This is a genomic window from Ruegeria sp. N11 (genome assembly GCF_056531525.1).
The window spans coordinates 278,798-333,566 of record NZ_JBQFLX010000001.1 but is presented as its reverse complement, the minus strand read 5'-3'; the positions used below and the strand labels follow the sequence as shown (position 1 = coordinate 333,566).

At 58.7% G+C, this 54,769-nt stretch carries 57 protein-coding genes and 1 tRNA gene (2 of these 58 cut by a window edge); 24 read left to right on the top strand and 34 right to left on the bottom strand.

The annotated features are described in order from the left end of the window. Positions 1 to 597 carry the 5' portion of an EI24 domain-containing protein gene (locus ACR0J8_RS01740; protein ID WP_480525539.1) on the bottom strand. Its footprint begins 102 nt before the window's first position, so only the first 597 of its 699 coding nucleotides appear in the window; the start codon lies at positions 595 to 597; the stop codon falls past the left edge of the window. Then, complete coding sequence (locus ACR0J8_RS01735; protein ID WP_480525541.1) at positions 594 to 1,172, bottom strand: nitroreductase family protein; 579 nt, start codon at positions 1,170 to 1,172, stop codon at positions 594 to 596. Before ACR0J8_RS01735 ends, ACR0J8_RS01740 begins: the two co-directional genes overlap by 4 nt. Positions 1,173 to 1,306: 134 nt before the next feature. On the opposite strand from ACR0J8_RS01735, the gene ACR0J8_RS01730 reads away from it, so the two are divergent. Then, positions 1,307 to 1,582, top strand: a complete 276-nt coding sequence (locus tag ACR0J8_RS01730) for a DUF167 domain-containing protein (RefSeq protein ID WP_480525543.1) — start codon at positions 1,307 to 1,309, stop codon at positions 1,580 to 1,582. On the opposite strand, the gene ACR0J8_RS01725 is transcribed toward ACR0J8_RS01730, so the two are convergent. Next, entirely contained in the window at positions 1,570 to 1,818 is a 249-nt protein-coding gene (locus ACR0J8_RS01725) for a hypothetical protein (RefSeq protein WP_170609675.1), read from the bottom strand. The two genes, ACR0J8_RS01730 and ACR0J8_RS01725, sit on opposite strands and share 13 nt — an antisense overlap. Before the next feature lie 120 nt (positions 1,819 to 1,938). On the opposite strand from ACR0J8_RS01725, the gene ACR0J8_RS01720 reads away from it, so the two are divergent. The 5 genes from ACR0J8_RS01720 (at position 1,939) to ACR0J8_RS01700 (ending at position 3,895) form a co-directional block, all read left to right on the top strand. Then, on the top strand, positions 1,939 to 2,646 hold the full coding sequence (locus tag ACR0J8_RS01720) for a M48 family metalloprotease (RefSeq protein WP_480525545.1): 708 nt from the start codon (positions 1,939 to 1,941) through the stop codon (positions 2,644 to 2,646). Then, complete coding sequence (locus ACR0J8_RS01715) at positions 2,643 to 3,011, top strand: YigZ family protein (RefSeq protein ID WP_480888785.1); 369 nt, start codon at positions 2,643 to 2,645, stop codon at positions 3,009 to 3,011. The genes ACR0J8_RS01720 and ACR0J8_RS01715 overlap by 4 nt, the downstream gene beginning before the upstream one ends. 69 nt (positions 3,012 to 3,080) lie before the next feature. Further along, positions 3,081 to 3,332: a DUF6455 family protein gene (locus ACR0J8_RS01710; protein ID WP_480525548.1), complete on the top strand. Its 252-nt coding sequence runs from the start codon at positions 3,081 to 3,083 to the stop codon at positions 3,330 to 3,332. A 15-nt stretch (positions 3,333 to 3,347) separates the two neighbouring features. Beyond that, on the top strand, positions 3,348 to 3,617 hold the full coding sequence (locus ACR0J8_RS01705; protein ID WP_170682081.1) for a DUF6455 family protein: 270 nt from the start codon (positions 3,348 to 3,350) through the stop codon (positions 3,615 to 3,617). After that, entirely contained in the window at positions 3,617 to 3,895 is a 279-nt protein-coding gene (locus ACR0J8_RS01700) for a DUF6455 family protein (protein WP_480525551.1), read from the top strand. Before ACR0J8_RS01705 ends, ACR0J8_RS01700 begins: the two co-directional genes overlap by 1 nt. On the opposite strand, the gene ACR0J8_RS01695 is transcribed toward ACR0J8_RS01700, so the two are convergent. After that, entirely contained in the window at positions 3,878 to 4,120 is a 243-nt protein-coding gene (locus tag ACR0J8_RS01695) for a CDGSH iron-sulfur domain-containing protein (protein WP_480525553.1), read from the bottom strand. The two genes, ACR0J8_RS01700 and ACR0J8_RS01695, sit on opposite strands and share 18 nt — an antisense overlap. Before the next feature lie 228 nt (positions 4,121 to 4,348). Between ACR0J8_RS01695 and ACR0J8_RS01690 the strand changes: the two genes are divergently transcribed. After that, entirely contained in the window at positions 4,349 to 4,537 is a 189-nt protein-coding gene (locus ACR0J8_RS01690; RefSeq protein WP_170609689.1) for a hypothetical protein, read from the top strand. A 97-nt stretch (positions 4,538 to 4,634) separates the two neighbouring features. Here the strand turns inward: ACR0J8_RS01690 and rimO are convergent, their stop codons facing one another. Further along, a complete protein-coding gene (rimO, locus tag ACR0J8_RS01685; RefSeq protein WP_480525554.1) occupies positions 4,635 to 6,023 on the bottom strand; it encodes a 30S ribosomal protein S12 methylthiotransferase RimO in 1,389 nt (462 codons plus the stop codon). A 98-nt stretch (positions 6,024 to 6,121) separates the two neighbouring features. Between rimO and ACR0J8_RS01680 the strand changes: the two genes are divergently transcribed. Further along, positions 6,122 to 8,077 carry an AsmA family protein gene (locus tag ACR0J8_RS01680; protein WP_480888782.1) on the top strand — a complete coding sequence of 652 codons (1,956 nt, stop codon included), beginning with the start codon at positions 6,122 to 6,124 and terminating at the stop codon, positions 8,075 to 8,077. 54 nt (positions 8,078 to 8,131) lie between these two features. Here ACR0J8_RS01680 and ACR0J8_RS01675 read toward each other — a convergent pair whose 3' ends face one another. From ACR0J8_RS01675 to ACR0J8_RS01660, 4 genes are read right to left on the bottom strand one after another with little or no spacing between them, the layout of a single operon-like run. Next, positions 8,132 to 9,628 carry a phosphomannomutase/phosphoglucomutase gene (locus ACR0J8_RS01675; RefSeq protein WP_480490304.1) on the bottom strand — a complete coding sequence of 499 codons (1,497 nt, stop codon included), beginning with the start codon at positions 9,626 to 9,628 and terminating at the stop codon, positions 8,132 to 8,134. A 15-nt stretch (positions 9,629 to 9,643) separates the two neighbouring features. Beyond that, positions 9,644 to 10,477 carry a 3-deoxy-8-phosphooctulonate synthase gene (gene kdsA / locus ACR0J8_RS01670; protein WP_480811930.1) on the bottom strand — a complete coding sequence of 278 codons (834 nt, stop codon included), beginning with the start codon at positions 10,475 to 10,477 and terminating at the stop codon, positions 9,644 to 9,646. 5 nt (positions 10,478 to 10,482) lie between these two features. After that, the gene (locus tag ACR0J8_RS01665) at positions 10,483 to 12,066 is read right to left on the bottom strand and encodes a KpsE/RkpR family capsule polysaccharide export protein (protein WP_480888780.1); all 1,584 of its coding nucleotides are present in this window, start codon (positions 12,064 to 12,066) and stop codon (positions 10,483 to 10,485) included. Next, positions 12,044 to 12,703, bottom strand: a complete 660-nt coding sequence (locus tag ACR0J8_RS01660; RefSeq protein WP_170609701.1) for an ABC transporter ATP-binding protein — start codon at positions 12,701 to 12,703, stop codon at positions 12,044 to 12,046. The genes ACR0J8_RS01665 and ACR0J8_RS01660 overlap by 23 nt, the downstream gene beginning before the upstream one ends. A 225-nt stretch (positions 12,704 to 12,928) precedes the next feature. Here ACR0J8_RS01660 and ACR0J8_RS01655 point away from each other — a divergent pair, with 225 nt between their 5' ends. Both ACR0J8_RS01655 and ACR0J8_RS01650 read left to right on the top strand, forming a co-directional pair. Then, the gene (locus ACR0J8_RS01655) at positions 12,929 to 13,516 is read left to right on the top strand and encodes a uracil-DNA glycosylase family protein (protein WP_480525563.1); all 588 of its coding nucleotides are present in this window, start codon (positions 12,929 to 12,931) and stop codon (positions 13,514 to 13,516) included. Further along, complete coding sequence (locus tag ACR0J8_RS01650) at positions 13,509 to 14,297, top strand: SseB family protein (protein ID WP_480525565.1); 789 nt, start codon at positions 13,509 to 13,511, stop codon at positions 14,295 to 14,297. Before ACR0J8_RS01655 ends, ACR0J8_RS01650 begins: the two co-directional genes overlap by 8 nt. A gap of 43 nt (positions 14,298 to 14,340) precedes the next feature. On the opposite strand, the gene yghU is transcribed toward ACR0J8_RS01650, so the two are convergent. Then, on the bottom strand, positions 14,341 to 15,219 hold the full coding sequence (gene yghU, locus ACR0J8_RS01645; RefSeq protein WP_480888805.1) for a glutathione-dependent disulfide-bond oxidoreductase: 879 nt from the start codon (positions 15,217 to 15,219) through the stop codon (positions 14,341 to 14,343). Between the two features lie 251 nt (positions 15,220 to 15,470). Here yghU and ACR0J8_RS01640 point away from each other — a divergent pair, with 251 nt between their 5' ends. After that, positions 15,471 to 15,989 carry a YHS domain-containing (seleno)protein gene (locus ACR0J8_RS01640; RefSeq protein WP_480525570.1) on the top strand — a complete coding sequence of 173 codons (519 nt, stop codon included), beginning with the start codon at positions 15,471 to 15,473 and terminating at the stop codon, positions 15,987 to 15,989. A 69-nt stretch (positions 15,990 to 16,058) separates the two neighbouring features. Here the strand turns inward: ACR0J8_RS01640 and ACR0J8_RS01635 are convergent, their stop codons facing one another. Continuing rightward, positions 16,059 to 16,745: a J domain-containing protein gene (locus ACR0J8_RS01635; RefSeq protein ID WP_480525572.1), complete on the bottom strand. Its 687-nt coding sequence runs from the start codon at positions 16,743 to 16,745 to the stop codon at positions 16,059 to 16,061. A 214-nt stretch (positions 16,746 to 16,959) separates the two neighbouring features. Continuing rightward, positions 16,960 to 17,826, bottom strand: a complete 867-nt coding sequence (gene metF / locus ACR0J8_RS01630; protein ID WP_170609711.1) for a methylenetetrahydrofolate reductase [NAD(P)H] — start codon at positions 17,824 to 17,826, stop codon at positions 16,960 to 16,962. A 94-nt stretch (positions 17,827 to 17,920) separates the two neighbouring features. Here metF and ACR0J8_RS01625 point away from each other — a divergent pair, with 94 nt between their 5' ends. Beyond that, positions 17,921 to 18,826, top strand: coding sequence for a LysR family transcriptional regulator (locus tag ACR0J8_RS01625; RefSeq protein WP_170609713.1), 906 nt, complete (start codon positions 17,921 to 17,923; stop codon positions 18,824 to 18,826). 70 nt (positions 18,827 to 18,896) lie between these two features. Here the strand turns inward: ACR0J8_RS01625 and ACR0J8_RS01620 are convergent, their stop codons facing one another. Next, a complete protein-coding gene (locus tag ACR0J8_RS01620) occupies positions 18,897 to 19,256 on the bottom strand; it encodes a hypothetical protein (RefSeq protein ID WP_170682068.1) in 360 nt (119 codons plus the stop codon). A 321-nt stretch (positions 19,257 to 19,577) separates the two neighbouring features. Between ACR0J8_RS01620 and ACR0J8_RS01615 the strand changes: the two genes are divergently transcribed. Further along, complete coding sequence (locus ACR0J8_RS01615) at positions 19,578 to 20,363, top strand: inositol monophosphatase family protein (protein WP_170609715.1); 786 nt, start codon at positions 19,578 to 19,580, stop codon at positions 20,361 to 20,363. A gap of 63 nt (positions 20,364 to 20,426) precedes the next feature. On the opposite strand, the gene bhcD is transcribed toward ACR0J8_RS01615, so the two are convergent. The 4 genes from bhcD to bhcA form a co-directional block, all read right to left on the bottom strand. After that, positions 20,427 to 21,392, bottom strand: coding sequence for an iminosuccinate reductase BhcD (gene bhcD, locus ACR0J8_RS01610; RefSeq protein ID WP_480525577.1), 966 nt, complete (start codon positions 21,390 to 21,392; stop codon positions 20,427 to 20,429). 85 nt (positions 21,393 to 21,477) lie between these two features. Further along, positions 21,478 to 22,641: a 3-hydroxy-D-aspartate aldolase BhcC gene (gene bhcC, locus ACR0J8_RS01605; protein ID WP_480525579.1), complete on the bottom strand. Its 1,164-nt coding sequence runs from the start codon at positions 22,639 to 22,641 to the stop codon at positions 21,478 to 21,480. Positions 22,642 to 22,652: 11 nt separating this feature from the next. Then, complete coding sequence (bhcB, locus tag ACR0J8_RS01600) at positions 22,653 to 23,624, bottom strand: beta-hydroxyaspartate dehydratase BhcB (protein ID WP_480525581.1); 972 nt, start codon at positions 23,622 to 23,624, stop codon at positions 22,653 to 22,655. A 9-nt stretch (positions 23,625 to 23,633) separates the two neighbouring features. Continuing rightward, a complete protein-coding gene (gene bhcA, locus ACR0J8_RS01595; RefSeq protein WP_480888776.1) occupies positions 23,634 to 24,824 on the bottom strand; it encodes an L-aspartate--glyoxylate aminotransferase BhcA in 1,191 nt (396 codons plus the stop codon). 199 nt (positions 24,825 to 25,023) lie between these two features. On the opposite strand from bhcA, the gene ACR0J8_RS01590 reads away from it, so the two are divergent. After that, positions 25,024 to 25,863, top strand: coding sequence for an IclR family transcriptional regulator (locus ACR0J8_RS01590; RefSeq protein ID WP_480525585.1), 840 nt, complete (start codon positions 25,024 to 25,026; stop codon positions 25,861 to 25,863). On the opposite strand, the gene ACR0J8_RS01585 is transcribed toward ACR0J8_RS01590, so the two are convergent. From ACR0J8_RS01585 to putA, 3 genes are read right to left on the bottom strand one after another with little or no spacing between them, the layout of a single operon-like run. Next, positions 25,839 to 26,210 carry a GFA family protein gene (locus ACR0J8_RS01585; RefSeq protein ID WP_480888774.1) on the bottom strand — a complete coding sequence of 124 codons (372 nt, stop codon included), beginning with the start codon at positions 26,208 to 26,210 and terminating at the stop codon, positions 25,839 to 25,841. The genes ACR0J8_RS01590 and ACR0J8_RS01585 overlap by 25 nt on opposite strands. Further along, on the bottom strand, positions 26,207 to 26,950 hold the full coding sequence (locus tag ACR0J8_RS01580; protein ID WP_480888773.1) for a rhomboid family intramembrane serine protease: 744 nt from the start codon (positions 26,948 to 26,950) through the stop codon (positions 26,207 to 26,209). The genes ACR0J8_RS01585 and ACR0J8_RS01580 overlap by 4 nt, the downstream gene beginning before the upstream one ends. Before the next feature lie 42 nt (positions 26,951 to 26,992). Further along, positions 26,993 to 30,394: a bifunctional proline dehydrogenase/L-glutamate gamma-semialdehyde dehydrogenase PutA gene (gene putA / locus ACR0J8_RS01575; protein WP_480525591.1), complete on the bottom strand. Its 3,402-nt coding sequence runs from the start codon at positions 30,392 to 30,394 to the stop codon at positions 26,993 to 26,995. A gap of 102 nt (positions 30,395 to 30,496) precedes the next feature. Here putA and ACR0J8_RS01570 point away from each other — a divergent pair, with 102 nt between their 5' ends. Then, on the top strand, positions 30,497 to 30,985 hold the full coding sequence (locus tag ACR0J8_RS01570; RefSeq protein ID WP_170609741.1) for an Lrp/AsnC family transcriptional regulator: 489 nt from the start codon (positions 30,497 to 30,499) through the stop codon (positions 30,983 to 30,985). 30 nt (positions 30,986 to 31,015) lie between these two features. Continuing rightward, positions 31,016 to 31,579: a tetratricopeptide repeat protein gene (locus tag ACR0J8_RS01565; RefSeq protein ID WP_480888771.1), complete on the top strand. Its 564-nt coding sequence runs from the start codon at positions 31,016 to 31,018 to the stop codon at positions 31,577 to 31,579. A gap of 149 nt (positions 31,580 to 31,728) precedes the next feature. Here ACR0J8_RS01565 and ACR0J8_RS01560 read toward each other — a convergent pair whose 3' ends face one another. The 6 genes from ACR0J8_RS01560 to ACR0J8_RS01535 all read right to left on the bottom strand — a co-directional run bounded on the left by ACR0J8_RS01560 (position 31,729) and on the right by ACR0J8_RS01535 (position 37,753). Then, a complete protein-coding gene (locus tag ACR0J8_RS01560; RefSeq protein WP_480888770.1) occupies positions 31,729 to 32,724 on the bottom strand; it encodes an ABC transporter ATP-binding protein in 996 nt (331 codons plus the stop codon). Then, positions 32,721 to 33,755 (bottom strand): Gfo/Idh/MocA family protein, encoded by a 1,035-nt coding sequence (locus tag ACR0J8_RS01555; protein WP_480888768.1) that lies wholly within the window; start codon positions 33,753 to 33,755, stop codon positions 32,721 to 32,723. Before ACR0J8_RS01555 ends, ACR0J8_RS01560 begins: the two co-directional genes overlap by 4 nt. After that, complete coding sequence (locus ACR0J8_RS01550) at positions 33,752 to 34,591, bottom strand: carbohydrate ABC transporter permease (RefSeq protein WP_480888767.1); 840 nt, start codon at positions 34,589 to 34,591, stop codon at positions 33,752 to 33,754. Before ACR0J8_RS01550 ends, ACR0J8_RS01555 begins: the two co-directional genes overlap by 4 nt. Positions 34,592 to 34,601: 10 nt before the next feature. Next, the gene (locus ACR0J8_RS01545) at positions 34,602 to 35,516 is read right to left on the bottom strand and encodes a carbohydrate ABC transporter permease (RefSeq protein WP_170609749.1); all 915 of its coding nucleotides are present in this window, start codon (positions 35,514 to 35,516) and stop codon (positions 34,602 to 34,604) included. 71 nt (positions 35,517 to 35,587) lie between these two features. After that, positions 35,588 to 36,841: an ABC transporter substrate-binding protein gene (locus ACR0J8_RS01540; protein ID WP_321251978.1), complete on the bottom strand. Its 1,254-nt coding sequence runs from the start codon at positions 36,839 to 36,841 to the stop codon at positions 35,588 to 35,590. Positions 36,842 to 36,865: 24 nt separating this feature from the next. Continuing rightward, complete coding sequence (locus tag ACR0J8_RS01535) at positions 36,866 to 37,753, bottom strand: N-acetylmuramic acid 6-phosphate etherase (RefSeq protein WP_480888765.1); 888 nt, start codon at positions 37,751 to 37,753, stop codon at positions 36,866 to 36,868. A 167-nt stretch (positions 37,754 to 37,920) separates the two neighbouring features. Between ACR0J8_RS01535 and ACR0J8_RS01530 the strand changes: the two genes are divergently transcribed. From ACR0J8_RS01530 to ACR0J8_RS01495, 8 genes are all read left to right on the top strand, one after another. Then, on the top strand, positions 37,921 to 38,796 hold the full coding sequence (locus ACR0J8_RS01530) for a glucosamine kinase nucleotide-binding domain-containing protein (RefSeq protein ID WP_480888763.1): 876 nt from the start codon (positions 37,921 to 37,923) through the stop codon (positions 38,794 to 38,796). Beyond that, entirely contained in the window at positions 38,783 to 39,532 is a 750-nt protein-coding gene (locus tag ACR0J8_RS01525; protein ID WP_170609757.1) for a GntR family transcriptional regulator, read from the top strand. Before ACR0J8_RS01530 ends, ACR0J8_RS01525 begins: the two co-directional genes overlap by 14 nt. 21 nt (positions 39,533 to 39,553) lie before the next feature. Further along, positions 39,554 to 40,582, top strand: coding sequence for an SIS domain-containing protein (locus ACR0J8_RS01520; protein WP_480525601.1), 1,029 nt, complete (start codon positions 39,554 to 39,556; stop codon positions 40,580 to 40,582). Beyond that, complete coding sequence (nagA, locus tag ACR0J8_RS01515; protein WP_480525603.1) at positions 40,579 to 41,721, top strand: N-acetylglucosamine-6-phosphate deacetylase; 1,143 nt, start codon at positions 40,579 to 40,581, stop codon at positions 41,719 to 41,721. The genes ACR0J8_RS01520 and nagA overlap by 4 nt, the downstream gene beginning before the upstream one ends. 76 nt (positions 41,722 to 41,797) lie before the next feature. Next, a tRNA-Gly gene (locus ACR0J8_RS01510) sits at positions 41,798 to 41,872 on the top strand. Positions 41,873 to 42,001: 129 nt separating this feature from the next. Continuing rightward, positions 42,002 to 43,822, top strand: coding sequence for an ABC transporter transmembrane domain-containing protein (locus tag ACR0J8_RS01505; protein WP_480888760.1), 1,821 nt, complete (start codon positions 42,002 to 42,004; stop codon positions 43,820 to 43,822). Between the two features lie 156 nt (positions 43,823 to 43,978). Further along, on the top strand, positions 43,979 to 45,868 hold the full coding sequence (locus ACR0J8_RS01500) for an acyl-CoA synthetase (RefSeq protein WP_480888759.1): 1,890 nt from the start codon (positions 43,979 to 43,981) through the stop codon (positions 45,866 to 45,868). Positions 45,869 to 45,881: 13 nt separating this feature from the next. After that, positions 45,882 to 46,805, top strand: coding sequence for an alpha/beta hydrolase (locus ACR0J8_RS01495; RefSeq protein WP_480525609.1), 924 nt, complete (start codon positions 45,882 to 45,884; stop codon positions 46,803 to 46,805). Positions 46,806 to 46,814: 9 nt separating this feature from the next. Here the strand turns inward: ACR0J8_RS01495 and ACR0J8_RS01490 are convergent, their stop codons facing one another. The 8 genes from ACR0J8_RS01490 to ACR0J8_RS01455 all read right to left on the bottom strand — a co-directional run. Beyond that, positions 46,815 to 47,651: an alkaline phosphatase family protein gene (locus tag ACR0J8_RS01490; RefSeq protein WP_480525611.1), complete on the bottom strand. Its 837-nt coding sequence runs from the start codon at positions 47,649 to 47,651 to the stop codon at positions 46,815 to 46,817. A 157-nt stretch (positions 47,652 to 47,808) separates the two neighbouring features. Next, complete coding sequence (locus ACR0J8_RS01485; RefSeq protein ID WP_170682045.1) at positions 47,809 to 49,446, bottom strand: ABC transporter ATP-binding protein; 1,638 nt, start codon at positions 49,444 to 49,446, stop codon at positions 47,809 to 47,811. Further along, positions 49,443 to 50,258, bottom strand: coding sequence for an ABC transporter permease (locus tag ACR0J8_RS01480; RefSeq protein ID WP_170610901.1), 816 nt, complete (start codon positions 50,256 to 50,258; stop codon positions 49,443 to 49,445). The genes ACR0J8_RS01485 and ACR0J8_RS01480 overlap by 4 nt, the downstream gene beginning before the upstream one ends. Beyond that, a complete protein-coding gene (locus ACR0J8_RS01475; RefSeq protein WP_170609824.1) occupies positions 50,258 to 51,214 on the bottom strand; it encodes an ABC transporter permease in 957 nt (318 codons plus the stop codon). Before ACR0J8_RS01475 ends, ACR0J8_RS01480 begins: the two co-directional genes overlap by 1 nt. A gap of 15 nt (positions 51,215 to 51,229) precedes the next feature. Continuing rightward, positions 51,230 to 52,816: an ABC transporter substrate-binding protein gene (locus ACR0J8_RS01470; protein WP_170609826.1), complete on the bottom strand. Its 1,587-nt coding sequence runs from the start codon at positions 52,814 to 52,816 to the stop codon at positions 51,230 to 51,232. 357 nt (positions 52,817 to 53,173) lie between these two features. Then, a complete protein-coding gene (locus tag ACR0J8_RS01465) occupies positions 53,174 to 54,277 on the bottom strand; it encodes a glycerate kinase type-2 family protein (RefSeq protein ID WP_480888756.1) in 1,104 nt (367 codons plus the stop codon). Further along, positions 54,277 to 54,714, bottom strand: coding sequence for a D-aminoacyl-tRNA deacylase (gene dtd / locus ACR0J8_RS01460; RefSeq protein WP_170682042.1), 438 nt, complete (start codon positions 54,712 to 54,714; stop codon positions 54,277 to 54,279). The genes ACR0J8_RS01465 and dtd overlap by 1 nt, the downstream gene beginning before the upstream one ends. Positions 54,715 to 54,753: 39 nt before the next feature. After that, positions 54,754 to 54,769, bottom strand: partial view of a nitroreductase gene (locus ACR0J8_RS01455; protein ID WP_480525616.1) — the 3' end only. The gene runs 653 nt beyond the window's last position; only the last 16 of its 669 coding nucleotides appear in the window; the start codon falls outside the window, past its right edge; its stop codon occupies positions 54,754 to 54,756.

Genomic DNA, 54,769 nt, shown 5'->3' with positions numbered 1-54,769 from the left:
CATCAACGTGCCGGCTATCCAGATGGTTGCGGAATGCCTGGCGCGCAGCTTGCGCGCGCCATCGCGGCCCAGTCGGCGCATCGCTGCCAGAGTGAAGTATTCACGCCCCAACAGGAATCCGTTCAGCGCCCAGAAGATAAACGGGGCAAGCGGCGTGAAGATCACGTAAAGAACCAGCGCCAGCAGGTTGGCCGCGATCAGAACGCCCAAAAAGTTCACTGTATCCTTCAACGCCTCGGTGACCGGAATTCCTGCAACCGGTGGCAGATTGGGATAGTGCCTGTCCTCGACGGCCTGCGCGACCTCATCCAGAAACATCGACGTGATGGCCGAGGCGACGGGCACCATCAGAAACACGGACAGTACCATCATCAACAGCAGCGAGGAGACACTGAGCAGATCGTTCAGCCACGTGACCTCACCCAGCAAGGGTAAAGTGGCCTGGTCGCCGACAAGCGCATTGATAAGCCACAGGAAACCGGCATAAGCCACGACCAGCAATGCGAAAGTCAAGCCGACGCCCAGCAGCAGGACCTTGCGGAATCTCGGATCTCCGATCTGGCCGAGCGCCAGAAAGAACGACTGAAAGATAATCATTCAACAACCCATTGCGTCAGCGCGGTCACATCCGGGCGCGGGCGTTCCGGTGGTTCCGCTCCTTCGGTCGCGATGTGAATCAGGCCCGCTACACGCTCGTGATCGGCCAGGCCCAGAGCGTCCTTGCAGAACTTGCGGTCATGGACTTGCCAGCCTGACAGCCAGTTCGCGCCCCAGCCGGCGGCTAGCGCCGCGTTCAAAAGCGCCAGACAGACCGCTCCGGCGGAATAGGTCTGCTCGATGGCGGGAATTTTTTCCGATGGTTTCTGAACCTCGATTACCGCTACGGCCAGATGACCCATGTCGAACTGGCTGCGGGCCTTGGAAATATCTTCAGGCGATTTCCCTAGTCGAGCGCCGCAGTCCCCGGTCAGCTCCGAAAGACGGGCCATCGCCCCTTTTTCCAGCACAAGAAAACGCCAGGGCTCGAGCTTGCCATGATCCGGACTGCGAGCTGCTGCCGTAAGCAGTGGCATCAGTTCTTCCCGTGTGGGGGCTGGCGCGATCAGCGTTTTGGCCGGACGTGAGCGGCGGATTTGTAGAAACTCCAGAGCAGCCGGATTCTTGAGAGGCATATGTTAACTTCCTTTACATAGGCAGTTTGTATCTTGGGTGGCACTGCCTCTGATTCAAGGGCAAGCTGTTTTGGTGTCAGATCAATTTCACTCTGTCCCCGTTCATGCAAGGGTGTTGCGAACAGGGAAGCAGGATGGTCAAAGCAAAACTGCGATATTTACCGGATCTGAGCGCACATGTGGTGCCGGGCAAACAGATTTCGGTCAGGGTTACTCCAAAAGCAGCGCGTGACAGCATTGCGGTGGACGGCACCACTCTGCGTGTCTGTGTCACCGCCGCACCTGAAGACGGAAGGGCAAACAAGGCGGTTCGGAATCTTTTGGCACGCTCCATGGGGATTTCGGCGTCTGTCTTGATCCTGAAGCACGGTCAGACCGCTCGTGACAAAACCTTTGTCTATGATCCCTGAGGTGGCGTTTCGCGTATCTGATAGACCCCCTCGGGCAGGTCCAGCGCCGCCGCCAAGTCGCGCACCTGTTCGGGTGACAGGGTAATTTTCTGAACCTGGTCCGTGCGCGGATCCAATTGTTCAAGCGTCACACATTCTGCGAAACTGTTGATAACGACATCTTCGTTCAAAGGCTTTTCGCCTTCGTCCACCAGGGTAATGACTGTCGAGTCGAATTCATGCTCAATCGAAAACATAAAAGCAAAGTGCAGGGCCAACGCAGGTAATGCAACCCATTGACTGCCAATCAGACGTGGCCGTTCCCGGCGTGGCACGCTATGGTTGCGATACGGTATGACCGGTCCAAAGGATTACTGATGCGCCGCCTGACATTTTTGCTGGTTTCTGTTCTGTTGGCGGCCTGCGATGCCGGTACTTTGCGCGTTTTGCCTGCCGAGGATTGGGACAGTGAAAGCCCGGGTTCTCAGGTCTCGTCCGCAGAGTTCCGCGAAATCAGCCGAGCAGTCGGCAAAGCGGCGCGCACTGAATGCTTGCGACAGTCGGGCAACCGGAACTGCGACTTTACGATCATGGTTGATCTGAACCCACGGGCCCCAGAAAACGCGTTTCAGACATTGGATGATGACGGGCAACCGGTGATCATTTTCACACAGACCATGATCAATTCAGCAAAGAACGCCGACGAACTGGCGTTTGTCATGGGGCACGAGGCCGCGCATCACGTTTTGGGTCACCTTGCCAGGCAGTCGAACAATTCGCAGGAAAGCGCGGTGATTTTCGGTGACCTCGCGCGCCTCGACGGAGGAGATGACGCTGATGTCGAAGCTTGGCAGAAACTGGGGGCACAGGTCGGTGTGCAGGCCTATGTGAAGGATTTCGAGCTTGAGGCCGATCAACTGGGCACCGTCATTACCTATAGGGCGGGATACAACCCCTTGGTAGGGGCAGTGTATTTCAATCGCATTCCTGATCCGGGTGACAAGTTTCTTGGCACCCATCCACCTAACGCGCAGCGTGTGCAGATAGTTCAGGAAACCGCCCGGCAACTGGGGCTGACCCCATGACATCGCTTGTCCGGATGGGCGTGATCCTGACAGATCGCGGTTCGAAATATGCGGTATCCGGTGCGCCAGTTAAGACCCGGGATGAAATCGATGCGGTTTTGAGTGAGCTGAAATCTGACAAGAGCTATGCGAAAGCCACGCACAATACCTGGGCTGCGGTACTGCCGACCGGTGCGCTCAAAGCGGATGACGGCGAAAGCGGGGCCGGAATGGTGATCCTGCGAATGATGGAGCGGGCAGGTCTGGGAAGCCATCTGATCGTAGTAACGCGCTGGTACGGCGGGAAAAAACTGGGGGGCGACCGCTTTCGGCGCGTGCAGGATGCGACGCGCGCCTATCTGGATCATCAGGCGGCGGCACCTTGACCTGAGTCAAAGGCTGACGCGACCGGGTGCGATATCCTTTCTTGTAACGCGAACGGGAAAGGATGCGTGATGCTCAGCCGTAACACATTGCGACGCCATGCCGGTCTTCTGGACCAGATGGCCACGACAGTCGGAGTTGATCTGGAAGAAGCCGCCATCGCTGGCCAGGTTTCGATCGACGCGATTTCCGATGCCGTTCTGCGCTGCACCGATTGCCCCAATCCCGGCCATTGCGAGAACTTCCTGACCAAAGTGGTAGCCACAAGCCAGACGCCGGAATACTGCCGAAATCAGGAGTTGCTGAACAAACTGAAACCCTGAGCGGCCGGATGTACCATGTCACCACTGGGACACATCATGACCCATCTTCGACTGGTCCTGCGCATGGGGCAGGCGACCGGCGTAGACATCGCCGCAGCGCATAAGGGCGGGCACCTAACCCAACGGGACTGGAGCAACATGGTGCAGCGATGCCGGGGCTGTAACTGGGCCAGTGCCTGTCCTGAATGGTTGGACCGCTGCGAAGACGCGTCCAACGCCCCTGAAATCTGTATGAACAAGGCTCAGTTTGCGGTGCTGAAAGCCCGGCAAAAAGGATGCAAGTGATGGCTTCGGACAGACTGGGAGATATCGACAAGCATTTCTGGCTTACCCGATCGACCGCACGGATCATCGGGGTTTCGTTCTCGGATGCGATGGCCGAAGGGAAACTGTCGCCCCACGGATTTGCCGAAATCGTTACTCGGTGCCGGGCAGCGGATTGTAGCAGCAAATGTGAGTTATGGCTGGCAACGCAGCAGTCACCACCGGAAAAGGCGCCTGATTTCTGCGCAAACGCCTCTGCTCTTGAGGCGCTTAGAAAGTCTTCAAAGACGCGAATGTGAGCCGTCGCACAATGGCGGTTTCGATGTCTGCTTACAGCCGCAGAAGAACACCTTCTTTGTTGCTTCGGCAGTGTATTTCACCGGCTCCAGCCCGGTTCCTTTGTGAGATCCGTCGCAAAAAGGTTGTTTCTTGGACGTACCGCAGGCGCACCAGAAATAGCTTTTCCCTTCGGTCACTTCGACCGGATAAGGGCCTTTCTGGGCAATGATCGGGCTGTCGGCCATTTGGCTGCTCCGTTGTTGGCTGATGTCATTTCAATAGTTTAGAACATAGGCCTGAAAAGGGTAGCGGTTGTGGAATTTTCAGCGCTCGTGGTCGCCTTTACCAGCGTAACTCTGCCCGAAATAACGAATTTGTGATCTGTTTAGTTGCCAGAACGCCCGCCAACTCTTATTCTGAGATTGGCCCGAAAAACCGGGCAATATCAGAAAAGTAATAGAGGATTGACGGACATGAAACTGAAACTCGCAGCCGTAGGTGCGTTTGCCCTTATTCTGACCGCCTGCTCTCAGCAGGAAGAGCCGGCCCCGGTCTATATCCAGCCTGACTATGACAAATACGGTTCTCCGAGCTGTCCGGCAGGCTATGAACTGGCCACAACCGAAGCGGGTCAGACTGTCTGTAATCCAGTTTCCCAATAAGCCTTTCGCAGGCGGTCCTGTTCAGGGCCGCCTGCAAATCCGCGCCCTGATCTGAATGTCCCAATTGCCGGTCGTCACGGCGATTGACGTCTTTTGGTCAGGCCAGTTTTCCCCACAAATCATACTCTCCGGCCTCGTCGACCTCGACAGAAACGATGTCGCCCGGTTTCAGGGATTCGAAGTTTTCGTCAATGAACAGGTTGCCGTCGATCTCGGGCGCGTCTGCCTTCGTGCGGCATGTGGCGGCGTCTTCGTCGACTTCGTCGACGATGACCTCAATCGTCTGACCAACCTTGGCCGCCAGCTTGGCCTCTGAAATTGCCTGTGCCTTTTCCATGAACCGCTCCCAACGGTCCTGTTTGACGTCAGCAGGAACGTGATCCGGCAGGTCGTTGGACCGGGCACCGTCTACGTTTTCGTATTGAAAGCAGCCAACGCGATCCAGTTTCGCTTCGTCCATCCAGTCCAGCAGGGTCTGGAATTCGGCATCTGTCTCGCCCGGATAACCCACGATAAAGGTCGAACGCAGGGTGATGTCGGGGCAGGTCGCGCGCCATGCGGCGATTTCTTCCAGTGTTTTGGCTGCGGCGGCCGGGCGGGCCATGCGTTTCAGAACATCCGGATGGGCGTGCTGAAAGGGGATGTCCAGATAGGGCAGAACATTGCAGCCAGCATCCGCCATCAACGGGATCAGTTCGCGCACATGCGGGTAGGGATAGACGTAATGCAGCCGCACCCAGGCGTCCAACTGTCCCAACTCGCGCGCCAGATCGGTGATGTGGCTGCGTACCTCGCGGTCTTTCCACGGGTTGACGTCGTATTTGCGATCCAGCCCATAGGCCGAGGTGTCCTGCGAGATTACCAGCAACTCGCGCACACCGCTTTCAACCAGCTTTTCCGCCTCGCGCAGCACCGCATGGGCTGGGCGGCTTGCCAGTTTCCCGCGCATGTCAGGGATGATGCAGAATTTGCATTTGTGGTTACAGCCTTCCGAAATCTTCAGATAGCTGTAGTGGCGTGGTGTCAGTTTGACGCCCGAGGCTGGCAGCAGGTCGACGAACGGGTCCGGATCGGGCGGAACTGCCGAATGCACGGCATCCAGCACCTGTTCGTATTGATGTGGGCCGGTAACGGCCATGATCCGCGGGTGATGCTCGCGGATGTAGTCCGGTTCCGCGCCTAGGCAGCCCGTCACGATGACCTTGCCGTTTTCCACCAACGCTTCGCCGATTGCATCCAGCGATTCTGCCTTGGCGCTGTCCAGGAACCCGCATGTGTTCACGATGACGGCATCGGCCCCTGAATAGTCGGGCGAAATGCCGTACCCTTCGGCACGCAGACGGGTCAGGATACGCTCGCTATCGACCAAAGCCTTGGGGCAGCCCAAGGACACCATACCGATGGTCGGCTGGTTCGGACGGAGCGTATCGGTGATCCGGGCGGCAGGTGCCAGGTCGGGGCGGAGGTTTGGCGGGTTCGTGCTCATGGCGCGGCATATAGTGGGGAACGCTTCCCCTTGCAAATCCCGCTTTTGATTTGAATGATCCCAAGCAAAGAAAAGCCAAAAAGGCGGAGAGCAGAAAGATGAAGTGGTTGTTGCGGATCCTGTTCGTATTCGTTGCCGTAATCGGGCTGGTGATTGGCGCGTTGTTGCTGATGCCGGGCGAAAAACTGGGATCGATTCTGGCCGAGCAGGTTCGGGCGCAGACAGGTCGCGACCTGAACCTGTCCGGAGACGTGAACCTGTCCTTCTGGCCGGTTCTGGGAATGGAAACCGGGCCCGTCACGTTTGGTAACGCTGCATGGGCCGGGCCAGAACCAATGCTGAGCGCGGAACGTCTGATGGTCGGTGTCGACGCAGCGGCGTTGTTGTCCGGTGACATAAGGATCAAACGGGTCGTGGCAGAAAACCCGGTTCTTCGACTGGAAGTGTCGGATGGGCGCGCAAACTGGGAACTTGGCACTGCGACGGCTGCCACTTCGGGTGGCGATCCCGGGGGATCTGCGCCGGATGCCGAAGCTGGCACGGTCACGCTGGAGTTTCTGGAACTGACCCGTGTGCGGCTGATCTACATCGAAAACGGTGTCACAACGATGGATTTCGCGAATGTCGATTTGTCGGCCAGTTGGCCCGAAGTCACCGCTCCAATGGTGATGGTGGCCAGCATGGCGGTGCCCGGCGGCACCGTGAAGGTCGATCTGAAAATACCCGACCTACCCGCATTTTCGTCCGGAGACGTGACCGCGTTGGAATTGCTGCTTGCGGCGCCGGGTGGTCAGATCGGGTTTGACGGACGGGTCAACCTGGCCGGGGAAATGGACGGCCAGCTTGAGGTCCAATCGTCAAACACCGAGAAAATGCTGGCGGCCTTCGGGCAGGCCGGAACTTATGTGCCGCAGGGGCTTGGGCGTGTGGCGAATGTATCCGGTCAGATGACCTATACCAGCGACGGCCGGGTCGCCTTGCGGGATATGACCGCAATTCTGGACAACAACCGCCTGACTGGCGAGGCGGACATTGTCATTTCCGATACGCCTCAGATCACGGCCCGGCTGGGCGCGGGTGATCTGGATCTGTCTCAGATTGCTGGCACCGATGCCTCCACCGGTGGTGGAGCATCCAGTGCATCTGCGCCTGACACGGGTTGGTCCAAAGACCCGATTGATGCATCAGCCCTGGCTTTGGCCAACGGCAATATCCGCCTGACGGCCACCTCAATTGCGGTTCCTGGAATGACATTCGGCCAAAGCGATCTGACCATGAGCCTTGATCGGGCGCGGGCTGTGTTTCAAATGCACCCGGCCACCTTGTTCTCAGGACAGTTGAACGGGCAGATGGTGGTCAACAACCAGAACGGGCTGTCGGTGGGCGGCAACCTTAGGGCTGACGGGATTGACCTGAAGCAGATGCTCTCAACGCTGGCCGGGATAGAACGGCTTTCGGGCACCGGATCGGGAACGCTCGAGTTTCTGGGCGTCGGGCAAACCGAAGACCAGATCATGCGATCCCTCAGCGGAAAAGGGGGCGTCAATGTCGGCAGAGGGGTAATCGCAGGTATCGATCTCGACCGTCTGATGGGCCGGGGGCAGGGCACGGGCGGCACAACGGTGTTCAACAGCTTGTCGGCCACGTTCACGATGGATCAGGGCACGCTGACCAACAACGATCTGCTGATGCTGTTGGATAACTACCGGGCGGATGGAAAAGGCCGTGTCGGGCTGGGTGCCCGGGACATCGATTACCTGTTCACCCCGGTCGCATTGCGGGCAAATTCGGGTCAGGGCATCGCCGTGCCGGTGCGGATACAGGGGCCTTGGAGCAACCCCTCGATCCGGCCGGACCTGAGCAAGGTGATCGAGGCCGCGGCTGATGCAGAACTCAAAAAGCTTGAAGATGACGCCAAGCAGAAGGTCTTTGAAAAAGTCGGCGGCGAACTGGACACAACGATTACGGACAGTGACCAGATCGAAGATGCCATCAAGAACAAGCTTGAGGAAGAGGCAAAAAAAGGTCTGCTGAAACTGCTGGGCGCGGACTGAAATGACGGCCAGGTCAGAAAAACCCGGGGCGCGATCCGCGCCCCGGTTGATACATCAGATGGTCTGATCGTAATCGCCGACGCCCGGTTCAGTACGGATGACCGCGTCGATATCCGAAAATATGGCGCGCATTTCGCCTTCGCTTTCACTGCTTTCGCAAACCACAACAAGGTTGGGCGTGTTGGACGATGCGCGTACCAGACCCCAGCTGCCGTTGTCCAGAATGACACGGGCACCGTTGACGGTAACGACCTCTTTGATCGCACGTCCGGCAAAGCTTTCGCCAGCGTCGGCCTTGGCGACCAGTTTGTCGACAAGGCGGTTCAGGATATCGTATTTTTCGGTGTCTGCTGCATAGGGTGACATGGTCGGCGTCGACCACGTTTTTGGCAGCGCCTTGCGCAGGTCAGACATGCTCTGATCAGGATTGCGGTCCATCAGCTTGCAGATCTCGACCGCGACGCGCATGCCGCAGTCGTAGCCGCGACCGATTGGTTCAGCCAGAAAGTAATGGCCCGATTTCTCGAACCCGGCCAGGGCGTTGATCTCTTTCACGCGGCGCTTCATGTGGCTGTGGCCGGTCTTCCAGTAATCCGCCTTTACGCCATACGCCCGAAGCTCTGGATCACTGGCGAACAGACCCGTGGACTTCACGTCGGCCACGAAGGTCGAATTGGGATAAAGCTTGGCCAGATCGCGGGCCATGATGACGCCGACCTTGTCGGCGAAAATCTCCTCACCCTCGTCATCGACCACACCGCATCGATCGCCATCCCCGTCAAACCCAAGCGCCAGATCGGCGCCGCTGGATTTCACAGTGTCGGACATGTCGTGCAACATCTCCATGGCTTCGGGATTGGGGTTGTAGTTCGGGAAGGTGTAATCCAGCCGGTTGTGGCTAGGCACGACCTCGACGCCCATCCGCTCGAATATTTCAGGGGCAAAGGCCGATGCCGTCCCGTTTCCTGTGGCACACACAACTTTCAGCGGGCGGGATATTCTGAAATCGCCAACCAGATCGTCGATATACGCCTCTTTCACGCCATCGACGAATTCATAAGATCCGCCTTCATGCGGGATACCTTCGCCATTCAGGACGATATCGCGCAGCTCGGACATCTCATCCGGACCATGGGTCAGGGGGCGGTCAAAGCCCATCTTGACGCCGGTCCAGCCGTTCGGGTTGTGGCTGGCCGTGACCATCGCCACGGCAGGCACGTCCAGATGAAACTGCGCGAAATAGGCCATCGGGCTAAGGGCCGGGCCGATATCCTTGACCTGAATACCCGCCTGCATCAGCCCCAGGATCAGCGCGTTCTTGATCGCCAGAGAATAGTCGCGGTAATCGTTGCCCACTGCAATCACCGGTTCGATCCCGCGTCTGCGCATCTGCGTGCCAAGCCCCAGACCAAGCGCGGTCATGCCGGGCAGGTTGATTTCCTCGGGGTATTTCCAGCGGGCGTCATATTCGCGGAACCCGGTGGGTTTGATCATCGCATCGCGCAGAAAGCTCCAGGTGTTGGGGGTCACCTCAGGCGTGGGTTTGGTCATAATTCTTCTCAATCGTTAAATCTGAATGGGGTTTTCTTTGGCCAGCGCATCAAAACGCATCAATGTGGCAATCAGCTGTCCCATCTGGTCCAGCGGAATCATATTGGGGCCGTCGGACGGCGCGGTATCTGGGTCCTGGTGGGTTTCGATGAACACGGCGCCGACGCCCAACGAAACCGCCGCACGGGCCATCACCGGCGCGAATTCCCTTTGCCCGCCGGACGAGCCGCCCTTGCCGCCGGGTTGTTGAACCGAATGTGTGGCATCCATCACGACCGGATAGCCGGTTTTGGCCATTTGCGGCAGTGATCGCATGTCGGCCACCAACGTGTTGTAGCCAAAGGATGTGCCGCGCTCGGTCAGCAGAATGTTCTGGTTGCCGGTGCTTTCGATCTTGTCGACGATATTGCCCATCTCCCACGGCGCCAGGAACTGACCCTTTTTGACATTGACGGCCTTGCCGGTTTCACCTGCGGCCAGCAACATGTCGGTCTGTCGGCACAAGAAGGCGGGGATTTGCAGAATATCAACCGCCTCGGCCGCGACTGCGCACTGGGCCTCGGTGTGGACATCCGTCAGTACAGGGATGCCCATCGAGCTGCGGATGTCGTCCAGCACCTTCAGCCCGGCATCGATGCCCATGCCGCGCTTGCCGGACAACGAGGTGCGGTTCGCCTTGTCATAGGAGGCCTTGAAAATGTACTGCGCGCCTGCGGCATCGCAGGCTTCTTTCATGGTGCCTGCGATCATCTGGGCGTGATCGGCGGTTTCAAGTTGGCAGGGGCCGGCGATGACGGTCAGTGGAAGATCGTTGCCAACCGTCAGGTCGGAGATTTTTACATGTTTCATGTGTCTTACGAGGATACCTGTTCACGAAGGACCGACGCGGTAAGCGAGATCAACAGGTAGATACCAGCAAACAACAGGAAAGCCAAAATCGTATTTTCGAACTTGCGCGGATAGCTGGGTTCCTGGCTGGGGACGGGGTTGACCGAGACTGTCAGGTACCGAACTTTACGGTTGGCTTCGGTGCGCGTTGTTTCCACTTGCTGCATGGCTGTTTGAAGCATCATGTCCCGCGCCGCCAGATCGGCCTGCGCCATCTGAATTCTGACACTCAGCCGCGCCAGCGAGTTTTCGCCTGCCGAGGCGTCCAGCATCTCGGCATTCAGTTCCTCCAGCACGACCTCAAGCCGTTCGATATCGGCGGTAACGCCATCGACCTTAGCCTTGTTGGGCCGCAGGTTGTCCAGAAGGGCGGCCAGCTGCAGTTCCTTGTCCTGCAACAAGATCTCGATCTCGTTGATCCGGCCGCGTAGTCCCGCCAGAACGTTTTCGGGATCAAGTACCGCGCCTTCCAGCTGCAGTTCGATCAGCTTTTCTTGCGCCTTGCGCCGCTCTTCCTGGGCGGTTTCAAACCCCTTCATGGCGTCCCGCATCTGGTCTTCGCGTTTCAGTTCGGTCAGGCCATTGATTGTATCTTCGGCATAGGAAATCAGCCGGTTCGACAGATCAACGGCGATATCCGGATCCGGGGCCGCAACCTCCATCCGGACGATTCCATCCGTGGGGTCGTAGCCGATTGTCACCATGCGCTTGTACAGTTTGTACGTCTCTTCCAGGCTGGCGTCGGGGGATAACCGCTGCACCGGGTCGATCCAATCCTGCTTGAAGACTTCAGCAAAGCCGGTATCGCGTTCAAGACGTTGCAGGGCATCCTTGGATTCCAGAAACTCCTGCGTCGCGACCGAGTCCTGTGCTGTCGCAAACTGCGTTCCGGAAAGCAGGCCCCCAATCGAACCGCCGCCGCCGTCGGCCTGCAGGATCGAAAACGCCGAGACGCTGGCATACATCGGGGTCGCCACGCGATAGAAATAATACCCCACAACAAATGTGGGCAGCAGCACAAACGCGGCCAGACGGGCAAACAGGGTAAACAATTTCCGTTTGCGACGCCGGGCGACCTCTTTCTGGATCTGGCTGATCTCATAGTTGCGCCGTTCAGTCGGGCTCCACTCCGGGCCGGGCAGGGGATGGGATTTATCTCCGACAGTTTGCGGCAGGTGGACCGTTACCTTGTCCTCGACCTGAGCCGTGCCCTGTTCGTCCTTGTTACCCGCAGCCGCCAGATCCAGCAGGTTGTTGCCCTGAAAAGGGTCGATCCCCTTTTTGCGCAACAGGCGAACCGCGTCATAATCCGACGTGGCCGCCAGCCCGTTCTTTTGTGCCAGCCGTCGTGCCATGCGCAACTGGCGCCCGGTCAGCCCCTCGCGCTTGATTTCGTCCAGTTCAGTTCCGGGCTGTTTACTGTTGGCCGCTTCGGGTGGTTGAGTCGCACTTCGAATACGCGAAATCGCATCTGCGCGCGCATCTGGTGTACCTTCGCCTTGGCGTTTTCGGCGCCAGTTGTATTTTCTAGCCTTGGGTTTGGTAGTCATATAACTGTTTTGCCTCTTCCAAGGTTTCAAACATGTAAAGCTGCCCGTCCACTAGAACCGCTGCCTGACGCGCAAATTTTTCCAGAGTGGTTGGAGAATGCGACACAATCACAAGCGTTGTGGTGCGCAATCTCTCTTTCAGGATCGAGCCCGCTTTCTTGTTGAATTCGACATCGGTTGTGGCGGGCATGCCCTCATCTATCAGGTACATGTCGAAGTCCAGCGCCAGCATCAGCGCAAACGTGAACCGGGCCCGCATGCCGGATGAATAGGTCGCAAGCGGTTGGTTGAAATATTCGCCCAGACCGCACAGCCATTGGCAATATGCCTCGATATAGTCGGGGTCCATGCCGTAGATCTTTGCGATATAGCGCGAGTTTTCCAGCGCCGACATCTTGCCGGAAACCCCTCCGGTAAACCCCATTGGGAAGGACACCTTGCATTCGCGGCGGATCACCCCCTCGTCGGGTTTTTCCAGACCGGCCATCATGTTGATCAGCGTGGTTTTTCCGGTTCCGTTGGGTGCAAGTATCCCAACCGAGCGGCCAAGTTCGATCCGAAAGGAAACACGATCAAGGATCACCTTGCGCCGGGTGCCGGTCCAGAAGGACTTGCTGACATTTTCGAATTCAAGCATTGCTGGCCTGTTTCGCTTCGGAGTTGCGGTCTTTCCTCGATGAAAGAACGCATCGTTTACGAGTTCTTGTTGGCTACATTATGTCGAATTGTGAAACAAATGATCAATGCGCCCCACAAGGTGCTGTGGCTTTTGTGATATAACGGCAGTTGGCGCAGGCGCGCGCGGTCTCTATCTTTCAGCGAAGCCCGTTTGGAAACCTGTCTTAGGAATTGCTGCCACCAGATGACCACTCTTGCCCAGGAAATCCGGTCCTGCCGGATCTGCGAAGCGCGTTTTGCCGCGACGCAAACCGCGCATGAGCCACGCCCGGTAGTCTGGTTCCGTCCCGGAACGCCGATCCTTGTTGCAGGACAGGCACCGGGCGCGCGGGTGCATGACTCAGGTCGTCCCTTCACAGACCCTTCGGGCGACCGATTGCGCGACTGGTTGGGGATTGATGAGAGCGTGTTTTATGACCGATCCCGTGTTTCAATCGTTCCGATGGCTTTCTGTTTTCCCGGCTATGATACGCGCAAGGCCGATCTGCCGCCGCCCGCAATCTGTGGCGAGACTTGGCATGACAGAGTCATGCAAGCATTGGGAGCGGTTCCGCTGACCGTTCTGGTCGGTGCCCATGCCCATACCTACCATCTGGGCACGCGTACGTCCGTGACAGAGACGGTTCGGAACTGGCGAGACCACGCGCCGCAGGTCTTTGCCTTGCCTCATCCGTCCTGGCGCAATACGGCATGGCTGAAAAAGAACCCCTGGTTCGAGGCAGACCTGCTGCCGGTTCTGCGCGCCAGGGTGCAAGAGGTTCTGAATGACTGAGACAACGGCCTTGGATGCCGCCCATTCCGCGATGGAGGCTGCCCCACAGGATGACGCAGCCCGGCTGAAGTTCTTTGAACGGCTGGCAGACGCTGAGCTGTTCCTGCTGCTGACGGAAGAAGCGCGGGACGATAACGTCTCGCCCGAGGTGTTCGATGTGGCGGACGGACGTTTTGTGCTGGCGTTTGATCGTGAAGACCGGCTTGCCCGGTTTGCAGGTCGTCCCGTTCCTTATGTCGCCCTGTCCGGACGGGTTCTGTCATCGCTGCTGGCAGGGCAGCGAATTGGTCTGGGGCTCAACCTCGAGGTCGCCCCGTCCTCGATGCTGATCCCGCCAGAGGCTTTGGGATGGCTGACGGAGACCCTTCAGCATTCCCCGCAAGAGGTTCAGGAACAACTCGCCGAGTTCCTTCCCCCGGCGGGTCTTCCGGATGAACTGCTGACGGCGCTTGATACCAAACTGGCGACGGCGGTGGGGTTGGCGCAGGCTGCTTTCCTGGCCGGAACCAGATCGGCCAGCGGAGCATCTGGTCATTTGCTGGGTTTTGTCGGGGCGGTCGAAGGCGCAGAACCGGCCCTTGCCAAAGCCGCGTCCGAAGCGCTGACATTTTCCGGAATCGAAGCTGGCGCGATGGATGTCGGCTTTTTCGCGCCCGGGGACCAAGTCACGTTAAGTTTGGAAAAAGTCGGGCTGCGGTTTGACCTGCCGCAGCCCGAAAAGCGTGATGTCGGGCGCTTTGCGCCCGGTAGTGATCCCGAGCGGCCGCCAATTCTTAAGTAATTAAGTAGCCGGATGTCCCCTGCCGTGACGGCAGGGGGCAAGACTATTCGGCGGCAGGTTCCAGTTTGTCCTGCGTCCGGGTTTCGAAATCGCTGGCGTCGTGACGCTCGTGCAACTGCGTGTGCGGCTCGCCAAAGGCCCGGTTGACCATGCGGCCTCGCTGTACCGCGGGCCGCGCATCGACCGCCTTGGCCCAACGCATCAGGTTCTTGTAGGAATCGACGTCCAGGAACTCGGCTGCGCTGTATAGGCGGCCCAGAACCAGTTGCCCGTACCACGGCCATATTGCCATATCAGCAATGGTATAGTCTTCGCCAGCGATATAGGTCTTGTTGGCCAGTTCCCTGTCCAACACGTCCAGTTGCCGCTTGGTTTCCATTGCAAACCGATTGATCGGATATTCCCATTTCTCTGGCGCGTAAGCATAGAAATGGCCGAACCCGCCGCCCAGATAGGGCGCGCTTCCCATCTGCCAGAACACCCAGCTCATGACTTCCGTGCGTTCAGGCCCTTCCTTGGGCAGAAACGCATCGAATTTCTCGGCCAGATGGAACAGGATCGAGGCACTTTCGAACACGCGCACTGGCTTGTCACCCGACCGGTCCCACAGGGCCGGGATCTTCGAGTTCGGGTTGGCCTCGACAAATCCTGAACTGAACTGATCCCCTTCACCGATATTGATCAGCCACGCATTGTATTCGGCACCCTTGTGCCCCAGCGCCAGAAGTTCTTCCAGCATGACAGTGACCTTGACCCCGTTGGGCGTGGCCAGCGAATAAAGCTGCAGGGGATGCTGACCGACCGGAAGGTCCTTGTCATGGGTCGCGCCTGCGATCGGGCGATTGATATTGGCGAATTGTCCGCCGCTTTGGCTGTCCCATGTCCAGACCTTTGGGGGTTCATAGGTGGGTTGCTCGCTCATCTCTATCTTGCCTTTCTCAGCAAAGTGGGAGGAATTGTCCGACATCCCAACAGCTAATATTGCAATCGGCAGAGTCCAACCCCGGTTAACAGGTCTGTTTTGTAACAATGGCTGCAAAACCCGTCACGAAATCTCATTCGACCTCACAGCGGCGCGAGCGGGGCTATGTTTTGACCGGGTATTGCCTATGCTCTGACCAGACCCGCAAAACGGGCGATCCTGCTAACCCCGGACCCAATAGGATTTATGACATGAAACGCTTTGCCTTGTCCCTTGCCACCGCGCTGACCCTGGCCGTGCCCGCCTTTGCCGGCGATCAGTATATTGACGGAACCGGATTTGCCGTCTCGGGCTACGACGTTGTCGCTTATCGCGGCCTGGATCAGGTTCCGGTCGGGCAGTCTCAGCCCGAAGCCGTTCGCGGCAACGCAAACTTCACGGCAGATTACAATGGTGCCACGTGGGCCTTTTCAAGCGCAGAAAACCGCGACAAGTTCCTTGAAAATCCTGCCTATTACGCTCCGCAATATGACGGACATTGCGCCTATGGCGTTTCCAAAGGCGGCAAGGTTCCGGGCAATCCGAACCTGTGGCGCATCGTGGATGACAAGCTGTACCTCAACATTACCGATGTTGTGGTCGGGTTCTGGGAAGAGGACGTGCCCGGCAACATCAATCTGGCCGAAGGCAACTGGCCGGGTATCGAACCCGACGCCGCCTCGACCAGTGTAATCCCAAAGTTCACTTCGGAAGGCCCTATAACAAACTGAGCCTTACCTGTTTAAATCACCAAAGCCCGGCTCCCCACCGATGCCGGGCTTTGGCTTTGCGGCAAGGGCTCAACTTGCCATGCAATAATCGTCGCGTGTGCGCTGATCGGATTCGAACCGGATCCTGACACTTTTGGCACCGGGAAACTTGCGGGCCATGATTGCGTCAGGAACCACAACCTCTCCTGCGCCTGACTCTTTCGACTGAAAACTCAAAACCTCGGTTTCGGCGTGCCGGCAACCGGCCAGGACCGTTGTTGGCAGGGCCACGCGGTTCGCCCCTTCGCAAACTGAGGAGGTCACAAAATAAGTCAGATGCCGACCATTGCACCCGACAGCCTCGGGGATGTGGTCGGACAATGCAGACTGGGCACCTTTTCCGGAAGAAACCGGATCAGCATCTGATCCATTCGATTGCGACAGGACGTTGCGCAGCATATCCCGGCAGGCGTCGATTGCGGTTGCGTCCAGTTCGATGACCCGTTTGCGAATTTTCGGACGGCGTGGCTTTCGGGCGGCTGACCCGGCAGTCCCTTTTGCAACCATGCCCTCTCGGCGCAGCAGATCGTAGGCCGCCTTGGCATTGGCAAAGCCGGAACTGTCACCTTCGGTGTGGTCCGGATGGGCATGAAACGCGATATGTCTCCACGCCTCGCGGATGTCATCGGAATTAGCAGACGGGTCCAGGCCGAGATGTGCCAAAGCATCCTGGCGCGCCCTGATCTTGTCAGCAGGCTCCATACTCAAATCACTCATTAAACACTACACTGAAACCACATTGAGCAGCTTCATGGCTTTGTCAAATTTTCAGGTAAATTTAAGGCGTTGCGGGAACAATGCGGCAATTCCATCTTGGATTGTCCGTCAGGCGCATCCGGAAGGGGCATCCCGTCTGAAATAAAGGAGCTTTCGAAAAAAGCCCCTGTCTGGCGGTGGCCAAACAGGGGCAGAATGGAACGTGCCAACCGGGTCAGGCGACGTTCTGCAATTCAGTTTTCGGCGTAATTCCCAGCGCAAAGCAGACATCACGGGTCAGCTCGGGGCGGTTCAGCGTGTAGAAATGCAGTTTGTCCACGCCGCCCTCCAGCAAGTCCGAGCACAATTCTGTGCACATTGCCGTCGCCAGCAGGTCTTCGCGATCATCACGCACGGCCTTTTCGAAAGCGTTTTCGACCCAGGCCGGAATGCGCGTTCCGCAGCGGCGGGCAAAATTCCGTGCGCCCTTCCAGTTCTCGATGGGCAGGATGCCGGGCACGATGGGTTTGTCGATGCCGGCCTTTTCGCACGCGTCGCGGAACCGGAAATAGGTTTCGGCCTCAAAGAAGAATTGTGTCAGGGCCTCTTCCGCGCCCGCGTCCAGTTTTGCCTTGAGCCAATCGATATCCGCCTGCGCGTTGGAGGCTTCTGGGTGGATATCTGGATAGGCGCCCACACGGATCGAGAACATCTCGGTTTCGGCCAGCGCGGAAATCAGCTCGACCGAGCTTGCAAACCCGTCCGGGTGCGGAACGAACTGATCCTGACCCTTGGGCGGATCACCGCGCAGGGCAACGATGTCCTGAACGCCCGCGCGGGCAAACGTGTCGGCGATCTCCAGGGTTTCCTGACGCGAGGCATCGACGCAGGTCAGGTGCGCGGCCACCGGAAGATCCAGCGACTTGTGCAGGGTCGCCACGGCATCGCGTGTCAGTTCGCGTGTGGTGCCGCCTGCACCATAAGTGACGGAGACAAACCGTGGTGCCAGCGGTGCTAGAATGTGAACCGTGTCCCACAACCGAAAGGAAGCTTCGAGCGTCTGCGGCGGAAAGAACTCGAATGAGATATCTGGCTTGGTCATCGTGGCCTCGTCTTAACAACCTGGATCCCTTGTGCCACGTCCCGCTATGTGAGACAAACTCATATAATTCAAGAACAACATGAGTCGAACAGCAATGCACATTGAATTCCGACACCTTCGTACGATCAAGGCGATCCATGATTGCGGTGGACTGGCGCGGGCTGCAGATCAATTGAACATTACCCAGTCTGCGTTAAGCCATCAGATCAAGGGGTTAGAGGATCAGGCCGGTGTTGAACTGTTCCTGCGCCGCTCGAAACCGATGAAGCTTTCGGCGGCGGGTGTACGCCTGTTGCGCCTGGCCGAACAGATCCTGCCGCAGGTTGAGGCAGCCCAGCACGAGTTTTCATCGCTTCGGGACGGGCGAACCGGGCGCATGCATATCGCAATCGAATGCCACGCCTGTTTCGAATGGCTGTTTCCGGTGCTGGAATCATTCCGGAAATCCTGGGCGGATGTCGACGTGGACATTCGCCCGGGCCTGGCCTTTGACGCGCTTCCGGCTTTGCAGAAAGAAGAGGTCGACCTGGTTGTTTCTTCCGACCCCGAGGACCTGCCGGGTGTCGAGTTCGTGGAACTGTTCGACTACAACGCGGTTTTTGTCGCTGCTTCGGCGCATCCGCTGGCGCAAAAGGAATTTATCGAGGCCGAGGATTTTCGCGGTCAGACCCTGATCACATATCCGGTCGAACGCACGCGGCTGGACGTGTTCAGCCAGTTGCTGATACCCGCCCGTGTGGAGCCTGCATCGATCCGGCAGGTGGAGCTGACAGCCGTCATCCTGCTGCTGGTGGCCTCAAACCGCGGTATTTCGGTACTGCCGGACTGGGTTGTGCGCGAGGTCAAGTACAACTCGGATTACGTCACCCGGCCCCTGACCAGCGAAGGGATCACGCGCAGATTGTACGCGGCGGTCCGGTCAGAAGATCTGGAAAAACCGTTTGTGCAGGAACTGGTCAATCTGGCCCGGACCGAGGCACGCAGGCTTCAGGCGCAATGATTTTCGAGCCAGAAAGGGAATGCCGGAATTGTTAGCAGGGGCCTCGCGATCACAAGGCCCCGAAGAATTGTCAACACTTGCCGAAACACTGATGTACAACTTGGATACCAAGTGCCGTGATGGTCACGCAGGCACCGGTTGGAAAGCCCAGTGTGGTACAGATTTTAACGCAGGCTTTGGCGGCCGTCCCATTGGGGATAGACGGCGGGATCGGAAAGCACACCTTCTTGTCGACAATCGGAATTTTGAGGCAGATTTTGCCATTCTCCACTTCGACCGAAATGCAGGTTTCACCCAGGATCATCGGCGTCGCTTCGTGCATCATTTCCTTAGTTGGCGCGGCCGAAAGGTCCATTTCCGAAAAATGCGCACGTGCGGTTTCTACAAGCTGGTCAATGTCCTGTCGCGGAAACTCGTGATATGTCGTCATACTACTACTCCTAAAATTTGTCAGATGCGTGCATTGCATGCGGGTAATGGAAAATGGAAATTTGAACTGATTAACGGTTGAAAAAACTCTGTCGAGCAGCTTCCAAAAAACACACCGTTGTCAAGGTGTCTGTGTTCAAGTTCACAGCCGGGACAACAAACCTTCAAAACGCTGGTGCGCTGCGGAATTTCTGATAACTGAGTTTGAACGTGTGCGGCGGATCATGCACGGCTTGGTAGGCTGCTATGCGCATCAACCCTCTTGGCAAGGGCGCAATGCATCAGTATACGCGCGGTTTGACCGGACAGGAGCCCATACACAATGGTTGGCAGTGCAAATCTCAACATCATGATCAAGGCCGCGCGCAAGGCGGGGCGTTCTTTGGTCAAGGATTTTCGTGAAGTCGAAAACCTGCAGGTGTCGATGAAGGGTGCCGGAGATTTTGTTTCCAAGGCCGATATTGCAGCCGAGGCGATCCTGAAAGAGGAACTTCTGGGCGCGCGTCCGACCTATGGCTGGCTGGCGGAAGAGGGCGGTTCGATCGACGGCGAAGATCCGACCCGTCGTTGGATTGTGGACCCATTGGACGGTACAACCAACTTTCTGCACGGCCTTCCGCACTGGGCGATTTCCATCGCGCTGGAACACAAGGGCAAGATCGTCGCCGGTGTGATCTACGATGCGGCCAAGGACGAGATGTTCTTTGCCGAAAAGGGCGAAGGCGCATGGATGAATGACCATCGTATACGGGTTTCGGGCCGGCACCGCATGATCGAATCCGTGTTTTCCACGGGTCTGCCGTTTGGCGGGCGGTCGGATCTGCCCGCGACATTGCAGGATCTGGCCCGGCTGATGCCTGTGTGCGCCGGCGTACGCCGCTGGGGTGCCGCTGCGCTGGACATGGCCTATGTCGCGGCTGGCCGGTACGAAGGGTTTTGGGAACGCCGCCTGAACGCCTGGGATTTGGCCGCAGGCATCATCATCGTGAAAGAAGCCGGTGGGCTGGTTCAGGCGCTGGACCCTGAGGGTGAAATTCTGTCAGACGGCGAAGTCATTTGCGCCAACGAGCCGATCTTTGACAGTTTCGCCAAGGTGATCCGGGGATAACGGAACATTCCCGCCACAGCTAAATTTTCGATGACGCGCCCCAATCAGGGCGCGTTTCTCGTTTCAGAAGTCGACTTCGATGGCGACGCCGCTTTCGATGGCCAGATCGACCACCGCGCTGGCGACGGCCAAATCCTGCAGGCCCACGCCTGTACCATCGAATAGCGTGACCTCCTCTGCCGAGGTGCGCCCCGGATGCGTGCCGTTGATGACCTCGCCGATCTGACGAATGTCCTTTTCGGATTTTGCCCCAGCCGCCACCGCGTGCTGGCACTCACCCAGCGTCACCGCCTGCGCGACTTCGTCCGTGAAGACACTGGCGCGAATGATCAGATCAGTTTCCACTTCCTGTTTGCCAACCGTGTCGGTGCCCATGCACGCGACATGCGTGCCATCCGACACATGTTGCGACAGGAGTGAAGGCGCGAAGGACGACGTGATGGTGATGATCACATCCGCGTCGGCCAGACCCGGCAGGTCCACGGCCTCGAACGGCAATCCCGCGTCTTCGGCAACCTTGGCGAGATTGGACAGCATTTCGGGATGCAGGTTCCAGCCGATGACCTTTTCAAACTTGCGCTGTTCCAGCGCCGCCCGCAGTTGAAAGGCAGCCTGATGCCCTGCGCCAACCATGCCGATCACCTTGGCATCCTTCCGGGCCAGATGGTTGATCGACACGGACGAGGCCGCTGCGGTTCTAAGGGCGGTCAGCAGATTGCCACCAACCATTGCTTTGGCCCGTCCGGTATCCGGGTCGAACAGGAAAACGGTAGACTGATGGTTGATCACACCGTGCGTTTCCAGATTGTTGGGCCAGTATCCCCCGGCCTTCAGTCCCAAGGTCATACCCACCCGGTCAAATCCGCCTTTGAACCCATATAGTGCATCCGCATGGCCAATGGCTTCGCGCACAACCGGAAAGTTGTAGGCATCCCCAGACGCCATCGCGGCAAATACCTGTTCGACAGCCGCATAGCTTTCCTTTCGGCCCATCAGGGCTCCGATTTCCTTTTCGGGAACGATATACATCGTTTGCGCCTTTCCTGAATGTTGGCGGAGAGCGTAGCAAACGGGGCAGATTATAAACTGCCCCGTATGTCAGATTGGATACCGGTCAGTAGGCTTTGCCACGGGCAGAAACCGGCCACAGGGTTTCGATCTTGCCGTCGCGCACACCAACATACCAGTCATGGACGTTGGCCGTCGGGTCGCAATGGCCGGGCACCAGCCGCAGTTTGTCATTCACCTTCAGCGCTCCGCCGGGATCGGAAATCACCCCGTGTTCATCCGAGCATTTGATGTATTCCACATCGTCGCGCCCATAGATAAAGGGCAGCCCGCTATCGACTGACTGGGCCTTGAGACCTGCATCGCAGATCGCCTTGTCGGCTTTGGCATGGCTCATCACGCTGGTCAGGATGAAGAACGCGTTCTCCCATTCCCCCTGATCGATCCGATTGCCGTCCTTGTCGAGGATCCGGCCATAGTCGGCATCCATGAAGGCGTAGGACCCACACTGAAGTTCATTGTAAACGCCAGAATTGGATTCGAAGTAGTAAGACCCCGTGCCACCGCCCGAAACCAGTTCAGGTTCCAGTCCGACGGCCTTCAGCCCCTGCACCGCATCCGCCACCATGGCGATTGCAACATCGAGCTTGGCTTTGCGATCGTCAAAACTGTCCATGTGCTGCATTGCGCCCTGATAGGCCTGAATGCCCAGAAACTTAAGGTTGTCAGCGGCATCAACGGCTTGCGCAATCGCGACCACATCTGCTGTTGTCGTCACACCGCAGCGCCCCGCACCGCAGTCGATTTCGACAAAAACACTCAGTTCCGTTCCGTGCCGCACTGCCGCGGCGGACAGATCGGCGACGTTGTCGATGTCATCCACACAGACGATGACGTGGGCGTCATATTTTGGCAGTCGCGCCAGCCTGTCGATCTTGGCCGGGTCGCGCACCTGATTTGACACCAGAATGTCCTTGATGCCGCCGCGGGCAAACACCTCGGCCTCGGACACTTTCTGGCAGCACACGCCAACCGCGCCGCCGAGCTCTTCCTGCAGTTTGGCAACGTCCACCGATTTGTGCATCTTGCCATGCACCCGGTGGCGCATCCCGTGTGCCTTGGCATAGTCGCCCATCTTACGGATGTTCCGCTCCAGCGCGTCAAGGTCCAGGATCAGGCAGGGGGTCTGGATTTCGCTTTCATCCATGCCAATGGCGGCGGGGACGTCAAAGCCAACTTCCAGTTCGTCCATGTTCAAAGGTTTGTTCATTGTCATCCTCCTTACCCTGCCAGCCAGGGAAGCTTGTCCAGATCCACATTTCCGCCGGTAATGATCACCCCGACGCGTTTGCCCCGGAACACTTCGGGGTTTTTGAGAATGGTCGCCAGCGGCACCGCCGACGAAGGTTCCATCACCACGCGCAGGTACTTCCACGTCAGTTTCATCGCATCGACGATCTCATCCTCGGTCGCGGTGAAAATGTCGGTCACGTGGTTTGAAACGAAATGCCATGTGTTTTCTTTAAGGGGCACCAGCAGGCCGTCGGCCACCGTCTTGGGCGCGTCATCTGCAATGATCCGACCGGCTTTGAACGAGCGATATGCGTCATCCGCCTGTTCCGGTTCAGCCGCGTAAATCGCGGTTTCAGGGGCCAGGTTGGAGACGGTCAGGCAAGTCCCCGACACCATGCCGCCGCCGCCGATCGGGGCAATGACGGCATCCACGCCATCCGTCTGTTCCAGCAATTCCGCCGAACATGTCGCTTGACCCGCAATGACGCGAGGATCGTTATAGGGATGCACGAACTCGCCACCGGTTCGGGCCTGTACTTCGGCAAACGTTGCTTCGCGGGACGAAGTCGACGGCTCGCATTCGGTGATCGTACCGCCATAGCGGCGCACCGCGTCCTTTTTGGCCTGCGGTGCAGTGCGGGGCATGACCACGTTGCACGGAATGCCTCGCCGGCCCGCCGCATAGGACAGGGACAGGGCGTGGTTGCCACTGGAATGCGTGCAAACGCCGTTGGTTGCCTTCTCGTCGCTCAGCCCGAAGACGGCGTTGCAAGCACCGCGCACCTTGAAGGCTCCGGCTTCCTGAAAGTTCTCGCATTTGAAGTGCAACTGCGCTCCGGTGAGGTCATCCAGATATTCCGAACGCATGACCGGGGTGCGGCGGATATGGGGTTTGATCCGCTCACGCGCCGCGCGCATGTCGGCGATGATCAGATCGGCTGCGGTGACTTGATCCAGCATCTTCGCCTCCTACGCTGCAGCCTGAGCATGGCCGGACGGACCACTGCGATAGTAATCCTGTGCCGCGGCAACACCGCTGCCCAGTTTGATGGGGTAGTTCAGATCGGCCATGGCCATCTCGATCGTGGCGAGGCCAGACAGAACCATAACGTCGGTCAGCGATCCCAGATGCCCGATACGGAACGCCTTTCCGTTCAATTGCCCCAGACCAACACCGAACGAGACACCAAAGGCGTTGAAGGCGTGGTCGGTCAGCGCGTTGCTGTCAAACCCATCCGGAACATGAACCGCGCTAACGGTATCCGAAAACAGATCCGGGCTTTGCGCCACCAGCTTCAACCCCCACGCATCCACGGCCCGGCGAACACCCTCGGCCAGACGGAAGTGGCGGGCGTAGACATTTTCGAGCCCTTCTTCGAACAACATTTTCAGGCTTTCCCGCATACCGTAGATCAGTTGCAGGGGCGGGGTATATGGAAAGCCGCCGGATGCGTTGGCTGCAAGCATGTCGCGGAAGTCAAAAAAGGTGCGCGGCAGTTTCGCGGATTGCATCGCTTCCAGCGCCTTGGGGCTGGCGCAAAGGATCGCCATTCCGGTTGCCAGCATGAACCCCTTTTGCGAGCCCGACACGGCGATATCGACTCCCCATTGATCAAATTCGAACGGCATCGAGGCAAGCGAGCTGACGCAATCGACCATCAAAAGCGCCGGATGGCCGGCCGCCTCCATAGCATTGCGAACCGCTGCGATGTCCGAGCGCACACCGGTCGCCGTTTCGTTGTGAGTGACCAGTACAGCGCGGATTTCGTGGTTCGTGTCCGCAGCAAGGGCGGCTTGGAACTGATCCGCCGGCGCGCCGCTGCCCCAAGCGCATTCAATGACCTGCACGTCCAGCCCGTGCCGCTCGCACATGTCGATCCAGCGGTGGCTGAAAACGCCATAGCGCGCGACCAGAACCTTGTCGCCAGGGCTGAGCGTGTTGGTTATCGACGCTTCCCACCCTCCGGTTCCGCTGGCCGGGAATGTGATGATCTTGCCTTCGGTGGTGCCGAACACCTTCTTAGTGTCCTCCAGCACGGGGGCAAAGGTTTCGACGAAATCCGGCGCACGGTGATCCTGTGTCTGAACATGCATGGCCAGACGCAGACGATCGGGGATGTTGGTCGGGCCGGGTATGAAGACCGGATTCTGGTTTGACATGACTGAGTCCTCCGCTTTGACAGAATTGTGACTGCGCAGGCGTCAGCTTGCAATTTTCTTGAAAAATATTTTCATTTTTGCAATTAAATATGTAATACCTTGAAATTATGAGATTTTCAGTTTCTCAAATTTGTAAGGCGGAATATGACCCGAAAAAATTCAATCTATGGCTAGGCAAAACTTCGAACAGGAAGCAGAAATGAACAATCAAAAGCGGCCACGCGGCAGACCAAAATCCCTGTTCAAGGAAAGTTCGGCCGGGACCATGCAATCGCTGGACCGCGCGCTGGGCGTTCTGAGCGCGGTTGCCCGTTTCGAACGCGCGGCCCTCAGCGATCTGGCCCGTGAAATCGATGTGCCCACGGCTACGACACACAGGATTCTGACGACCCTGCAAAAGCACGGCTATGTGACTTTTGACGATGAGCGGCAGGAATGGATGATCGGGATCGAAGCCTACCGGACCGGCGCATCCTTTTTGCGGCGCAACAGTGTTTTGGAGATCGGCCGTCCCATTTTGCGCCGTCTCATGCAGGACAGTGGCGAAACGGCAAATCTGGCCGTACCGGATGGCGCCGAGGTTGTCTTTGTCGGGCAGGTTGAAACATCGAACCCGATCCGCGCTTTCTTTCCGCCCGGGGCGCGAACACCCATGTACGCATCAGGAACAGGCAAAGCCATTCTGGCGGCTATGAAGGAAGCTTCACTGCAAAAAGCCCTGCGCGGCACGGAACTGACCGCCTTCACCCAGCATACGCACGTGCCCGAACCGCAGTTGTTGCTGGATTTGCTTGAGACGCGCAGGCGTGGCTGGTCGCTGGACAGGGAAGAGCGGTATGAAGGTATGTCCTGCATCGGTGCCGCGATCTACAATGACCGGGGTGAACCCTGCGCAGGAATATCTGTCTCAGGCCCGTCGGTGCGGTTTGACGAAACACGTGCGCCGGAACTGGCAGACCTTGTGACAAAGGCCGCCGCTGAAATCACGTTCCTGAGCGGGGGGCGCACCCCGGATCACTCCGATCTGTCAGACGGGTGATTGACGCCGTCGTTCCAAGGTATTGGCCCATGCGCGCGGGGATTGCCGCCTTCGATACAACCCACATTGACGCCGCATTCGGCGGGGTCGGACCGGCGCTGGTGATACACGTAGATGCCGCAGGTCTTGCAGAAGTGATGCTTGGCCGTGTGTGTGCCCCAGGTGTACAGGCCGAGGTTCCCAGCACCCTTTAATACGCGCAAACTTTCGGTGGTCGCAGTGACCGCCGCTGCTCCGCGCCGCAGGCAGAATGAGCAATCACAACGGGCGGCCGAGGACAGGCCTTCAGGAAACTCGGCCTCGATTTCGACTGCGCCGCAATGGCAGGTGGCTGTCATTCTGGTCATCTGCGAGGCACTTTCGGAATGCGGGATTGGGTCAGCTTGTACTTGTGTTCGGGGTGGGGCGGGTGGCCCTGGGTCCGGTTCCAGAAACCGGGTCCGCCCCGGCGCAGCCAAACCGGAATGCACAGCACCAATCCGACCACAAAGCCGCCGGTATGCGCCCAGTAGGCGACACCACCCTCATCAGGGTTGCTGGCCAGGCTTCCCAAAAACTGCATCCCCAGCCAGATGCCCAGCATGATAAAGGCAGGAATGGTGAAGACGCGGAAATAGATGATCAGGATCAGAAGAACATCGACCCGCGCTTTGGGGAACAGCAAGAGGTAACCGCCCATGACACCGGCAATGGCGCCAGAGGCTCCGATGGTCGGCACGATGGAGTCTGGCGCCGTCAGGACATGAATCAGGCCTGCTCCGATGCCCGACAGTACATAGAATAGCAGAAAGGGCAGGTGGCCCATTTCGTCTTCCAGATTGTCGCCGAAGATCCACAGAAACAGCATGTTCCCCGCCAGATGCATCCAGCCGCCGTGCAAGAACATCGAGGTCACCAGGGTTTCAAAGCTGAACCCGTCCGCAATGCGCGCGGGGATGACTGCATAGTCGTAGTAAAGCTGGTTGATCACTCGCGCGTTGTCCATAACGCCGACATAGCTGAGGAAAATCAGGATATTGGCCGCCATCAGAATATAGACGACATACGGCGTGCGCCCCGAAGGGTTGTGATCTCGGATCGGAAACATGGGGCGACGCTGGGCTTTTCCCGGCCCAGCGTCAAGACATGCTTACGCCGCACCCCCCAAAAGGGCCGCGTTTCCTCCGGCGGCGGTTGTATCGACGCAGACGTGTCGCTCTCCCAACACGCGGGCGCGGTCGGGCAAGCCCGGGATCAGGGGCAGGACCGGACCGTCCCGTCGCGCCAGAAGGCGTTCGATTTGCCGGGCGGTTTCTTCGTCACCCCACCACAACACGCCCGAAATCCCGGTCAGGTTTTCGATCCGGTGCAGGTCCAGGTTGCCGGTTGCGCAGATGGCGGTGCCGCCAAGGGCCTTTACAGCCTCCGCCTGTGCCTGAGTGGCGTCTTCACCGGGTCCCATGCACAGCAGGGGCGCGCGAGGTGTTTCGCTCAGGCGGTTGGATTCGCCGGTCGGGCCGGGCAAGGAGCGTGTCCGAGTTGGCGCGGCTTGTCCTTCTGGTTTGGGCAGCGTTGTCATGATTGAGTCCCATTGACCCGGGCGCTTCTGTCTGTCCGGCGCGCAGAAGCGCGCCATGTAGTTTGGCCCGCCCGCCTTGGGGCCGGTGCCGGATAGCCCTTCTCCTCCAAATGGTTGCGAGCCGACAATCGCGCCGATCTGGTTGCGATTTACGTAGATGTTTCCGGCATGCACCGCCTCGGTCACGTGTTGAACACGGTCGTCAATCCGGGTGTGCAGGCCAAATGTCAGGCCATAGCCGGTCGCGTTGATATCCGCGATCACCTGATCGATTTCGGCGGCCTTAAAGCGGGCGACGTGCAGAACGGGTCCAAAGATCTCGCGCTCCAGTGCGGTGATGCCTGACACTTCGATCAGGGTCGGAGCAACAAATGTGCCTTCAGGTGGAAGGGGCATTTCCTTCAATACGCGGCCTTCGGCGCGGGCACGGGCCACATGGTCGGCAATACCCTGCCGCGCGGTTTCATCGATCACCGGGCCGCTGTCAGTCGAAATTAGCCACGGATCGTCCAATTGCAGGGCATTCATGGCACCCTTGAGCATTTTCAGAAGGTCGTCGGCGATATCTTCCTGCACATAGAGACAGCGCAAGGCTGAGCACCTCTGGCCAGCGGACTGAAACGCGCTTTCAATGATGGATTGCACGGCCTGTTCCGGAAGCGCGGTGCTGTCGACCATCATCGCATTCAAACCGCCGGTTTCCGCAATCAGAGGTGTGCCCGGGCGCAGGTTTTCTGCCATTGCGGCGCGGATTTTCAGTGCCGTCGCCGTCGAGCCGGTAAAGGCCACACCGGATACCCGCGGGTCAGAGGTGAGAGCTGCGCCAACCGAGGGCCCACCCGGCAACAATTGCAGGGCATCGCGGGGCACACCGGCCTCGTGCAGCAATTGCACGGCCCGATGGGCGATCAGCGGTGTTTGCGGTGCAGGCTTGGCCAGAACGGCGTTGCCGGTCGCCAGCGCCGCCGAAATCTGACCCGAGAAAATCGCCAGCGGAAAATTCCACGGACTGATGCAGGTAAAGGTTCCGGCCGGTTTGGCATCGGGAATGTTGGCCGCATAATAGCGCAGGAAATCGACGGCTTCGCGCAGCTCGGCTACCGCGTCGGGAAGGGTCTTACCGGCTTCCCGTGCCAGCAGGGCAAACAGCTCCCCGAAGTTCTGTTCATAAAGATCTGCTGCCCTGTTCAGGGTTTCCCGGCGCTCGGAAGCAGGGGCCTGCCACGGTGCCGCTGACGCAAGGGCCAGTTCGACATCGTCTGCGCTGGCGGGGGCAACCGCTCCGGGCCTGTCCATCGGTTGCGCCGGGTTAATAACCGGCTCATCCGCTTTGGGCGCAGCGTTGTCGGACAGCAGGGGCTGTGCGTACCAGTGATGGGCCCGGAACCTGTCCCTTGCGGCGTCGATCCTGTCCAGCGTGGGCGTGTGATGCAGGTCGAACCCAACCGAGTTTTTTCGCTCGGGCTGGAACAGATCGGGACCGGTGGTCAGCGGCGTGACAGCGTGTTCAATGGATACGAACGGGTCGGCTGCAACTTCTTCCGGGGGGACGTCCTCATCCACAATCTGGTTCACGAAGGACGAGTTCGCACCGTTCTCCAGCAACCGCCGCACCAGATAGGCCAACAGATCGCGATGCGCGCCAACCGGGGCGTAGATACGGCAGCGCGTGTTGCTTTTGTCCTTGACGATCCGGTGCAGGGTTTCGCCCATGCCGTGCAGGCGCTGGAACTCGTACGGCTGGTCGTCGGCCATATGCAGAATCGCACTGACGGTGTGGGCATTATGCGTGGCAAACTGCGGATAAATCCTGTCCGTCATGCCGAGAAGCTTCCGGGCGTTGGCAATGTACGAGACGTCGGTTGCGGCTTTGCGAGTAAAGACGGGGAACCCGTTCATGCCCTCGACCTGAGCCCGCTTGATCTCGGTATCCCAATAGGCGCCTTTTACCAGCCGCACCATCAGTTTGCGGTCGTGACGTTCGGCCATTTCATAAAGCGTATCCAGAACCAGCCCGGCGCGGGGACCGTAGGCCTGAACAACGATGCCGAAGCCGTCCCAACCCGCCAATGCGGGTTCAGACATGACAGCCTCGATCACCTGCAGCGACAAGGACAGGCGGTCTGCTTCTTCCGCGTCCACGTTCAGACCCATCCCCGCGGCTTTGGCCAGCAATGCCAGCGCGCGCAAGCGGGGAACGAGTTCATCCATCACCCGTTGCTCCTGCGCCAGTTCATAGCGCGGATGCAGAGCGGACAGTTTCACTGAAATGCCGGGGTTGGCACGGATGTCGTCATGGGTGCAGGCATCGGAAATCGCGGTGATCGCGCGGGAATAGGACAGGTGATAACGCGCCGCATCCGCCTCGGTCCGGGCGGCTTCGCCAAGCATGTCATAGGAATAAGTGTAACCCTTCGTCTCCATCCCTTTGGCGCGCGACATGGCCGACTGAATGGTTTCGCCCAGAACGAACTGACGCCCCATTTCTTTCATCGCACGTCCGACGGCGGTTCGGATCACCGGTTCCCCCAGCCGCTTGATTGCACTGCGCAGCACACCCACGGGCGATGCCTTGTCTTCATCCAGCACTTTGCCCGTCAGCATCAGCGCCCAGGTCGACGCATTGACCAGCGAGGACGAGGAGTGGCCCAGATGCTTGCCCCAGTCCGACGGTGCGATCTTGTCTTCGATCAGCGCATCGATAGTGTCGGCATCCGGGACGCGCAACAGGGCTTCGGCCAGACACATAAGCGCGATGCCCTCATCCGTGGACAGGCCGTATTCGGCCAGAAACACCTCCATCATGCCCGGCGATGTGCTGGATCGGATATCACGCACCAGTTGCGCCGCCGCCGCGCATATGGCGTTTCGGTCGGCAACCGTCAGATTTGCCTGTTCGGTCAGGCGTTCCAGTACGGTGTCCTGGTCGGCATAAGTTTGGCTGTCGATGACAGAGCGCAGGTTGTGTGACATTTTTCCTCCGGGCTTTTGATGAGTATACCGTCGAAATTTCGGGACAATCGACTGATTATTGGCAATACTTGGGTAAATAGACCGTATTTTCGGGTAAGTGCGATGCAAAAAGACTTTTTGGATATTGATCGGTTCGATCAGTCAATTCTGACGATTCTGGCAGAGGACGGACGGGTATCCGTCGCGGACTTGGCGCGGCGGATCGGATTGTCGAAATCGCCGACACAGGCGCGGCTGAAACGGCTTGAGGCTGAAGGCATCATCACGGGCTATCGCGCCCTGCTGGATCCTATCCGCCTTGGACTGGATCATGTCGCGTTCGTCGAGGTACGCATGTCCGACACGCGAGAAAAGGCATTGGCCGAGTTCAACGCGGCGGTGCGCCGGGTGGCCGAGATCGAGCAGGCGCATATGATCGCCTCGAACTTCGACTACCTTCTCAAAGTCCGCACAGGGTCCATGTCTGAATACCGGGCGGTCCTTGCGGAAAAGATCTCGTCCCTGCCACACGTGGCGAATACATCGACTTTTGTCGCGATGGAGGCCGTGAAGGAAACCGGATTGTCAGGGGCCATCGAAAGGATCGGTTGACGAAACCCCGGGATGCACCATCATTGGCAGATGAAACTTTATGCCCTGCCTCTGATTGCCGTACTGGCCGCTTCGGTTGCCAACGCTGAACAATGTCCGCCAGCGCCCGACCATGTCGAAGACGTCGACCTGCTGATCTCGCAGGTTCAACAGGCACCAAGCGAACAGGCCGCGCGTGAGATTTCTGGCCTGATGTGGGAGTTGTGGCGGGATGCGCCCGATGAAGATGCACAAGCCATGCTGGACCGCGGCATGGCGCGCATCCAACGTCGCGATCTGTCAGGCGCGATACAGGAATTTGATCGGTTGATTGATTATTGCCCGTCCTACGCCGAAGGCTACAATCAACGGGCTTTCGCAAATTATCTGCGTTCCAATTTCAAGGCGGCCCTGGTTGACCTTGACCGGGCAATCGAGCTTTTGCCCAACCATGTCGCGGCGATCAGCGGCCGGGCGCTGACACTGCTTGGGTTGCACAGAATAGATCAGGCGCGTGAAGCGCTTGATGAAGCGCTGGTTCTAAATCCGTGGCTGGCCGAGCGTCATCTGGCCGGGCCGGGCGGACCGCTGGAACCCCCGGGCGAGGATATCTGACAATTGGTCATCCTGTGAAAAATGTTTGGGGCGGCTTGAGAAACTGAATGCCCCGGTAACCTTCTTCGATGCGTATGGGTCAAGGCCGTTGCGAATAGTACCGATTGCTATAATCGGCGGTTATCCGAACACGTTGTTGGCACCGCGCGTCACCGCAGGCGCATTCCGTCGCTGTCAAACCGATAGGCTTTATCCGGAGAGAACGACAGGTGCAGTTCTTCCCCTTCCGATATGGCATGTTGGCCGAACAACCGGGCTGTCACCGAATGCTCATTCACTTTTGCAATGACATTCGTATCGCCGCCCAACTTTTCAACGTGGCTCACTCGCGCGGCCAAGGGACCACCGTCGGACAGGAACAGGTCTTCGGGACGGATGCCGATGGTGTTCTGCCCTTCGCCATGGACCAGATCTTCCGGCAGGAAATTCATCGAGGGTGAGCCCAGAAAGCCAGCAACGAACTGGTTGGCCGGGTTATTGTACAATTCCATCGGGCTACCGATCTGTTCGACCCGACCGTCGCGCAGAACGACGATCTTGTCGGCCAGCGTCATGGCCTCGGTCTGATCATGGGTCACATAGATCATCGATGCATCCAGAGCGCGATGCAGGTTGGCGATCTCGATCCTTGTGTTCATGCGAAGCGCGGCGTCCAGGTTCGAAAGCGGTTCGTCAAACAGAAACAGCTTGGGTTCGCGGACGATCGCCCGGCCGATGGCGACACGTTGCCGTTGGCCACCTGACAGTTCAGACGGAAAGCGATCAAGATACGGCTCAAGGTTCAGCATCCGGCTGGCATTGGCGACGCGTTCCTCGATTACCGCTTTGGGCTGTTTTTCCTGTTTCAGCGCCAGCGTCATGTTTCCGCGCACGCTGAGGTGAGGGTAGAGCGCATAGCTCTGGAACACCATCGCGATCCCGCGTTTGGAGGGCGGAACAAGGTTGACCTCCTGGCCGCCGATGCTGATCTCGCCCGAGGATGCATCCTCAAGCCCAGCGATCACACGCAGCAAGGTTGATTTGCCACAACCTGATGGGCCGACGAAGACGACAAATTCACCTTCTTCAACTTCAAGCGTGATGTCTTTCAGGACATGCACATTGCCAAATGATTTGTTTACATTGGTCAGGGTCAGAGCGGTCATTGTGCGGGCTCCTCAAGGGAAACGGGTTGGCCGGTCCGGATGCTTTCATCCGCGGCCAGACAGATGGCGAGCGACTGTACGGCGTCGGTCATATGGCGGGTCAGGTCGATGTCTTCGGCAATGGCGCGCAGCATATAGGCCTGTTCGGCGTCACAAAGCTCCTGATGGCCGGGTTCATCGGGCATTTCGATTGTGCGGTCTCCCTCCGGCGTGTGGACCAGCAGCCCGCCGACTTTCGTATGGCCATCGATATCGGCGGAAGCGCCCTTGTTGCCGTCCGTGATCGAAACGGACCCTTTGGGGGATACAATATCTTTCACAAAGAAAGCGGTTTCGGACATCATCGGGCCCCAGCCCGCCTCGTACCAGCCGACCGATCCATCGTCGAAGATCACCTGAAACTGACCGTAATTGTACATGTCAGGCGCGATCTCATCGGACAGGCGCAAGCCCATGCCATGCACACGAACAGGGCGCGCGTCGGTGATCTGGCACATCACGTCGACATAGTGCACGCCGCAGTCAACGATGGGCGAGGTGGTCTGCATCAACGCTTTGTGCGTCTCCCATTCTGCGCCCGAAGATTGCTGGTTCAGGTTCAGGCGGAACACATAAGGCCCGCCCAGATCACGCGCCTCGGCAATCAGCCGCATCCATGACGGGTGGTGGCGCAGGATATACCCGACGACCAGTTTGCGGTTCAGTCGAGTGGCGGTTTCAACCACGCGCCGTGCGTCAGCGACGTTGGTGGCAAGAGGCTTTTCAACGAACACATGCGCACCAGCTTCCATCGCCGCGCAGGCGTAGTCGGCATGACTGTCCGAGTAGGTGGCGACCACCACCAGATCCGGTTTTATTTCGGCCAGCGCCGCTGCGAAGTCCGAATAAGCCGGATAACCGGCAAGCTCGGGGTGATCCACACGGCCGGACCGGTTCACCAATCCGCCGATCTGGGCGTCGGGATGGTGGTGGTGAGCCAGCGCGTGGCTCAGCCCCATATTGCCAAGGCCTGCAATCAGAACACGGGTCATTTGACAGCTCCGGATGTAATGCCGCGGATCAACTGGCGCGAGAAGATGACGTACAGGATCAGCACCGGCAGGATCGCCATGGACAGCGCCGACAGAACAGCGTTCCAATCGGTGACGAACTGGCCGATGAAGACCTGGCTGCCCAGCGTCAGCGTTTTGGTTTCTTCAGCCGGGGCAAGGATCAGCGGGAACCAGAGGTCGTTCCAGATCGGGATCATGTTGAACACGGCCACGGTTGCCATGGCAGGGCGGACGAGGGGCAGCACCAGCCGGAAGAAGATCGTGTATTCCGACAGCCCGTCGATGCGGCCGGCATTCTTCAGGTCATCGCTGACCTGTCGCATGAACTCCGACAGGATAAACACCGCCAACGGCAAACCTTGCGCTGTATAAACAAGGATCAGCGCCCAGAGGTTGTTCACCAGCCCTGTTGCCACCATCATCTCAAGGATCGCGACGGTGCCGATGCGGATCGGGATCATGATCCCAAGCGCCAGGTACAGGCCCATCACCAGGTTGCCCTTGAACTGGTATTCGGACAGTGCATAGGCCGCCATGGCACCGAACAGCAGGATAAAGAACAACGATGCCACGGTGACGATCATCGAATTCTGAAAATAAAGGAAGAAATCCCCCTGCTTCATCACCGTCTCATAGCCGATCATCGAAAAGCTTTCCGAATTCGGCAAAGCCAACGGTTCGCGAAAGATGGCGCGGCGGGATTTGAAGCTGTTGATCAGGATCACGAAGACCGGGAACAGGGCAATCAACGTGTAGAGGATCAGCGCGCCGTGCATCGCGTACATATTGAGGGGGTTATGACGTGCTTTGTTCATCGCTTGACCCTCACAGTTGATACCGGCGCATCCGGGTCTGGATGCCGAACAGGTAGATGCAGACACCGACGAGGATGATGGCGAACATCGCACCGGCTATTGCGGACCCCATATGCGGATCGCCCAATTGCAATTGGAAGCCGAAGAAGGTGCGGTACATGAATGTGCCCAGAATGTCGGTCGAGAAATCGGGGCCAGCCAATGCACCTTGGGCCGCATAGATCAGGTCAAACGCGTTGAAATTGCCTACGAAAGTCAGGATCGAGATAATCCCGATCGACGGCAGGATCAGCGGCAGTTTGATTTTCCAGAATGCGGCGGCACCGGTGATGCCATCGATCTCTCCGGCCTCGAGAATTTCTTCCGGAATGGTCAGTAGGGCGGCGTAGATCAGCATCATCGGGATGCCCACGAATTGCCAGACCGAGATCAGCGCCAGTGTGGTCAACGCGTATTCCTCTTTCCCCAGCCACGGTGCGTAAAGAGACTTGAGGCCGATGGCGTCCAACATGGACGGTGCGATGCCCCAAATCGGGGACAGGATAAGCTTCCACGCGAACCCGACGATCACGAAGCTCAGGATCGTGGGGATGAAGATGGCCGACCGGTACAGTGCCGCAAATCGCAGGCGCGGGTGGCTGAGCAGGGCGGCCAGAGCGATCCCGATGGGGTTCTGCACCAGCATGTGGATCAGGAAGAACCAGAAATTGTTGCCCAATGCGTTCCAGAACTGTTCAGACCAGATGGGGTCGAAAAACAGCGTTTGGAAATTCTGCAATCCAACGAAGACGCGGCTCTGATCGATTTCGGTGTAAAGCGCCAGACGCAGCGTGTTGAACAGCGGAAAGATCATCACTGCGGTGTAAACCAGCACGGCGGGTGCCAGAAAAACAACGATATGCCAGCGGAAGCGGGGGCGGTTCATCGGACTGCTTTCAATGGAGTGTCGGGTATACCCGGGCGATCATCGCCGCCCGGGTAAGGTTGAGGCCAGACTTACTGGTGCGGCGCGTACCAGGAGGACAGACCCTCCTGCAGTTCTGCGCCCAGTTCCTCGGGGGTGCTGGCACCTTTGATGGCGGCGACCGATGCGCCCCAGGTTTCGTTTTCAAGGTTCGGCGTGCCGCGCGACAGGATTTGATAGGTCGAGCGGATGGTCGATTCACACTCGTCGCGCCAGCCGACGAATTCCTTGGCCAGCGGGTCCTGCAGTTCTACCGGAGTGTTTGACAGCGGGAAGAAGCCGGGCACGGCGTTGCCGAAAATCTCGGCGAACTCGGGGCTTGCGACCCAGGCGAGGAAGGTTTCTGCCGCTTCGGGATGATCGGTGGCAGCATTCATGCCAATGCCGATATCGGTGTGGTCCGAGATGTAGCAGGTATCGCCCGCATTTTGGACCGGGGGCTTGAACGCGCCCATTTCGAAATCCGCCTGCGAGTTGAAACCGGCAATCTCCCACGAACCGGCAGGGTAGATCGCAGCACGGCCCAGCGTGAAGATATTCTGGCTGTCAGGATAGGTCTGCGCCTCGTACCCGTCACCCAGATATTGGCTCCAACGTGCCAGAGTGGCGTAGGGGGCCGTCCACGGCTCATCGGTCAGTTTCTGTTCGCCCGCGATCAGGGCCTGTCGACCTTCTTCGCCTTTCCAATAGTTCGGACCGATGTTGTTATAGCCCATCGTGGCGGCTTCCCACTGGTCGTTGGTGCCCATCGCCATCGGGATGTAGCTGCCGTCTTCCTTGATCTTGTCGAGCGCGGCAAAGAATTCATCTTCTGTGGTTGGGACTTCAATACCCAGTTCGGCAAACGCATCCTTGTTGTAGATGAAACCATGGATCACCGACGCCATCGGAACGCAGAAGCTGGCCGAGCCGTCATCCGTCTGCCACGCGGACTTGGCCACGTCCGAGAAGTTGCTCATCGCCTCGACCGAGGACAGATCGGTCAGGTGACCAGCTTCGTACAGGGCCAGAGAAGCGTCAAAAGGACGGCAGGTGATCAGATCTCCGGCCGAACCTGCATCGAGCTTCGAGTTCAGAACCGCGTTGTATTCTGCCGGGGCCGACGGGGTGAATTGCAGTTTGATGCCCGGGTTTGCGGCCTCGAACGCCGGAATGATCTGCTCTTGCCACAAAGTCAGGTCGTCATTGCGCCAGCTTTCGATGGTCAGCGTCACATCCTCGGCCATGGCGCCGGTCGCGGCCAGCGTCGAGCCGAGCAAGGCCAGTTTCAGACTTCTATATGTCATTTCTCTCTCCCAGTTGGTTAGCAGTCATGTGTCCTGCGCCAGTGCGGCGCTCAGATTTCCATTTGCATTGCGCAGTCGCGCGGTTGCTTCGAGTAAGGTCAGGTCAAGCGCCGCGATCAGAATGGCGGGTTTTACCTCGCCTTTTGCAATCGCCAGCGCCCGGTTGGCCGTTTCGCTGTGGACGCGGGCGATGCGGCAAACGATGCCGGTGGCCCGGGCGCGCAGCTTGTCATTGTCGGCGTGCAAGTTGACCATCATGCCGTCGTGAACATGACCCAGTTCCAGTGCCATCAGCGTCGACAGCATGTTCAGGGCGATCTTCTGCGCGGTTCCGGCCCCCATGCGGGTCGAACCCGAAACCAGTTCGGGCGGTGTTGCCAGCAGGATCGGTATGTCGGCCTTCTGTAAAAGTGGGCTGCCGGCATTGTTGGCAATACCGATCACGCAGGCGCCGCGCGCGCGGGCAATCTCGATGGCTGCCACCGTAAAGGCCGTTGAGCCGCTGGCTGAAACCGCGATGACCGTGTCCCGCTTGCTTAACGCGCTGAAGGCCTGGTCAAGCCCGTCCTGCAGATCTTCGGCGTCACCGGGCATTTCCACCCCAGTCGGAAGGCCACCGGCCATATGAATGCGAAGTTGGTAAGACGGTATCGAAAAGGTTCCGCCCAGTTCCTGCGCGTCTGCTGCGGCCATCAGGCCGGAAGATCCGGCGGCGGTGTAGTGCAGAACTCCACCAGCCTGAATCGTCCGTGCCATTGCGTGCGCACCCTTTGCGATCGCGTCGGCCGCGTCACGTACGGATTGCGCCGCCGCTATCTGGCCCTCGGCCAGCAGCAATGCCGAGGCGGAAAGGTCGCCCGAATCCAGGTTGGCGGCAGCGCTGTGCACTTGTTCTGTTGATGGCAGCGTCAAAGGATTCCCCCTGTTGATCGGTTTACAATACCTATTTAATACCAATTGTCCAAGACTTTATTTTTTTCATGATTTCCCGGCGCTTGGCGCGATAATTGGCAGTTTCTTGTTGATTTCGGTCTAATTCAGTCTTTCAAAAAGCTTAAAGGTATTATAATGGTATTGTCATGACTGAGTCCCTTGCAGATGCTGTTTTGGCCGTGGATGGTGGTGGAACGCGATGCCGCGTTGCCTGCGCCATTGCGGGCAGTGTCTGCCAGGTTGAAGCTGGCTCTGCGAATGTTTCAACGGATTTTAATGGTGCCGTGGGTCAGATTCGGGCCGGGCTTGACGCGTTGGCGGGAAAGCTTGGCGTTGATCCCCGTTCGTTGATCGGCCTGCCTGCGTTTGTTGGCCTCGCCGGTGTGACAGATGCCGCTTTGGCGCAAAGACTTAAAGATGCGGTGGGGTTTGCCTGCGCGCGTGTCGAAGACGACAGGCCTGCTGCGGTTCGGGGCGCGCTGGGCGCGCAGGATGGCGTCGTGGTCCATTGCGGAACCGGTTCGTTCCTGGCGTCGCAGCGGAACCGCGTCATGCGGTTCGCGGGTGGCTGGGGCCCCGTTCTTGGTGATGAGGCATCGGCGCAATGGGTTGGCCGGCAAGCATTGTCCCGAACGCTGAGCGCACTTGATGGCGTTCATCCCCGGTCCGACCTGACGCGAAGCCTGTTGTCCGATCTTGGGGGCGCGCCCGGTATCGTGCAGTTTGCCGGCAGGGCCACACCATTTCAGTTCGGCGAACTCGCGCCCCAGGTCACGAAAGCTGCCGGAAACGGCGACGTCGTCGCCGTGCGGATCATGCGGGCAGGGGCGGATTATGTCGTGGAAACCGCTGGTCAATTGGGCTGGCAAAGCGGCGTCACGATTTGCCTGACCGGCGGTATTGCAAAGCACTATGCCGACTATCTGCCGCCGGATATGCAATCCTGCATTCGCCCGCCATTGGGAGAGCCTATGGCAGGGGCACTGGAACTGGCGAGGGAGGTTCAGCATGAGTATCACTGATTTCCTGCGCCCCGACGCGTGGCTGGGCCGCGACAACGGTCCCCGTTATGTGCAACTGCGACGCAGATTGCAGGAAGGTGTCGATACCGGCGTGCTGCCGCCGGGCTCTTCGCTGCCTTCCGAGCGGGAACTGGTTGAAATAACAGATCTTTCGCGCGTGACCATCCGAAAGGCCATTCAGGAGCTGGTGCAAGAGGGTGTCATCGAGCAAAGGCAGGGCTCGGGCTCGTTCATCCGTCAGCGATTGCCGCGTGTCGAGCAGTCGCTGACGCACCTGACATCCTTCACCGAGGACATGGCCAGCCGGGGCATGCAAACCACCTCGAAGTGGCTTGAGCGCGGAGTGTTCGAGCCGTCTGCCGAGGAAGTGAACGCCCTGAACCTGTCCGAGGGCGAGCAGATTTCCCGTATCTATCGCCTGCGTGAGGCCGATGGCCGACCGCTGGCGTTGGAACGGGCAGCCTTGCCGCTGGACATCCTGCCCAACCCGATCGAAGTGACCACATCCCTGTATGAAGTGCTCGACGATCTGGGGCATCGCCCGGTTCGTGCGGTGCAGAAGATTTCAGCCCTCAACCTGGCGGCGCGCGAGGCGGATTTGCTGGCTGTTCCCGAAGGGGCGGCAGGGCTGAACATAGAACGCATATCATTTCTGAAAAACGGACGGGTCGCGGAACTGACCCGATCCCTCTATCGCGGTGACGCCTACGATTTCGTAGCCGAATTGCGGTTGTAACACGGAAAGGCCGGTACTCTTATGTCCGCAGAAACCACAAAAATGCGCCGGGAGATTCTGGAAATCCCCGACGCGGTCGAACGGCTGCTGTCTCAGGGCGCGTCCCAGATCCAGACGGCGGCCCAACTGGCGCGCGATGCCGATCCGCGTTTTCTGGTGTCAGTGGCGCGCGGTTCGTCCGATCATGTCTGCACTTATCTGAAATACGCCAGCGAGCTACTGCTGGGTTTGCCAGTGGCCTCGGTCGGGCCCTCCGTCAGCTCAATTTATGGCGTTGATCTGAAAGCGGACGGAACGCTGTGCCTGTCGGTCTCCCAGTCGGGTCAAAGCCCGGATATTGTCGGAATGACCCGATCGCTCAAGGCGTCAGGCGCGCTTACGATGGCGATCACCAACAACACAGAATCGCGCCTGGCCGAGGTGGCGGACGCGGTATTGCCGATCCACGCGGGCCCCGAGCTGAGCGTGGCGGCCACCAAGACATTTGTAACATCGCTTGTTGCCGGGCTGTGGCTGCTGGCCGAGATCAAGGGTGATGCGGCGCTGTTGCGCGCCATTCACGCGCTGCCAGATCATCTGGCCGCCGCCGCGCGATGTGACTGGTCTGCCGCAGCCGGGGCCATCGACGGACGGTCGCTGTTTACTCTTGGCCGCGGACCCTCGCTGGCGATCTCCAACGAAGCGGCCCTCAAGATCAAGGAAACCTGCCAGATCCACGCCGAAAGCTACTCGGCCGCCGAGGTGCTGCATGGGCCTGTCTCCATTGTCGACGAGGGGTTCCCAACAATTGTGTTTGCCGCCCGCGACGCCGCCGAGCAAAATGCGGCTGAAGCGGCCGATGCACTGGCAGAAAAAGGAGCGACCGTGTTTGCAGCGACGGACAAGGTCAAACGGGCCGAACCCTTGCCGGTTGTGCGCACCGATCACTGGCTGACAGATCCGATAACGGCGATCACGGCCTTTTATGGCATGGTCGAAGCTGTAGCTGACAATCGCGGAATTGATCCCGATACCCCGCGACATCTGAAGAAAGTGACCGAGACGGTATGAGCGCCAGCGCGATAACATTCAGAAACGGAAAAATATTTGACGGTACGCAGTTGCTGAGCGATCGGCCGGTGCGGCTCGTCGATGGGAACCTGACTATTCTTGGGCGCGAATCGGATGCATCGGACGAAGGGGTCATCGTTGATCTGGGCGGAGATATCCTGAGCCCTGGATATGTCGACCTTCAGGTCAACGGCGGGGACGGGGTGATGTTCAATGACGACCCCTCCGTCGAAACTCTTGGCCGGATAGCTGCGGCACACAAGCGGCTTGGTGTGTCGCATCTGTTGCCGACGCTGATCACCGACACGGCAGAGAAGACGGCGGCTGCCATCGAGGCCGCTGTTCAGGCGATCCGGTCAGGGGTTCCCGGCATTGCCGGCCTTCATCTGGAAGGGCCGCACCTGTCGGTTGCCCGAAAAGGGGCGCATGACGCTTCTTTGATCCGGTCCATGGGGGATGCGGACCTTGATGCGCTGATCAGGGCGGCCGAGTTGCTGCCATGCCTGAAAGTGACGCTCGCCCCCGAGGCGGTGACACTGGAACAGGTCATGGAACTTAAGCAGGTCGGCGCACTGGTGTCGCTGGGCCATAGCGATGCGGATTTCGAAACCTGCCAGCGCTATGCCAAAGCTGGGGCATCTTGCGTCACTCATCTGTTCAACGCGATGAGCCAGATGGGCAATCGTGAACCTGGCCTTGTCGGCACCGCCTTGGCCAATGGTGGTTTGTCTGCAGGCCTGATCGCCGACGGCATTCATGTGCATCCCGAAGTGATGCGGGCCGCCTGGGCCGCCAAAACCGGACCCGGCCGGATCTTTCTTGTCAGTGATGCAATGGCTGTGGCCGGAACGGATCAAGCCGAATTCAAACTGGAGGGGCGTCGCATAACGCGCACAGATGGGCGTCTGACCCTTGGCGATGGAACTTTGGCTGGCGCCGATCTGGATTTGACGACCGCTGTCAGAACCCTGGCTGAACAGGTCGGTGTGCCCTTGCAGGACGCTCTTGTGGCCGCGACAACAACACCTGCACGGATGATCGGGTTGCCGCCTGCGCCCTTGCAGGCGGACACATTGATCCGGATATCTTCTGACCTGAAATCCTTTACGTGGTTGTCCAAAAGCCTGCCCTCTGCCTGAGGCAGGTTTTTTGATTTCCACCCGGCGAACTGCGCTTGACGCGGTCAGATGCATCGCTTAAACCGCCACCTGCTGAGCGGGCGTCGTATACTGGCTATTACCTCAGCCTTCCAAGCTGATGAAGCGGGTTCGATTCCCGCCGCCCGCTCCAGATCAGCCCCGAAAACTCTGCGTCAAATGGCCCTTGTGGACCGCTGATTTTGCCATGCGGCTTGACCCTGCCGGTCACTGCCGCCAAGAAAGCGGTCACTCAAAACCGATCAAGACACAAGGGCCAGACATGGCAAGAAGCACGACCGCCAGTCCAGCAACAACACCGGCCCCCGGTGCCAGCGAAGAGCGTAAGGGATCGAGAAAGGTTGGGGTACTGACATCTCTCTGGCCGTTCATGAAGCCGTATCGGTTGCTGATGATCGGGGCCACTCTGGCGTTGGTGCTGACCGCGAGCATGACGCTGACACTGCCGCTGGCGGTGCGTCGGGTGGTGGACAATTTCCGCATAGAAGACGGTGAGCTGCTCGATTGGTATTTTCTGGCCGCACTAGGCATCGCGGCGGTGTTGGCGGTCGGAACCGGGGTTCGTTATGCTCTGGTGACGCGGCTGGGTGAGCGTGTGGTTGCCGATATCCGCAAGGCGGTGTTTGACCGTGTGATCGGCATGAGCCCGGAATTTTATGAACGCATCATGACCGGCGAAGTTCTGAGCCGCATCACCACAGACACAACCTTGATTCAATCTGTGTTGGGGTCGTCGGTCTCGATTGCGCTGCGCAACATGCTGCTGTTTTTCGGTGGTCTGGTGCTGATGCTGCTGACCTCGGCCAAGCTGACCGGCATGGTTTTGCTGCTGATCCCGATCGTGGTCGTTCCGATCCTCGTTCTGGGCCGCCGCCTGCGCGTGATCAGCCGCGAGAACCAGGACTGGATCGCCGCTTCGTCAGGCAACGCGGGTGAGGCGCTGGGCGCCGTTCAGACCGTGCAGGCCTTTACCCACGAAGACGCCAGCCGCAAGCAGTTCGGTGACATGACCGAGACTTCGTACGTGGTTTCGCTGCGCCGAATTCAGACCCGTGCGGTGTTGACTGTAATCGTTATTTTCCTAGTGTTTTCCGGCATCGTCGGCGTGTTGTGGATGGGTGCAAATGATGTGCGGAACGGGGTCATGACCGAAGGCGTTCTGATCCAGTTCGTGATCTATTCGATCATCATGGCAGGCTCGGTCGCCGCGCTGTCGGAAATCTGGAGCGAGCTTCAGCGCGCCGCAGGGGCAACCGAACGGCTGGTTGAACTGCTGAACGCCGAAGACACCGTGATCGATCCGGCGCAGGGCCATACACTGCCACAGCCTGTACGGGGCGAAATCCGATTCGAAGACGTGACTTTCCGCTATCCGGCGCGTCCGGACATCGTGGCGCTGGACCACCTGACGTTGCAGGTCAAACCGGGCGAAACGGTTGCTTTCGTTGGTCCGTCCGGGGCAGGCAAGACAACCGTGATCCAGATGATCCAGCGGTTCTATGACCCTGACGGAGGTTATGTCAGCCTCGACGGGGTGAACCTGCTCGATCTGAGCCGTGCCGATTTCCGCCAGCACATGGCGTTGGTGCCTCAGGATCCGGTGATCTTTGCGGCCTCTGCGCGGGAAAACATCCGTTTTGGCCGTCTTGACGCAACCGATGCCGAGGTTGAGGCCGCTGCACGTGCCGCCGCCGCACATGACTTCATCTTGGCGCTGCCGGAAGGCTATGACAGCTTTGTCGGCGAGCGAGGCGTCATGCTGTCTGGCGGACAGAAACAGCGTATCGCGATCGCTCGCGCAATCCTGCGGGACGCGCCGGTTCTGCTGCTGGACGAGGCGACCTCGGCACTGGATGCCGAAAGCGAACGGGCGGTGCAGAGCGCGGTGGATCAGATGCGCGCAGGGCGGACCACGCTGATCGTTGCGCACCGTCTGGCCACAGTTAAAAAGGCCGATCGCATCGTTGTGCTCGAAAGCGGCCGGATCGTGGCGCAGGGCACGCATGAGGATCTGGTAGCGCAGGATGGCCTCTATGCACGTTTGGCGCGCCTGCAATTCACGGATGGTGTCGCTGCGGAATAGCCTGACGTATGGGCAATTCCGATTTCGCCGTGGCGTAATTCTACAAATCTTCTGTATCTCTCGATAAGCCGTTGCTTGATAACGCTCGGTTTTGGCCGCATCCTTGCATGCAAAGCAAACCCGCGCGTGACGTGGGAGAGATAAGGGAGGAGCCACATGGCCTTTGTGGGATTGGAAGACAAGGCGAGAATGGAGCAGGAGATGCCGTGGGAGGACCGCGACGTTCCGGTTACCTTCCATCAGTTGCTGTCGCGTACGGCCGGGCGTTTTCCCAACCACAAGGCAATCAGCTTTCAGTTGTTGTCTGGCCCGAAGGACAAGGCGGAGACCCTGACCTGGTCAGAACTGCTGGGCAAGATCAATCAGGCGGCCAATCTGTTCCGTTCGCTTGGCATCGGGGAAAAGGACGTGGTGGCCTATGTGCTGCCCAACTGTAACGAAACGCTGGTCACTCTAATGGGTGGGGCGGTCGCGGGTATCGTGAATCCGATCAACCCGCTGCTGGAGCCGGAGCAGATCGCGGCCATCCTGCGGGAGACAGGTGCCAAGGTTGTCGTCACGTTGAAGTCATTCCCCAAGGCGGATGTCGCGCAGAAAGTGGAAGAAGCCGTACGGCACGCGCCAAGCGTCAACACCATTCTCGAAATTGATCTGAACCGCTATCTCACGCCTCCGAAATCGTGGCTGGTGCCGTTCCTGCGTCCCAAAATGGGCGACAAGGAGCACCTTGCCCATGCGGACTACAAGGATTTCGGACAGGAGTTGGCCAAACAGCCGACAACGCTGACCTTTGAAGACAGCAAGGAAGACCGCGTCGCCTGTTTCTTCCATACCGGAGGGACAACCGGTATGCCAAAGGTCGCGCAGCACAAATATTCCGGTCTGATTTACAATGGCTGGCTGGGCAACACGCTGTTGTTCGATGAAAACGACGTCATCATGTGCCCGTTGCCCATGTTCCATGTCTTTGCTGTGCATGTGATCATGATGGCGGCGGTGTCCTCTGGCGCTCATGTGATTTTCCCGACGCCTGCAGGGTATCGGGGCGACGGGGTGTTCGACAATTTCTGGAAACTGATCGAACGCTGGAAAGTTACCTTTATCATCACCGTACCCACCGCGATTTCCGCCAAGATGCAGCGCCCCGTGGATGCTGATATCTCAAGCGTGAAAACCGCCTTTTCGGGTTCGGCCCCTTTGCCGGTGGAGCTGTTCCGCCGGTTCGAGGAAGCGACCGGCGTTACAATTGTCGAAGGTTATGGCCTGACCGAAGCAACCTGCCTTGTTTCGTGCAATCCGGTGGATGGCGAGAAGAAGATCGGCTCGATCGGTATTCCGTTCCCATACACCGACGTCAAAATTCTGCGCGACGGGCCGGATGGCCCGACGGAATGCAACGTAGACGAGATTGGGGAAATCTGTGTTTCGAACCCCGGTGTCTACGCGGGCAATACCTATACCGAAGTGGACAAGAACGTTAACCTCTATCATTTCGACAAGTATCTTCGGACGGGTGACCTGGGGCGGTTTGACGAGGACGGGTATCTGTGGATCACCGGTCGTGCCAAGGACCTGATTATTCGCGGTGGCCACAACATCGATCCGGCCGAGATCGAAGAAGCACTGCTGGGGCACGAGGCGGTCGCCTTTGCCGGCGCAATCGGACAGCCGGACGCGCATTCGGGCGAGGTGCCGTGCGCTTTCGTGGAACTGGTCGACGGGGCCAGCGTGACCGAAGAAGAACTGTTGGAATACTGCAAGGTTCACGTTCACGAGCGTGCAGCGCAGCCCAAGCATATGACAATTCTGGACGAATTGCCAAAAACGGCGGTGGGTAAAGTCTTTAAGCCCGAACTGCGAAAACAGGCGATCACCCGAATCTACAACGGTGTGCTTGAGAAGGCGGGCGTCGACGCGCGCGTGGTTTCCGTGATCGACGACAAAAAGCGCGGGCTCGTCGCACAGCTTGACGCGAACGGCTCATCCGAGGACGATGTTTCCAAAGTGCTGGGATCGTTCACCCGGCCATGGGAATGGGCTGCCTGACCGCGGAGGGACAATGGATTATGAACGTCTGATCGATGAAGAAACCTGGGCGTTCATAAGACGAACGGCTGAAAGCTATCCCGAAGATGCCGTTGAGTTGTCGATTGACGATCAGCGCCGCGTCTATGACGCGATGTGTCAGGACTTTCGCCAACCCCGGCCGCCGGGCGTAAACACGCAGGACAGGTCCGCCAACGGTGTACCTGTCCGGGTCTATACAGCTGGAGATCCCACCCGCACCGTGGTTTATTTTCACGGCGGCGGATTTGTCGTGGGTGGACTTGAAAGCCACGATGACGTCTGTGCCGAAATCTGCGCGCAAACCGGATACCACGTTGTTGCGGTCGACTATCGGCTTTGCCCCGAACATGTGCACCCGGCGCAGTTTCAGGACAGCTGGACTGCGGTCACCTGGGCCGCGCAGGAGTTCGGCGATCCCATGGTACTGGCTGGCGACAGCGCCGGGGGTAATCTGGCGGCAGCGGTTGCACACTATGCGCGCGGGCGACTGGACGACGTTCTGGGGCAGGTCCTGATTTATCCGGCTCTTGGTGGGGACATCTCAAAGGGGTCCTATGTCGAACATGCGCATGCCCCGCTTTTGACGCAGGAAGAAGTGACGTTCTATGAAAAAGTCCGCTGCGGCGGTTCCGTGCCGGATCATGATCCGACTTTTGCGCCTTTGCACGATTCTGACTTTTCCGGGCTCCCACCAACCGTTGTCGTAACCGCTGATTGCGACCCCTTGCGGGATGACGGGTCAGAATATTGTGAAAGGATCATAGCCGCTGGCGGGCAGGCTTGTTGGATCAACGAACCTGGTCTGGTTCACGGCTATCTGCGCGCCCGAACATCTGTCACACGCGCAGCAGCCAGCTTTGAGCGAATTTCCGTCGCCATCGAGGCGCTGGGGCAGGGCATCTGGTCCTACGACTGATCCCCTGCCTTATTTCAGAAACGCCTTAGCCTTCATCGTGTCGGCGATGGGGGCGCCCAGACGGGAAAGGATTGTCGGGGCAAGCTGTAGCTGGTCGATCACCTGATCGGCTTCAGGCCCCTTTGCGTCCCCAAAGTAATACAACGCCGTTTCCTGTTGCAGCGGGCTGCGTCCACCGTGGTGGCCGCGTTCATCCTGACCGTGATCGGCAGTCACGATGACCTCGTAGCCCAGTTGCCGCCAACGTGGGATGAACGGGGCCAGCATTTCGTCCGCGACGAAACAGGCGTGATCCATCTCTTCGCAATCGTGGTAGAAGCGGTGTCCCATGCTGTCCAGTGTACAGGCGTGAAGCAGCCCGTAATCCAGCCCGTGACGCAGGCAGAGGCTGGTCAGAGTGGCATATAGGTCTACGTCAGACGGCGTCATCTGATTGGCTTTGCCGTAGCCGGTCATGGTGTGGAACCGGCCGTGGTTGATCGTCTTGCTCTCAGGCTCATCATATTCGATGTCGCGGACGTAATCGAACGGGTGCCGATTGAAGAATTGCGACCAATAGCTGTGGGTCACGGCGCCGGTCACGCCACCAGCCTCACGGACCTGGCTGAAGACGTCCTTGTGGCTTACCCGGAACACATTTCCGTTGCCCGTGCAGCCGTGCTCCTGCGGTGTCACTCCGGTATGGATCGACGCATAGCAACTGGCCGATGTGGATGGCAGAACCGCGCGCAGTTTCCAAACCCGTGCCTCACCGTTTTCGACCCAGCCTTCAAGGTTGCCGAACAGTCGCCGGAAATTTCGCCACGGAACACCGTCCAGAATGATGAGGAGTAGTTTGCGGTCCATGTTATTGGCCTTTTGATTGATTATTTCAGGCGACCCTAGGAGATTCGCGGTCAGGGTTCTGCCCGTTCGCGCCCCCAATGGCAAAATCCCGACACCTGTCATTGAACAAGGTGCCGGGATTTAGGTTTTCACCGAAAAGTCACGGAAAGGGCAGGGATCAGTTCCCGGCACTTTCCATCTTGCGGTGGGCGACGACCTCTTCCAGCCAGCCCAGATGCATCTCGGGGACCGAGCTGAGCAGCAGGTCGGTATAGTCGTCGAACGGCGGGCTCAGAACCTCGGATTTCGGACCGTACCGGACCACGCGGCCCTGGTACATTACGGCAATCGAATCCGAGATCGCGCGCACTGTCGCCAGATCGTGGGTGATGAACAGATAGGCCACGTCCTCGATCTTCTGCAGATCCAGCAGCAGCTTAAGGATCCCGTCTGCCACCAGCGGGTCGAGTGCCGAGGTCACCTCGTCACAGATGATCATCTTGGGCTTGGCCGCCAGCGAGCGCGCGATACACACACGCTGTTTCTGACCACCGGACAGTTCCGCCGGGTAGCGGTCGATGAACTTTTCGCCCAGTTCGATCTCATCCAGCAATTCGATGATCCGCTTGCGCTTTTCCGCGCCGCGCATGTTGAAGTAGAACTCCAGCGGGCGGCCGATGATCGTACCAACCGTTTGACGGGGGTTCATCGCCACGTCGGCCATCTGATAGATCATCTGCAACTCGCGCAGGTCCTCGCGGGAACGCCCCTTTAAGTCGGGCGACAGCTTGCGACCGGCAAAGGTGATCTCTCCGTCGCGCGGCGGCAGCAGGCCGGTGATCACCCGTGCAAGCGTCGACTTACCCGAGCCGGATTCTCCCACCACCGCCAAGGTCTGCCCCGGATGAAGCTCGACGTTGACGTTGTGCAGCACGTCGAAATTCAGACCCTTGTAGCGCGCGGTGATGCCGTCGACGCTCAGCACCGCTTCGGGTGTGGGCTTCTTTTCTTCGTGTTCGATGGAGCGGACCGAGACCAGCGCCTTGGTGTATTCCTCTTGCGGGTTGTTGATGATCTGATCGGTATTGCCGTATTCGACAGTGTTGCCCATTCGCAAAACCATGATGTCGTCGCTCACCTGCGCAACAACAGCAAGGTCGTGCGTAATGTAGAGCGCGGCAACGCCGGTATCGGCAATGGCTTCCTTGATGGCCATCAGAACGTCGATCTGTGTGGTAACGTCCAGCGCCGTGGTGGGTTCGTCGAAGACCACCAGATCAGGCTCGGGACACAAAGCCAGGGCTGTCATGCAACGCTGCAACTGACCGCCCGAGACCTGGTGCGGGTAGCGTTCGCCGATATTGTCTGGGTCAGGCAGACCCAGCTTGGCAAACAGCTCCCGTGCGCGGCCTTCGGCCACTTTCCGCGAGAACTTTTTCTGTTCGACTGCGGCCTCGACCACCTGATCCATGATCTTTTTGGCCGGGTTGAACGAGGCAGCGGCGGACTGAGACACGTATGTGACCTCGCCCCCCCGCAACTTGCGTATGTCGCCATGCGACGCTTTCAGAATGTCTCGTCCGTTTACCCAGACCTCGCCACCGGTGATTTTCACACCGCCCCGGCCATAGGCCATCGACGCCAGTCCGATGGTGGATTTACCGGCGCCGGATTCACCGATCAGGCCCAGCACCTTGCCGGGCGCGAGGTCAAAGCTGACCCCGTGCACGATTTCGATGTCATGGGGCTTTTCGCCCGGCGGGTAGACGGTCGCGCCGATTTTGAGGTCGCGGACCTTGAGAAGGGTATCACTCATCCCCGGCCTCCTTTCAGCGATGTTGTACGGTTCAGAATCCAGTCAGCCACAAGGTTGACCGAGATTGCCAGCGTTGCGATGGCCACAGCGGGGTACAGGGCTGCGCCAATGCCATAGACGATGCCATCCTTGTTCTCTTTCACGATGCCGCCCCAGTCCGCCAGCGGCGGCTGGACGCCAAGACCCAGGAACGACAGGGTCGAGATGAACAGAACCATAAAGATGAAACGCAATCCGAACTCGGCCACCAAAGGCGACAAAGCGTTCGGGAGGATTTCCCGAAAGATGATCCAGCCCCGGCCTTCACCGCGCAGTTTAGCGGCTTCGACATAGTCCATGACGTTGATGTCCACGGCGACAGAGCGTGACAGGCGATAGGGTCGCGTTGCGTCCAGCAGGCCCATCACAAGGATCAGGATCGGGACGGTTACCGGAACGATTGCCAGAATGACCAGCGCCAGGATCAGCGTGGGGATAGACATGACCAGATCAACCGTCCGGCTGAGCGCCTGATCGGCCCATCCGCCCAGAACCGCAGCCAACAGGCCCAGAGACGTGCCGGTAATGAAGCTGAGCAGTGTCGCAGCGGCGGCGATGAAGATCGTTGTCCGACCGCCATAGATCATCCGGGTCAGCAGGTCGCGTCCGATATTGTCGGTGCCCAGCAGATGCTCGGCGCTGGCGGGCTCCCAAACGTCGCCGACGACCTCAGCCATTCCGTAAGGCGCAATCAATGGAGCAGCGATGGCCACAAAGAAATACGCGCCGGTGAACATAAGGCCGATCAATGCCGAAAGAGGAATATTCTTTATCATTTCGGATGCCTCAGTCTTGGGTTGGCAAGGATCGACACGATATCCGCAACCATGTTCAGGCCGATATAGACCGCCGCGAACACCACGCCGCAGGCCAGAACAACGGGCACGTCACGCTTGGTCACGGCGTCCACAAGATACTGCCCCATGCCGGGATAGACGAACACAACCTCGACGACGACGACACCCACAACCAGATAGGCGAGGTTCAGCATAACCACGTTAACAATCGGCGAAATCGCGTTGGGAAAAGCGTGTCGGGCAATGACTTGAAACGTACTCAACCCCTTCAGTTCTGCGGTTTCGATATAGGCCGACTGCATCAGGTTCAGAATGGCCGCACGCGTCATGCGCATCATTTGCGCCAATACCACTAGCGTCAGAACGAAGGCCGGCAGCGCAATTGCGTTCAGCTTTTGCCCGAAGGACATGGAATCATTAATCATCGCCAGTGATGAAAACCATCCCAGCTTGACCGAAATATAGTAGATGACAACGTAGCCGATCAGGAACTCCGGGATAGAGACTGTCGTCAGGGTCACCGCGGAAATCAGTTTATCTGGCCAGCGGTTACGGTACCGGACGGCAAGCAGCCCCAGAAAGATCGCAAGCGGGACGGACACGATTGCGGCAACACACGCCAGAAACAGAGTGTTCCCGAGACGTTTTCCAATGCTCTCGGCAATATCGAGCTTGTTGGTGAGTGACTGGCCAAGATCACCCTGAACGATACCTCCCAGCCATTCGAAATAGCGTGTCAGGGCAGGGCGGTTCAGGCCCATCTCCTCACGAAGGTTGGCCAGGGCTTCAGGCGTTGCGGACTGCCCCAGGACGGCTTGCGCGGCGTCTCCGGGAAGGGCTTCGGTAAGGCCGAATATCAGGGCCGAAGCGCCGAACAGCAAAAGGATTCCCAGCGCAAGGCGCTGGGAAACCAGTTTGATGATGGGGTGCATTATCCGTAGCCCGTATCAGACGAACCACATTTTGCGGGACATGTTGCCGTTCATCATCTCCTGAGTCGGGTCAGATTCCCAGCCGTCCAGCTGGTTGCTCACGCCTTCGACAAAGTCGTTGAACATCGGACAGATCAGGCCGCCTTCGTTGCGGACCATTTGACCCATCTGGCTATAGATGCCCTTGCGCTTCTCGGCGTCCAGTTCCGCGCGCGCGGCGAACAGCAGATCGTCGAACGCCTGAACCTTGAACCGCGTGTCGTTCCAGTCGGCGCTGGACAGATATGCGGTCGAGTACATCTGATCCTGAACCGGACGGCCACCCCAGTATGACGCACAGAACGGCTGAACGTTCCAAACCTCGGACCAGTATCCATCGTTGGGTTCACGCTTGATTTCCAGCGGAATACCCGCCTGCGAAGCGGTTTGCTGGAACAGCGCAGCGGCGTCCACAGCACCCGGGAAGGCACCGTCGGCAACACGCAGAACGATAGGCGAGCCGTCATGGCCGGACTTCTTGTAGTGCTCAGCAGCTTTTTCAACACTGAATTCGCGCTGTTCGATGGTCTCGTCAAACAGCGGGTAGGCTGCGTTGATCGGCATGTCATTTCCGATCGAGCCATAGCCGCGCAGCACTTTGTCCACTAGTTCCTCGCGGTTGATGGCGTATTTCAGCGCGGTGCGCAGTTCGTTGTTGTCAAACGGCGCAGTGTCGCAATGCATGATGAAGACATAATGTCCGCGACCAGCAGTCGAGTGCACAGTCAGGTTCGGTGCGCGGCCCAGCAGGTCGGCAACTTTGGGTTCAACACGGTTGACCGCATGGACCTGGCCGGATTGCAGCGCAGCCGTCCGTGCGGTTGCATCGTTGATGACAACGACTTCGACGCTGTCAAAGTTGCCGAAATCGCTGTTCCAGTGGTTTTCATTTTTGGTGAACAGGTGACGGACACCCGGCTCGTCCACTTCCAGCTTGTAAGGGCCGGTACCGATACCCGCCCCAGGGTTGTCCATGCCGCCATCCGGCTGAATGATCAGATGGTAGTCGGCCATCAGATAGGGCAGGTCCGCATTCGGCTCACTCAACGTGACCTGGAAGTTGTCGCCATCGGCCTTCATCGACTCGATGCCCTTCATGATGCCCAGAGCACCCGACTTCGAATCTTCGTTCGAATGACGCTGCATGGTCTTCAGCACGTCTTCGCTGGTCATTGTCTTGCCGTTGTGGAATTCGACACCCTGACGCAGCTTGAAAGTCCAGACCTTGGCATCTGCGCTGCCTTCAACGCTTTCGGCCAGACGCGGTTCGATCGTGCCGTCAGGCGCGACTTCGACCAGCTGGTCTCCGAATTGCTTGCCGTTCTGGAACGGAACCGAACTTGCATAGGTTGCCGGGTCAAGCGAGTTCGTGGATTCGCCGCCCTGCAGGCCGAACTTCAGATCACCGCCCTTTTTCGGGCCTGCCGCACGCGCGGCATCTGCAAACATGGTGCTGGCCATTGCCGCAGTTACACCCAATGCCGCTGCTTTCCCCATGAATTCGCGACGGGTCAGCTTGCCGGCTGTAACCTGTTTGGTCATGTGAGTGAGTTGTTCGTTCATTCAAGAATCTCCCGGTTGGTAGAGTTGCAGGCCCTTTCTGGGCTTTTTATTGACGCACGAGTCAAAGTTCGCGCATTTTAGAGCAGGCGACAAGAACTAAAATTTCAAGAAATGCCGTCCCAGCCTAAAAATGTTGTGTCTCGAAGGCCGCTCATCCAGAGGGAACGCGACCAGATTACTTGTCCTTCAATACTATATCGCGATCCAGTCGTCTCTCATCAGTGAAACTTTCTTCACGAAAGGTTTGATAACTGTCGATGTGCGGGCGCAAAATACGTCAGTTTTTTCTGGTTTTGCGGACCGATCTCTGTCCGAAAAGACCAACATCGTGCGACTTCGGGACAAGATCATTCCCGTTCACGCGCGCACCACGACAAGCAAGTCCATAACGTTCGTTCCGGTTGGGCCGGTGACCAGCAATGCGCCTGCTTTGTCCAGAAAGCTCCCGCTGTCGGCCCGTTGCAATGCCTGCTCTGCGCCCTCGCCCCAGGTTGATCCGTCGATGATCGCACCCGCAGCCAGTGTGGGTCCATCGGTTCCGTCGGTCCCGCCGACCATAAGTGTCAGCCCCTCGGTTCCGGCGATTTCCCGTGCCAGGGCCAGCGCGAGCGCCTGATTCCGCCCCCCGCGGCCAGGGTTTTGCGGTAGTACAACCGTTGGTTCACCACCAAAAATCATGGCGCCCGTCGACATGGACCGCAACCGCGGCCCCAGCGTCCGGGCAATTTCCAGATAATCGTCGTGCAGACACTCCTCGTTGGCCAGCACCGTGTATCCGGTGTCCGCCGCCAATTCCGCTGCTGCGCCCCGTGCATGTGCATTCGACGCTACGATCCGGGCCGTGGCCTTGTAGGCGTGATCATCGGGCAGTGCGCCGATGCCCGAACCGATGACGTTGAGGTCATCACCGGGCACATCGGATATGGCCAGAACGGTCACGCGCGCGCCCGAAAAACCAGTCAACAGACCGCCGCCCTTGATCCGCGACAGCTTGCGCCGTTCGGCGTTCATGGCGGTAATATCCAGCCCCTCGGACAACAGGTTTTTGTTCAACTGTTCCAGATCGGACAGAGTTTTGCCCGGCACCAGATCCTCGGCCAGCGACGAGGCGCCGCCGGATACCAGCAACAGAAGATGTGATCCGTCCGCCATGTTCTCGACGGCTTCACGCAGGGCTTTGCCGCCCGCAAGACTGCGGTGGTCGGGAACAGGGTGCGAGGCCTCGATCACCTCTACATGCGGAGGCAGGTCGCGGCCGTGATCGTCCTTGGTTACGACAAGTGTCGGCAATGCACCAAAATGTTCCAGCGCCGCCCGCGCCATGGCCGCTGCCGGTTTGCCCACGGCAAGGATGCGATCGGGCACCGGGATATCGCTCAACGCCTGCCTAACAGACGTGTACCCATCGACCGCCGAAACGCCGGCCTGCCAGATCCGCTGTGCTTTTTCCGCTTGGGACATCAGTTTTCCACCCAGATTGTGACCGGTCCATCGTTGACCAGTTCGACGGCCATAGTCGCGCCGAATTCTCCTGTTTCGACGGCAACACCCTGAGCCGCCAGTTTGTCTGCAAACGTTTCATAAAGCTGTTTGCCCTGTTCCGGAGGCGCAGCCTCAGAAAATCCTGGTCGGGTGCCGCGCGACGTATCGGCGGCCAGTGTGAACTGACTGACCACGAGGGCCGATCCGCCGATATCCAGCAGCGACCGGTTCATCTTTCCGGCGTCGTCCTGAAAGATACGCATTTTGGCAATCTTCTGCGCCAGCTTGTCCGCCTGCTGTTCGTCGTCACCCCGCATAGCACAGACAAGGATCAGCAGACCGGTGCCGGACTGACCGATCACTGTTCCGCCGACCGATACGGATGCGCGCGTCACGCGTTGCAGAAGGGCCCGCATGTCTTCTCTCCTAGTCCATTCTTTTCAGGAACACCGGCGTCAGCCCCGCCAGTCC

Bases quoted from the DNA above. Each gene is read 5' to 3' on its own strand.
- ACR0J8_RS01490 (WP_480525611.1), bottom strand. From the start codon at position 47,651: ATGGACCGCAAACTACTCCTCATCATTCTGGACGGTGTTCCGTGGCGA.
- ACR0J8_RS01710 (WP_480525548.1), top strand. From the start codon at position 3,081: ATGCTCAGCCGTAACACATTGCGACGCCATGCCGGTCTTCTGGACCAG.
- ACR0J8_RS01730 (WP_480525543.1), top strand. From the start codon at position 1,307: ATGGTCAAAGCAAAACTGCGATATTTACCGGATCTGAGCGCACATGTG.
- ACR0J8_RS01465 (WP_480888756.1), bottom strand. From the start codon at position 54,277: ATGTCCCAAGCGGAAAAAGCACAGCGGATCTGGCAGGCCGGCGTTTCG.
- ACR0J8_RS01580 (WP_480888773.1), bottom strand. From the start codon at position 26,950: ATGTTTCCGATCCGAGATCACAACCCTTCGGGGCGCACGCCGTATGTC.
- ACR0J8_RS01675 (WP_480490304.1), bottom strand. From the start codon at position 9,628: ATGACCAAACCCACGCCTGAGGTGACCCCCAACACCTGGAGCTTTCTG.
- ACR0J8_RS01500 (WP_480888759.1), top strand. From the start codon at position 43,979: ATGGCCTTTGTGGGATTGGAAGACAAGGCGAGAATGGAGCAGGAGATG.
- bhcC (WP_480525579.1), bottom strand. From the start codon at position 22,641: ATGAACAAACCTTTGAACATGGACGAACTGGAAGTTGGCTTTGACGTC.
- ACR0J8_RS01590 (WP_480525585.1), top strand. From the start codon at position 25,024: ATGAACAATCAAAAGCGGCCACGCGGCAGACCAAAATCCCTGTTCAAG.
- bhcA (WP_480888776.1), bottom strand. From the start codon at position 24,824: ATGTCAAACCAGAATCCGGTCTTCATACCCGGCCCGACCAACATCCCC.
- ACR0J8_RS01485 (WP_170682045.1), bottom strand. From the start codon at position 49,446: ATGAGTGATACCCTTCTCAAGGTCCGCGACCTCAAAATCGGCGCGACC.
- ACR0J8_RS01565 (WP_480888771.1), top strand. From the start codon at position 31,016: ATGAAACTTTATGCCCTGCCTCTGATTGCCGTACTGGCCGCTTCGGTT.
- ACR0J8_RS01530 (WP_480888763.1), top strand. From the start codon at position 37,921: ATGACTGAGTCCCTTGCAGATGCTGTTTTGGCCGTGGATGGTGGTGGA.
- yghU (WP_480888805.1), bottom strand. From the start codon at position 15,219: ATGAGCGAGCAACCCACCTATGAACCCCCAAAGGTCTGGACATGGGAC.
- ACR0J8_RS01705 (WP_170682081.1), top strand. From the start codon at position 3,348: ATGTCACCACTGGGACACATCATGACCCATCTTCGACTGGTCCTGCGC.
- ACR0J8_RS01475 (WP_170609824.1), bottom strand. From the start codon at position 51,214: ATGCACCCCATCATCAAACTGGTTTCCCAGCGCCTTGCGCTGGGAATC.
- ACR0J8_RS01540 (WP_321251978.1), bottom strand. From the start codon at position 36,841: ATGACATATAGAAGTCTGAAACTGGCCTTGCTCGGCTCGACGCTGGCC.
- ACR0J8_RS01690 (WP_170609689.1), top strand. From the start codon at position 4,349: ATGAAACTGAAACTCGCAGCCGTAGGTGCGTTTGCCCTTATTCTGACC.
- ACR0J8_RS01665 (WP_480888780.1), bottom strand. From the start codon at position 12,066: ATGACTACCAAACCCAAGGCTAGAAAATACAACTGGCGCCGAAAACGC.
- ACR0J8_RS01520 (WP_480525601.1), top strand. From the start codon at position 39,554: ATGTCCGCAGAAACCACAAAAATGCGCCGGGAGATTCTGGAAATCCCC.
- ACR0J8_RS01505 (WP_480888760.1), top strand. From the start codon at position 42,002: ATGGCAAGAAGCACGACCGCCAGTCCAGCAACAACACCGGCCCCCGGT.
- ACR0J8_RS01555 (WP_480888768.1), bottom strand. From the start codon at position 33,755: ATGACCCGTGTTCTGATTGCAGGCCTTGGCAATATGGGGCTGAGCCAC.
- metF (WP_170609711.1), bottom strand. From the start codon at position 17,826: ATGACCAAGCCAGATATCTCATTCGAGTTCTTTCCGCCGCAGACGCTC.
- ACR0J8_RS01620 (WP_170682068.1), bottom strand. From the start codon at position 19,256: ATGACGACATATCACGAGTTTCCGCGACAGGACATTGACCAGCTTGTA.
- kdsA (WP_480811930.1), bottom strand. From the start codon at position 10,477: ATGAAACATGTAAAAATCTCCGACCTGACGGTTGGCAACGATCTTCCA.
- ACR0J8_RS01720 (WP_480525545.1), top strand. From the start codon at position 1,939: ATGCGCCGCCTGACATTTTTGCTGGTTTCTGTTCTGTTGGCGGCCTGC.
- ACR0J8_RS01700 (WP_480525551.1), top strand. From the start codon at position 3,617: ATGGCTTCGGACAGACTGGGAGATATCGACAAGCATTTCTGGCTTACC.
- ACR0J8_RS01650 (WP_480525565.1), top strand. From the start codon at position 13,509: ATGACTGAGACAACGGCCTTGGATGCCGCCCATTCCGCGATGGAGGCT.
- ACR0J8_RS01545 (WP_170609749.1), bottom strand. From the start codon at position 35,516: ATGAACCGCCCCCGCTTCCGCTGGCATATCGTTGTTTTTCTGGCACCC.
- ACR0J8_RS01550 (WP_480888767.1), bottom strand. From the start codon at position 34,591: ATGAACAAAGCACGTCATAACCCCCTCAATATGTACGCGATGCACGGC.
- ACR0J8_RS01735 (WP_480525541.1), bottom strand. From the start codon at position 1,172: ATGCCTCTCAAGAATCCGGCTGCTCTGGAGTTTCTACAAATCCGCCGC.
- ACR0J8_RS01615 (WP_170609715.1), top strand. From the start codon at position 19,578: ATGGTTGGCAGTGCAAATCTCAACATCATGATCAAGGCCGCGCGCAAG.
- ACR0J8_RS01570 (WP_170609741.1), top strand. From the start codon at position 30,497: ATGCAAAAAGACTTTTTGGATATTGATCGGTTCGATCAGTCAATTCTG.
- bhcD (WP_480525577.1), bottom strand. From the start codon at position 21,392: ATGTATATCGTTCCCGAAAAGGAAATCGGAGCCCTGATGGGCCGAAAG.
- ACR0J8_RS01525 (WP_170609757.1), top strand. From the start codon at position 38,783: ATGAGTATCACTGATTTCCTGCGCCCCGACGCGTGGCTGGGCCGCGAC.
- dtd (WP_170682042.1), bottom strand. From the start codon at position 54,714: ATGCGGGCCCTTCTGCAACGCGTGACGCGCGCATCCGTATCGGTCGGC.
- nagA (WP_480525603.1), top strand. From the start codon at position 40,579: ATGAGCGCCAGCGCGATAACATTCAGAAACGGAAAAATATTTGACGGT.
- ACR0J8_RS01560 (WP_480888770.1), bottom strand. From the start codon at position 32,724: ATGACCGCTCTGACCCTGACCAATGTAAACAAATCATTTGGCAATGTG.
- ACR0J8_RS01715 (WP_480888785.1), top strand. From the start codon at position 2,643: ATGACATCGCTTGTCCGGATGGGCGTGATCCTGACAGATCGCGGTTCG.
- ACR0J8_RS01640 (WP_480525570.1), top strand. From the start codon at position 15,471: ATGAAACGCTTTGCCTTGTCCCTTGCCACCGCGCTGACCCTGGCCGTG.
- ACR0J8_RS01655 (WP_480525563.1), top strand. From the start codon at position 12,929: ATGACCACTCTTGCCCAGGAAATCCGGTCCTGCCGGATCTGCGAAGCG.
- ACR0J8_RS01725 (WP_170609675.1), bottom strand. From the start codon at position 1,818: ATGTTTTCGATTGAGCATGAATTCGACTCGACAGTCATTACCCTGGTG.
- ACR0J8_RS01585 (WP_480888774.1), bottom strand. From the start codon at position 26,210: ATGACCAGAATGACAGCCACCTGCCATTGCGGCGCAGTCGAAATCGAG.
- rimO (WP_480525554.1), bottom strand. From the start codon at position 6,023: ATGAGCACGAACCCGCCAAACCTCCGCCCCGACCTGGCACCTGCCGCC.
- ACR0J8_RS01635 (WP_480525572.1), bottom strand. From the start codon at position 16,745: ATGAGTGATTTGAGTATGGAGCCTGCTGACAAGATCAGGGCGCGCCAG.
- bhcB (WP_480525581.1), bottom strand. From the start codon at position 23,624: ATGCTGGATCAAGTCACCGCAGCCGATCTGATCATCGCCGACATGCGC.
- ACR0J8_RS01625 (WP_170609713.1), top strand. From the start codon at position 17,921: ATGCACATTGAATTCCGACACCTTCGTACGATCAAGGCGATCCATGAT.
- ACR0J8_RS01660 (WP_170609701.1), bottom strand. From the start codon at position 12,703: ATGCTTGAATTCGAAAATGTCAGCAAGTCCTTCTGGACCGGCACCCGG.
- ACR0J8_RS01495 (WP_480525609.1), top strand. From the start codon at position 45,882: ATGGATTATGAACGTCTGATCGATGAAGAAACCTGGGCGTTCATAAGA.
- putA (WP_480525591.1), bottom strand. From the start codon at position 30,394: ATGTCACACAACCTGCGCTCTGTCATCGACAGCCAAACTTATGCCGAC.
- ACR0J8_RS01680 (WP_480888782.1), top strand. From the start codon at position 6,122: ATGAAGTGGTTGTTGCGGATCCTGTTCGTATTCGTTGCCGTAATCGGG.
- ACR0J8_RS01695 (WP_480525553.1), bottom strand. From the start codon at position 4,120: ATGGCCGACAGCCCGATCATTGCCCAGAAAGGCCCTTATCCGGTCGAA.
- ACR0J8_RS01470 (WP_170609826.1), bottom strand. From the start codon at position 52,816: ATGAACGAACAACTCACTCACATGACCAAACAGGTTACAGCCGGCAAG.